52 protein-coding genes (2 of these 52 running past the window's edge) are annotated in these 56,752 nt (G+C 72.0%); 21 read left to right on the top strand and 31 right to left on the bottom strand.

Annotation, left to right across the window (positions count from 1 at the left end; genetic code table 11):
• On the top strand, positions 1–490 hold the 3' portion of the coding sequence (locus tag ACGFI8_RS04795; protein WP_392800055.1) for a hypothetical protein. It extends 32 nt beyond the left edge of the window; only the last 490 of its 522 coding nucleotides appear in the window; its start codon lies off the left edge, out of view; it ends in the stop codon at positions 488–490.
• On the opposite strand, the gene ACGFI8_RS04790 is transcribed toward ACGFI8_RS04795, so the two are convergent.
• Entirely contained in the window at positions 429–956 is a 528-nt protein-coding gene (locus tag ACGFI8_RS04790) for a DUF4245 domain-containing protein (RefSeq protein ID WP_392800052.1), read from the bottom strand. The genes ACGFI8_RS04795 and ACGFI8_RS04790 overlap by 62 nt on opposite strands.
• Positions 957–1,061: 105 nt before the next feature.
• Here ACGFI8_RS04790 and glpX point away from each other — a divergent pair, with 105 nt between their 5' ends.
• Complete coding sequence (gene glpX / locus ACGFI8_RS04785) at positions 1,062–2,048, top strand: class II fructose-bisphosphatase (protein ID WP_392800050.1); 987 nt, start codon at positions 1,062–1,064, stop codon at positions 2,046–2,048.
• A 202-nt stretch (positions 2,049–2,250) separates the two neighbouring features.
• On the opposite strand, the gene ACGFI8_RS04780 is transcribed toward glpX, so the two are convergent.
• A complete protein-coding gene (locus ACGFI8_RS04780) occupies positions 2,251–3,093 on the bottom strand; it encodes an NAD-dependent epimerase (RefSeq protein WP_392800047.1) in 843 nt (280 codons plus the stop codon).
• A gap of 116 nt (positions 3,094–3,209) precedes the next feature.
• Here ACGFI8_RS04780 and ACGFI8_RS04775 point away from each other — a divergent pair, with 116 nt between their 5' ends.
• Positions 3,210–3,902, top strand: a complete 693-nt coding sequence (locus ACGFI8_RS04775; RefSeq protein ID WP_392800044.1) for a TetR/AcrR family transcriptional regulator — start codon at positions 3,210–3,212, stop codon at positions 3,900–3,902.
• On the opposite strand, the gene ACGFI8_RS04770 is transcribed toward ACGFI8_RS04775, so the two are convergent.
• The 8 genes from ACGFI8_RS04770 to ACGFI8_RS04735 all read right to left on the bottom strand — a co-directional run bounded on the left by ACGFI8_RS04770 (position 3,891) and on the right by ACGFI8_RS04735 (position 10,453).
• Positions 3,891–5,045, bottom strand: a complete 1,155-nt coding sequence (locus ACGFI8_RS04770; RefSeq protein WP_392800041.1) for an RNA polymerase sigma factor — start codon at positions 5,043–5,045, stop codon at positions 3,891–3,893. The two genes, ACGFI8_RS04775 and ACGFI8_RS04770, sit on opposite strands and share 12 nt — an antisense overlap.
• Entirely contained in the window at positions 5,042–5,452 is a 411-nt protein-coding gene (locus ACGFI8_RS04765; RefSeq protein ID WP_392800039.1) for a YciI family protein, read from the bottom strand. Before ACGFI8_RS04765 ends, ACGFI8_RS04770 begins: the two co-directional genes overlap by 4 nt.
• A gap of 121 nt (positions 5,453–5,573) precedes the next feature.
• Positions 5,574–6,086: a pyridoxamine 5'-phosphate oxidase family protein gene (locus ACGFI8_RS04760; RefSeq protein ID WP_392800037.1), complete on the bottom strand. Its 513-nt coding sequence runs from the start codon at positions 6,084–6,086 to the stop codon at positions 5,574–5,576.
• A 200-nt stretch (positions 6,087–6,286) separates the two neighbouring features.
• Entirely contained in the window at positions 6,287–6,496 is a 210-nt protein-coding gene (locus tag ACGFI8_RS04755) for an exodeoxyribonuclease VII small subunit (RefSeq protein ID WP_392800034.1), read from the bottom strand.
• A 73-nt stretch (positions 6,497–6,569) separates the two neighbouring features.
• Entirely contained in the window at positions 6,570–7,331 is a 762-nt protein-coding gene (locus ACGFI8_RS04750) for a GNAT family N-acetyltransferase (protein ID WP_392800032.1), read from the bottom strand.
• Positions 7,328–8,542 (bottom strand): exodeoxyribonuclease VII large subunit, encoded by a 1,215-nt coding sequence (xseA, locus tag ACGFI8_RS04745; protein ID WP_392800029.1) that lies wholly within the window; start codon positions 8,540–8,542, stop codon positions 7,328–7,330. The genes ACGFI8_RS04750 and xseA overlap by 4 nt, the downstream gene beginning before the upstream one ends.
• A 34-nt stretch (positions 8,543–8,576) precedes the next feature.
• A complete protein-coding gene (locus ACGFI8_RS04740; RefSeq protein ID WP_392800027.1) occupies positions 8,577–9,218 on the bottom strand; it encodes a response regulator in 642 nt (213 codons plus the stop codon).
• Complete coding sequence (locus ACGFI8_RS04735; protein ID WP_392800024.1) at positions 9,206–10,453, bottom strand: sensor histidine kinase; 1,248 nt, start codon at positions 10,451–10,453, stop codon at positions 9,206–9,208. Before ACGFI8_RS04735 ends, ACGFI8_RS04740 begins: the two co-directional genes overlap by 13 nt.
• 80 nt (positions 10,454–10,533) lie before the next feature.
• On the opposite strand from ACGFI8_RS04735, the gene ACGFI8_RS04730 reads away from it, so the two are divergent.
• Positions 10,534–11,547, top strand: coding sequence for a 4-hydroxy-3-methylbut-2-enyl diphosphate reductase (locus tag ACGFI8_RS04730; RefSeq protein WP_392800021.1), 1,014 nt, complete (start codon positions 10,534–10,536; stop codon positions 11,545–11,547).
• Between the two features lie 87 nt (positions 11,548–11,634).
• On the opposite strand, the gene ACGFI8_RS04725 is transcribed toward ACGFI8_RS04730, so the two are convergent.
• Both ACGFI8_RS04725 and ACGFI8_RS04720 read right to left on the bottom strand, forming a co-directional pair.
• Positions 11,635–11,967 (bottom strand): hypothetical protein, encoded by a 333-nt coding sequence (locus ACGFI8_RS04725; RefSeq protein WP_392800018.1) that lies wholly within the window; start codon positions 11,965–11,967, stop codon positions 11,635–11,637.
• Between the two features lie 630 nt (positions 11,968–12,597).
• Positions 12,598–13,785 (bottom strand): DNA recombination protein RmuC, encoded by a 1,188-nt coding sequence (locus ACGFI8_RS04720; RefSeq protein ID WP_392800016.1) that lies wholly within the window; start codon positions 13,783–13,785, stop codon positions 12,598–12,600.
• A gap of 64 nt (positions 13,786–13,849) precedes the next feature.
• On the opposite strand from ACGFI8_RS04720, the gene ACGFI8_RS04715 reads away from it, so the two are divergent.
• Positions 13,850–14,578 carry a hypothetical protein gene (locus ACGFI8_RS04715; protein ID WP_392800014.1) on the top strand — a complete coding sequence of 243 codons (729 nt, stop codon included), beginning with the start codon at positions 13,850–13,852 and terminating at the stop codon, positions 14,576–14,578.
• A 223-nt stretch (positions 14,579–14,801) separates the two neighbouring features.
• Here the strand turns inward: ACGFI8_RS04715 and ACGFI8_RS04710 are convergent, their stop codons facing one another.
• From ACGFI8_RS04710 to ACGFI8_RS04695, 4 genes are all read right to left on the bottom strand, one after another.
• On the bottom strand, positions 14,802–16,610 hold the full coding sequence (locus tag ACGFI8_RS04710; RefSeq protein ID WP_392800011.1) for a tetratricopeptide repeat protein: 1,809 nt from the start codon (positions 16,608–16,610) through the stop codon (positions 14,802–14,804).
• A gap of 215 nt (positions 16,611–16,825) precedes the next feature.
• Positions 16,826–18,610 (bottom strand): ABC transporter ATP-binding protein, encoded by a 1,785-nt coding sequence (locus tag ACGFI8_RS04705; RefSeq protein ID WP_392800009.1) that lies wholly within the window; start codon positions 18,608–18,610, stop codon positions 16,826–16,828.
• The gene (locus tag ACGFI8_RS04700) at positions 18,600–20,291 is read right to left on the bottom strand and encodes an ABC transporter ATP-binding protein (RefSeq protein ID WP_392801178.1); all 1,692 of its coding nucleotides are present in this window, start codon (positions 20,289–20,291) and stop codon (positions 18,600–18,602) included. The genes ACGFI8_RS04705 and ACGFI8_RS04700 overlap by 11 nt, the downstream gene beginning before the upstream one ends.
• Positions 20,292–20,463: 172 nt before the next feature.
• Positions 20,464–21,918 (bottom strand): AlkA N-terminal domain-containing protein, encoded by a 1,455-nt coding sequence (locus ACGFI8_RS04695; RefSeq protein ID WP_392800006.1) that lies wholly within the window; start codon positions 21,916–21,918, stop codon positions 20,464–20,466.
• A gap of 119 nt (positions 21,919–22,037) precedes the next feature.
• Here ACGFI8_RS04695 and ACGFI8_RS04690 point away from each other — a divergent pair, with 119 nt between their 5' ends.
• Positions 22,038–22,565, top strand: coding sequence for a hypothetical protein (locus ACGFI8_RS04690; protein ID WP_392800004.1), 528 nt, complete (start codon positions 22,038–22,040; stop codon positions 22,563–22,565).
• A 177-nt stretch (positions 22,566–22,742) separates the two neighbouring features.
• Here the strand turns inward: ACGFI8_RS04690 and ACGFI8_RS04685 are convergent, their stop codons facing one another.
• Positions 22,743–23,555 carry an aminoglycoside N(3)-acetyltransferase gene (locus ACGFI8_RS04685; RefSeq protein ID WP_392800001.1) on the bottom strand — a complete coding sequence of 271 codons (813 nt, stop codon included), beginning with the start codon at positions 23,553–23,555 and terminating at the stop codon, positions 22,743–22,745.
• 19 nt (positions 23,556–23,574) lie between these two features.
• Between ACGFI8_RS04685 and ACGFI8_RS04680 the strand changes: the two genes are divergently transcribed.
• Both ACGFI8_RS04680 and ychF read left to right on the top strand, forming a co-directional pair.
• Positions 23,575–24,408: a sugar phosphate isomerase/epimerase family protein gene (locus tag ACGFI8_RS04680; RefSeq protein WP_392799998.1), complete on the top strand. Its 834-nt coding sequence runs from the start codon at positions 23,575–23,577 to the stop codon at positions 24,406–24,408.
• A gap of 585 nt (positions 24,409–24,993) precedes the next feature.
• Complete coding sequence (gene ychF, locus ACGFI8_RS04675) at positions 24,994–26,067, top strand: redox-regulated ATPase YchF (protein ID WP_392799996.1); 1,074 nt, start codon at positions 24,994–24,996, stop codon at positions 26,065–26,067.
• A 122-nt stretch (positions 26,068–26,189) separates the two neighbouring features.
• On the opposite strand, the gene ACGFI8_RS04670 is transcribed toward ychF, so the two are convergent.
• Entirely contained in the window at positions 26,190–26,507 is a 318-nt protein-coding gene (locus ACGFI8_RS04670; RefSeq protein WP_392799993.1) for a pterin dehydratase, read from the bottom strand.
• Positions 26,508–26,713: 206 nt separating this feature from the next.
• Between ACGFI8_RS04670 and ACGFI8_RS04665 the strand changes: the two genes are divergently transcribed.
• Both ACGFI8_RS04665 and ACGFI8_RS04660 read left to right on the top strand, forming a co-directional pair.
• A complete protein-coding gene (locus ACGFI8_RS04665; protein ID WP_392801176.1) occupies positions 26,714–27,112 on the top strand; it encodes a (deoxy)nucleoside triphosphate pyrophosphohydrolase in 399 nt (132 codons plus the stop codon).
• On the top strand, positions 27,109–27,603 hold the full coding sequence (locus ACGFI8_RS04660; RefSeq protein WP_392799991.1) for a DUF1990 family protein: 495 nt from the start codon (positions 27,109–27,111) through the stop codon (positions 27,601–27,603). Before ACGFI8_RS04665 ends, ACGFI8_RS04660 begins: the two co-directional genes overlap by 4 nt.
• A gap of 64 nt (positions 27,604–27,667) precedes the next feature.
• Here ACGFI8_RS04660 and ACGFI8_RS04655 read toward each other — a convergent pair whose 3' ends face one another.
• From ACGFI8_RS04655 to ACGFI8_RS04615, 9 genes are all read right to left on the bottom strand, one after another.
• Positions 27,668–28,627 (bottom strand): succinate dehydrogenase/fumarate reductase iron-sulfur subunit, encoded by a 960-nt coding sequence (locus ACGFI8_RS04655; RefSeq protein WP_392799989.1) that lies wholly within the window; start codon positions 28,625–28,627, stop codon positions 27,668–27,670.
• Positions 28,627–30,492, bottom strand: a complete 1,866-nt coding sequence (locus ACGFI8_RS04650) for a fumarate reductase/succinate dehydrogenase flavoprotein subunit (protein WP_392799986.1) — start codon at positions 30,490–30,492, stop codon at positions 28,627–28,629. Before ACGFI8_RS04650 ends, ACGFI8_RS04655 begins: the two co-directional genes overlap by 1 nt.
• Before the next feature lie 9 nt (positions 30,493–30,501).
• Positions 30,502–31,323, bottom strand: a complete 822-nt coding sequence (locus tag ACGFI8_RS04645; RefSeq protein ID WP_392799984.1) for a hypothetical protein — start codon at positions 31,321–31,323, stop codon at positions 30,502–30,504.
• A 523-nt stretch (positions 31,324–31,846) separates the two neighbouring features.
• Positions 31,847–33,226: a TldD/PmbA family protein gene (locus ACGFI8_RS04640; RefSeq protein ID WP_392799981.1), complete on the bottom strand. Its 1,380-nt coding sequence runs from the start codon at positions 33,224–33,226 to the stop codon at positions 31,847–31,849.
• Positions 33,223–34,659 carry a TldD/PmbA family protein gene (locus ACGFI8_RS04635; protein ID WP_392799979.1) on the bottom strand — a complete coding sequence of 479 codons (1,437 nt, stop codon included), beginning with the start codon at positions 34,657–34,659 and terminating at the stop codon, positions 33,223–33,225. Before ACGFI8_RS04635 ends, ACGFI8_RS04640 begins: the two co-directional genes overlap by 4 nt.
• 63 nt (positions 34,660–34,722) lie before the next feature.
• Complete coding sequence (locus ACGFI8_RS04630; RefSeq protein WP_366227218.1) at positions 34,723–35,007, bottom strand: 4a-hydroxytetrahydrobiopterin dehydratase; 285 nt, start codon at positions 35,005–35,007, stop codon at positions 34,723–34,725.
• A gap of 76 nt (positions 35,008–35,083) precedes the next feature.
• Positions 35,084–36,190, bottom strand: a complete 1,107-nt coding sequence (gene mycP, locus ACGFI8_RS04625) for a type VII secretion-associated serine protease mycosin (RefSeq protein ID WP_392799976.1) — start codon at positions 36,188–36,190, stop codon at positions 35,084–35,086.
• Entirely contained in the window at positions 36,190–37,434 is a 1,245-nt protein-coding gene (locus tag ACGFI8_RS04620; RefSeq protein WP_392799974.1) for a hypothetical protein, read from the bottom strand. Before ACGFI8_RS04620 ends, mycP begins: the two co-directional genes overlap by 1 nt.
• On the bottom strand, positions 37,431–37,868 hold the full coding sequence (locus tag ACGFI8_RS04615) for a hypothetical protein (RefSeq protein ID WP_392799972.1): 438 nt from the start codon (positions 37,866–37,868) through the stop codon (positions 37,431–37,433). Before ACGFI8_RS04615 ends, ACGFI8_RS04620 begins: the two co-directional genes overlap by 4 nt.
• Positions 37,869–37,969: 101 nt before the next feature.
• On the opposite strand from ACGFI8_RS04615, the gene ACGFI8_RS04610 reads away from it, so the two are divergent.
• Entirely contained in the window at positions 37,970–38,800 is an 831-nt protein-coding gene (locus ACGFI8_RS04610; protein ID WP_392799970.1) for a hypothetical protein, read from the top strand.
• On the opposite strand, the gene ACGFI8_RS04605 is transcribed toward ACGFI8_RS04610, so the two are convergent.
• Entirely contained in the window at positions 38,778–40,874 is a 2,097-nt protein-coding gene (locus ACGFI8_RS04605) for a prolyl oligopeptidase family serine peptidase (RefSeq protein WP_392799968.1), read from the bottom strand. The two genes, ACGFI8_RS04610 and ACGFI8_RS04605, sit on opposite strands and share 23 nt — an antisense overlap.
• Before the next feature lie 130 nt (positions 40,875–41,004).
• Between ACGFI8_RS04605 and mshB the strand changes: the two genes are divergently transcribed.
• The 3 genes from mshB (at position 41,005) to ACGFI8_RS04590 (ending at position 43,911) form a co-directional block, all read left to right on the top strand.
• A complete protein-coding gene (mshB, locus tag ACGFI8_RS04600; RefSeq protein ID WP_392799965.1) occupies positions 41,005–41,961 on the top strand; it encodes an N-acetyl-1-D-myo-inositol-2-amino-2-deoxy-alpha-D-glucopyranoside deacetylase in 957 nt (318 codons plus the stop codon).
• 353 nt (positions 41,962–42,314) lie between these two features.
• The gene (locus ACGFI8_RS04595) at positions 42,315–42,911 is read left to right on the top strand and encodes a hypothetical protein (protein WP_392799963.1); all 597 of its coding nucleotides are present in this window, start codon (positions 42,315–42,317) and stop codon (positions 42,909–42,911) included.
• Positions 42,912–43,446: 535 nt separating this feature from the next.
• The gene (locus ACGFI8_RS04590) at positions 43,447–43,911 is read left to right on the top strand and encodes a hypothetical protein (protein WP_392799961.1); all 465 of its coding nucleotides are present in this window, start codon (positions 43,447–43,449) and stop codon (positions 43,909–43,911) included.
• Between the two features lie 13 nt (positions 43,912–43,924).
• On the opposite strand, the gene ACGFI8_RS04585 is transcribed toward ACGFI8_RS04590, so the two are convergent.
• The gene (locus ACGFI8_RS04585; RefSeq protein ID WP_392799958.1) at positions 43,925–44,941 is read right to left on the bottom strand and encodes a GNAT family N-acetyltransferase; all 1,017 of its coding nucleotides are present in this window, start codon (positions 44,939–44,941) and stop codon (positions 43,925–43,927) included.
• A gap of 108 nt (positions 44,942–45,049) precedes the next feature.
• On the opposite strand from ACGFI8_RS04585, the gene fdxA reads away from it, so the two are divergent.
• Together fdxA and dapC are read left to right on the top strand one after the other, a co-directional pair.
• The gene (gene fdxA, locus ACGFI8_RS04580; protein WP_259861542.1) at positions 45,050–45,376 is read left to right on the top strand and encodes a ferredoxin; all 327 of its coding nucleotides are present in this window, start codon (positions 45,050–45,052) and stop codon (positions 45,374–45,376) included.
• A complete protein-coding gene (gene dapC / locus ACGFI8_RS04575) occupies positions 45,373–46,485 on the top strand; it encodes a succinyldiaminopimelate transaminase (RefSeq protein ID WP_392801173.1) in 1,113 nt (370 codons plus the stop codon). The genes fdxA and dapC overlap by 4 nt, the downstream gene beginning before the upstream one ends.
• A 63-nt stretch (positions 46,486–46,548) precedes the next feature.
• Here dapC and dapD read toward each other — a convergent pair whose 3' ends face one another.
• Positions 46,549–47,559 carry a 2,3,4,5-tetrahydropyridine-2,6-dicarboxylate N-succinyltransferase gene (dapD, locus tag ACGFI8_RS04570; RefSeq protein ID WP_392799955.1) on the bottom strand — a complete coding sequence of 337 codons (1,011 nt, stop codon included), beginning with the start codon at positions 47,557–47,559 and terminating at the stop codon, positions 46,549–46,551.
• 34 nt (positions 47,560–47,593) lie between these two features.
• On the opposite strand from dapD, the gene dapE reads away from it, so the two are divergent.
• Positions 47,594–48,661 (top strand): succinyl-diaminopimelate desuccinylase, encoded by a 1,068-nt coding sequence (dapE, locus tag ACGFI8_RS04565; protein WP_392799952.1) that lies wholly within the window; start codon positions 47,594–47,596, stop codon positions 48,659–48,661.
• A 321-nt stretch (positions 48,662–48,982) separates the two neighbouring features.
• Here dapE and ACGFI8_RS04560 read toward each other — a convergent pair whose 3' ends face one another.
• On the bottom strand, positions 48,983–49,726 hold the full coding sequence (locus tag ACGFI8_RS04560; RefSeq protein ID WP_392799949.1) for a DUF3152 domain-containing protein: 744 nt from the start codon (positions 49,724–49,726) through the stop codon (positions 48,983–48,985).
• Between the two features lie 119 nt (positions 49,727–49,845).
• On the opposite strand from ACGFI8_RS04560, the gene ACGFI8_RS04555 reads away from it, so the two are divergent.
• From ACGFI8_RS04555 to ACGFI8_RS04540, 4 genes are all read left to right on the top strand, one after another.
• Complete coding sequence (locus ACGFI8_RS04555; RefSeq protein WP_392799946.1) at positions 49,846–50,625, top strand: TIGR00730 family Rossman fold protein; 780 nt, start codon at positions 49,846–49,848, stop codon at positions 50,623–50,625.
• 1 nt (position 50,626) lies between these two features.
• A complete protein-coding gene (locus ACGFI8_RS04550) occupies positions 50,627–51,187 on the top strand; it encodes a TIGR00730 family Rossman fold protein (RefSeq protein ID WP_392799943.1) in 561 nt (186 codons plus the stop codon).
• Between the two features lie 111 nt (positions 51,188–51,298).
• Complete coding sequence (locus ACGFI8_RS04545; RefSeq protein WP_392801170.1) at positions 51,299–54,409, top strand: ATP-dependent helicase; 3,111 nt, start codon at positions 51,299–51,301, stop codon at positions 54,407–54,409.
• Positions 54,410–54,488: 79 nt separating this feature from the next.
• Positions 54,489–56,752: the 5' portion of a UvrD-helicase domain-containing protein gene (locus ACGFI8_RS04540; protein ID WP_392799940.1), read on the top strand. It continues 1,057 nt past the right edge of the window; the window shows 2,264 of its 3,321 coding nt (coding positions 1–2,264); the start codon lies at positions 54,489–54,491; its stop codon lies beyond the right edge, outside the window.

The following is a 56,752-nucleotide window of genomic DNA, read 5'->3' as shown; positions in this document are numbered from 1 at the left end:
GCTCCTGGGCATGCTGGTGTCCGGCGGCGCCGGCCTGCTCATGCACCGCGTGGAGCGCGACGGCGCGGCCCAGGCCCTGGACCGGCGCACCGCCGCCGCGCAGGACGCGGTCGCCTCAGCCGCGCAGCGGTACGTCGACGCCCTGCAGCTCGTCGCGGGCGCCCTGGAGGCCCTCCCGGCGCTGGAGGCCACCTCCTTCGCCACGGTGACCCAGCCGCTGGGGCAGCTGTGGCTGCCTGGCGCCGTGTCCGTCGACTACGTCGTGGCGGTGCCCGACTCCGGCGTCGCCGACGCCCAGGCCGCCTGGCGGGGCCGCGGACTGCTGGGCCTGATCCTGACCGCCGCGCCCGGGGGCCGGCGAGCACTACTTCGCCGTGCTCGCGCGCGGCCTGGCCACCGGGGCCACCGGGCCGCCGTGAGGGCTCGGCCTACGCTCGCAGGCTCCCCGCCAGCTGCTCCAGCTGGCTCTCCTTCGCCTGGCCCACGATGATCACCGTGCGGCTGCCGCCGGTCTGCATGATCGCGCGCTCGCCCGGACGCCCCTGCGACAGGCGCTGCCACTGCTGGCCGGCGATGGTGACCGCGCCGTCGTCGCGGGCGTCCTTGCCGATGATCGCCGGCACGAGCTCCGCCGTGGGCTTGGCGCTTTCCACCAGCTGCAGGGCGCCGTCATCCGGTGCGGTCACCCCGAGGCGGAGGATGCCGTCGGTGTATGTCGCTGAGGAGATCCGCCAGCCGCTCGGCAGCCCTTCCGGCTTGAGCAGCTCGAACTGCCCCGCGCGCTGGACCGAGCCGTAGACCTCGGTCGTGTCGACCATGGGTGGCGCGTCGTGCCCGAGGAAGCGGTAGAAGCCGACGATGAGGAATACCGGCACGATCAGGACCAGCATGGACAGCGCCATGTCCCGCGGCCGGCGGGTCTTGGTCTCGCGGGTCTGCTGTGTCGGAGTCGCCACGCATCCATCTTGACAGGCGATGCGGACCGGGCGCCTGTCAGGATTGCTTGACGGAGTTTTGTGTTACCGAACACACCCACGCAACGACGCGCGAGGAGTGCACGAATGAATCGTGAGATGGACCGGAACCTGGCCCTCGACCTCGTACGGGTCACCGAGGCGGCCGCGATGGCCGCCGGCCGCTGGGTCGGCCGGGGTGACAAGAACGGCGGCGACGGCGCGGCCGTCGACGCCATGCGCCTGCTGATCAACTCGCTGCCCATGCGCGGCACGGTGGTGATCGGCGAAGGCGAGAAGGACAACGCGCCGATGCTCTACAACGGCGAGAGCGTCGGCGACGGCACCGGCCCCGAGGTCGACGTGGCGGTCGACCCGATCGACGGCACCACCCTCATGAGCAAGGGCATGCCCAACGCCCTGGCCGTGCTCGCGGTGGCCGAGCGGGGCGCGATGTTCGACCCCTCCGCGGTGTTCTACATGGAGAAGCTCGCCGTCGGCCCGGACTGCGCCGACGTGGTAGACATCGACGCGGGGGTCGAGGAGAACCTGCGCCGGATCGCCAAGGTGAAGCGCTCCAGCGTCTCCGAGCTCACCGTCTGCATTCTGGACCGGCCGCGCCACCAGGAGCTCGTCCAGCAGGTCCGGCACACCGGGGCCCGGATCCGCTTCATTTCCGACGGCGACATCGCGGGGGCGATCAGCGCGGCCCGGGAGGTCAGCGAGACCGACGTGCTCATGGGCATCGGCGGCACCCCGGAGGGCATCGTCGCCGCCGTGGCGCTCAAGTGCATGGGCGGGGCGATCCAGGCGAAGCTGTGGCCGCGCGACGACGCCGAGCGGGAGAAGGCGATCGCCGCGGGCCACGACCTCTCGCGCGTGCTGCACACCGACGACCTGGTCAGCGGCGACAACATGTTCTTCTGCGCGACGGGCGTGACCAGCGGCGACCTGCTCAAGGGCGTGCGGTACCGCTCGGGCGGCGCCTACACCCAGTCGATCGTGATGCGGTCGCGCTCGGGAACGATCCGCTGGATCGACTCGTTCCACCGCCTAGAGAAGCTGCGCGCGTACTCGCTCGTCGACTTTTCCTGACCGCGCACGCACGGGACGGGCGCGTCTGCGATTGGTGGACCGGACGGGTCGGCGTGGCGCTTCCAGCGTGGCGCACCCCGGCCGGTCGCCCGCGCTTTGTGTCCCGGCCGTCCGCCGACACCGACCCGTCCGTGCAGGCGTTACATTTCCGGAAATGTCGGGCCTCCGGCCGACATTTCCGACTTTTCGCCCGCCGGGGTATTCAGGCGCTTCGCAGCGTCTCGCGGATGGCCTCGTCCAGCGGCGTCGCGGTCAGGCCGAACTCCCCGGTCACCCGCGAGGAGTCCATGACGAACGGCCGCGCGTGCTGGTACCGGATCTCCAGGAACTCCTTGGCCATCTTGTCGAACAGCGCCGCCCCCTGCACCGCCACCAGCGGATAGGCGCGCAGCCGCGGCGCGGCCAGCCCGGCGAGCTCGGCCACCCGGGTGAGCAGCCGCCGTGCGGTCGTCGGCGCCGGCGACGGCGTGTGCCAGGCCCGGCCCCAGGCCCGCTCGTCCTTCGCCAGCTCGACGAGCGTGCGGGCCGCGTCGGCCGTGTACGTGTAGGTGTGCGGCACGTCCAGCGGCGCCGGCAGCCAGGCGGTCCTGCCCTGGCGCATGGCCGGCAGGGCCTGCTCGATCAGGGAGTACCGCGGCCCGATCCAGTCCGAGGAGCGCACCTCGAACGCGCGGACGCCCGAGGCCAGCGCGTCCTGCCACATCTTCGCCCGGACCCGCCCCTTGACGGTGGTGGCGGCCAGCGGCATGTCCTCGGTCATCGGCCGGTCGACCGGCCCGTACCCGTACAGGTTCCCGGTGAGCGCCAGTACCGCGTCGTTGGCCTCGGCGGCCCGCAGCAGTGCGTCGGCGATGGGCGGCCAGGCGGTCGGCCAGGCGTAGTACGCCGGGTTGGCGCAGTTGTAGATCACGCTCGCGCCCTTCGCGACCCGCAGCAGCGCGGCCCCGTCGCCGCCGCGCGTGACGACGCGCACCTCCTCGCCGGTCTCCGCGACGCGCAGCGCGATGGCGGTACCGACCGACCCGGCCCCGACGACGACCTGCATGGCAGCCTCCTCATGCTCTAATTGGAGAGCATTGCTCTCGATACAGAGCATAGGGCGACGCCACGTCGCCGACAAGAGCAGTGCTCTCGAATCGGAGCGTGTGTAATGATGGCCACATGAAGGCGAACTCGATCAGGGCCCGCGTCCGGGCGGAGATGACCGACGAGATCAAGGAGATCGCCCGCCGCCACCTGGCCACCGACGGCGCGAACCTCTCGCTGCGCGCCGTGGCCCGGGACCTGGGCGTGGTGAGCTCGGCGATCTACCGGTACTTCGCCAGCCGCGACGAACTGCTCACCGCCCTGATCCTGGACGCATACAACGCGCTGGGCGGCTTCGCCGAAGAGGCCGAGGCAGCGGTACCACGGGACGCGTACACCGACCGCTGGCTCGCGGTAGCCGGCGCGGTACGCGACTGGGCTCTGGCGCGGCCGCACGAGTACGCGCTCATCTACGGCAGCCCGGTCCCCGGCTATCGGGCCCCGGAGGACACGGTCGCCCCGGCCACCCGCGGGGTCCGCGTGCTCGGCGGCATCCTGCAGGACGCGGCCGTCGCCGGCGCGCTGGCCCCGAACGACGATCCGCCGCTACCGCCGGCCTCGGCCGAGGACGTGGCCCGGATCAGCGAGGCGATCGCCCCGGACGTGCCACCCACCACGATGGTGCGCGGCCTGTCCGCCTGGGTGGCCCTGTTCGGCCAGGTGAGCTTCGAGCTCTTCGGCCAGCTGCGCAACACGATCAACCACCGCGACGAGTTCTTCGCCCACCAGATGCGAGCCCACGCCCGCTACATAGGCCTACCCACCTGAGGATCGCAACACGTCGTTCAGGCGCGCCGCCTGTCGGGTGAGGTGGTCGCGCTCGGCGAGGTTGGTGGCGACGCGGGCCGCGTCCCTGTACAGCCGAGCCGCGAGCGGGAGGTCGCCGGCCCGCTCCCGAAGGTACGCCTCCACCGCCGTGTATCTGGGAACCGTCGGATCCACGTGTGCCAGGGCGGCCAGACCGGCCTGTACCCCGTCCGCCTCACCCACCGCGACGGCACGGTTCAGACGTACGACGGAGTTGTCGGTGAGACGGTCGAGTTCGTCGTACCACTCCACGATCTGCACCCAGTCGGTCTCATCCGCCGTCCGTGCGTCGGCGTGCAGGGCTGCGATCGCGGCCTGCGCCTGGTATTCGCCGAGCCGGTCGCGCGCCAGCGCCTGCTGCAGGATCGCAACTCCCTCGGCGATCAGCAGCGTGTCCCACCGGGACCGGTCCTGCTTCGCCAGTGGGACGAGCGCGCCGTCGGGTGTCGTACGCGCGGCGCGGCGCGCATGGTGCAGCAGCATCAGCGCGAGCAGGCCGGACGCCTCCTCGTCGTCGGTCATCGAGGTCACCTGCCGGGTCAGCCGGATCGCCTCGTCGGCGAGGTCGACCTCGCCGCTGTAGCCCTCGTTGAAGACCAGATAGAGCACCCGCAGGACGGTGGCCAGGTCACCGGGCTCGTCGAAGCGCACATCCGAGACGGTGCGCTTGGCCCGGCTGATGCGCTGGGCCATGGTTGCCTCGGGCACCAGGTACGCCTGCGCGATCTGCCGCGTCGTCAGGCCGCCCACCGCCCGCAGCGTGAGCGCCACAGCGGATGCCGGGGTGAGCGACGGGTGAGCGCACAGGAAGTAGAGCCGCAGGGTGTCGTCCCTGTCCTCGGTCGGGCCCGGCGGCGGCTCGGCCTCGACCCGGGCCTCGCGGGCGTGCCGGGCGCTCTCCGCCCTGGTCGCGTCCAAGAACTTCCGCCAGGCGACCGTGATCAGCCAACCCGTCGGATCCGCCGGCGGGTCCGTCGGCCACGTCGCCAGCGCCCGGATCAACGCCTCCTGCACGGCGTCCTCGGCCGTCGCGAAGTCGCCTCCACGACGGACGAGGACACCGGTGACCGCGGGAATCAGATCCCGCAGCAGGGTTTCGTTCACTCCGCGACAGTAGGCGCGGCGGTCAGGAACGGACGCACCTCGAGCCATTCGTAGATCGGCTTGCCGTCCGGGCCAGGCGCGGCCGAGAGTTCGCCCGCCAGCTCGACGGCTCGCTCGTACGTCTCCACGTCGATCACCATCCACCCGGCGATCAGGTCCTTGGTCTCCGCGAACGGGCCGTCGGTGACCGGCGGCCGACCCTTGCCGCCGTAACGGACGAACGTCCCCTCCGGGGACAACGCCTGTTCGTCCACGTATTCGCCCGTGCCCTCCAACCTGGCCGCGAAGTCGCGCATGTACTGCACGTGCGCGTCGATGTCCGTCGGCGTCCACCGGTCCATCGGGTCGAAGTCGACGACGGGAGCCGGTCCGCCGCGGTAGTGCTTGAGCAGCAGGTACTTGGCCATGAGTGTCCTCCTTCGGCGCGACGCGACCATTGTGGCCGCGTTCGCACCGGGGACGACGCCGATCACCGATTCTCGACATCGGCCCGGCGGGCGCTGGTGCCGCGGTCCACCGGCCCGACCCTCACGACCGGTTCCGCTCGGCCAGGTCCTGCAGGAATCGCGGTAGCCGACCGGCGCCGAAGTCGTAGTAGCGCACCCAGTGCGGCGTGATCGCGATTCGCGCCATCTGGTCGTACATCATGCGGCAGTTCCGCTCGAACTCGGCCGCCGCTTCGGCGTCGAGGAACCTCCGGGCGCCGGCGAGATATTCGTCGGGCACGCCGTCGACGATCTCGACGCTCGCCCGCCCGCGTATCGAAAGCGCTCGCGCCTGGTCGGGCGTTTCGCCCGCATCGATGGTCAGTGCGACATCCGGGCGGGCCGACAACGCCGCAACCTTCGGCGAGGTCGTGGCCGTGGAGATCACGACCTGGTCGCCGGTCCAGAAGAAGGCGACCGGGATCACCCGCGGTGTTCCGTCCTTCCCGATGTACGCCAGACGGGCCAGGTGGGGGGACGTGAGCAGCTCTTGCGCGCCGGACCTGGAGAGTTCGTCGTCGATGTTCTGCCGGTCCATGGTGTTTCCTTCCGTCACGGCGCGACCGTTGTGGCCGCGGTCGAACCGGGGACGGCGCCGGTCGCGGATTCTCGACATCGGCGAGGAAAACCAGGGGGAGTGCACCGGGCTGCCTGCTGGCGCCGGCCGTTGGCGAGGCGGCCGCGTGCGGCGGGCCCTGCCTGGCCGGGCCGGTATGGCCGGATTGTTCGGTCTTGTCCGAGTTGGCTGGGCGGCGGTCAGGAGTCGGACGGTGTGAGCCGGGCCCGCGCCGCGTCGAGCCAGCGTTGGCAGATCGTGGCCAGCTCCTCGCCGCGCTCCCACAGCGCCAGCGACTCCTCCAATGTCGAGCCGCCCGACTCCAGGCGCTCGACGACCGTGGCGAGCTCGGCGCGGGCCTGCTCGTACGTCAACGACGGCGCCGGCTCGGCCGTCTTCGGCTCGCTCACGCGGTTGACCCCTCTCCCGAAGAAGCTCTCATAACACCGAACCACACTCCGGCGCCGAAACCCAGCAGGGCGCTCATGTGGCCGTGTGCGACAGGAACAGGACCGAGTCGGCGCGTCGGTAGCCGACGCGGGAGTAGACGCGCTCCTGGGCGTCGCCGGCGGGGGTGAGGAACGCCAGGGTCGCGCCGGCGGCGAACGCGGCGCGGGTCAGCTGGAGGGTCAGGGCGCCGCCGAGGCCGAGGCGCTCGTAACTCGGGCGCACCGCGATGCCCGCCACCTCGCTGATGCCGTCGCGCACGGCGACCGCCACACCGCCGCCGGCCGGGTCGCCCGACGCGGCATCGCGGGCCAGGAGCTGGAGCTGGCCCCCGGCGGCCTTGGCGCGGGTCGCGACCACGTGCTCCGGCGTCGGGGGCGGCTCCCCGAACGCCTCGTGCTGCGCGGCCAGCATCGCAGCCGTCTCGGCGTCGGTGCCGGGAGCGACCAGCTCGAAGCCGGCCGGCACCGGCTGGTCGACGTCGGCGCCGGGCGTGCACACCATGAGCGGCAGCCGGTCGGCGACGGTGAACCCGGCCGCGAGCAGGGCCGGCTCGACGGCGGGGGCGAGGCCCGGCAGATATTCCAGCCGCGGCGCCCGGCCCCGGCTGGTGAACGCCGCCACGAGCGCCTCGACGTCGGCCGGGGTCGGCACGGCGTCCGGGTCGGGGATCGCGTAGTTCAGGTAGACGTTCGGGTCGTGCGCGGTGATCGTCACCGTGAACGGCCCGGCGCGCACCACCTCGCGGCCGCTGCTCGCGCTGGCCAGCATGTACTCCTGCAGGCGCCGGGACATCATCGTCCTTCCACGATCGCGGCCAGCGATCCCTCGGCCAGCCTGATGCGCAACCGCTCCTTGGCGGACACCTCGCCCGGCGAGCGCACCACGGCCCCGTCCTCGCGCTGGACGATCGCGTAGCCCCGCTGCAGGGTGGCCGACGGCGAGAGCGTGCGCAGCCGGGCGAGCGTGTGCTCGATCTCGGTGCCGGCCCGGTCGAGGCGGTGCACGAGATTGCGGGTGGCCCGGTCGCGCAGCGCGGCGACGTCGGCGGCGCGCACGTCGACCATGGTCAGCGGCCGGGCGATCGACGGGCGGGAGCGCAGCGCGTCGAGCCGGTGCTGCTCGCGGTCGAGCAGGCCGCGCAGCGACCGGTCGAGCCGCTGCTTGGCCTGGCCGATCAGGCGCAGCTCCTCGCCGAGGTCGGGCACGATGCGCTTGGCGGCGTCGGTCGGGGTGGAGGCGCGCACGTCGGCGACGTAGTCCACGAGCGGCACGTCGGTCTCGTGCCCGACCGCGGAGACGATCGGCGTGCGGCAGGCGAACACCGCCCGGCACAGGGCCTCGTCGGAGAAGGGCAGCAGGTCCTCGGTCGAGCCGCCGCCGCGCGCGAGCACGATGACGTCGACCGTCTCGTCGCGGTCGAGCACGGCGAGCGCGTCGATGATCTGCGGTACGGCGGAAGGCCCTTGCACCGCCACGTTGATCACCCGGAAGTCGACCGTCGGCCAGCGCCGCCGCGCGTTGGTGAGCACGTCGCGCTCGGCGGCGCTGGCCCGGCCCGTGACGAGCCCGATGCGCCGCGGCAGGAACGGCAGGCGCCGCTTGCGCTCCCGGGCGAAGAGCCCCTCGGCGGCCAGCAGCTTCTTGAGCTGCTCCAGCCGCGCCAGCAGCTCGCCGAGGCCGACCTGGCGGATCTCGTCGGCGCGCAGGCTCAGGGTGCCGCGCGCGGCGTAGAACTCAGGCCGTGCGTGCACGACGATCCGCGCCCCGTCGTTGAGGCCGGGCGCGCCGAGGTCGACCACGTCGCGGTTGGTGGTCACGGTCAGGCTCAGGTCGGCCGACGGGTCGCGCAGGGTGAGGAATACGGTGTTGGTGCCGGGCCGCCGGGTGATCTGCGCGACCTGCCCGTCCACCCAGATCCAGCCGAGCCGGCCGATCCAATGGCTGATCTTCTGGCTGACGACCCGAACCGGCCACGGCTGCTCACTCGTCGACGCGGTTTCAGTCATGCGAACACCCTAAACACCGGGTACGACAGAAAAGTCAGCCACGCAGGTACGCCAGCACAGCGCGTACCCGCCGGTGCACATCGTCGTCGGGCGGCAGGTCGAGCTTGGCGAGCAGGCCGTTGATGTGCTTGGCCACCGCGGCCTCGCTCACCACCAGCGCGCGGGCGATCGCCGCGTTGGAGTGCCCCTCGGCCATGAGTGCCAGCACCTCGCGCTCCCGCGGCGTGAGCCGGGTCAGCGGGTCGCGCCGCCGGCCGAGCAGCTGCGCCACCACGTCGGGGTCGACGACCGTGTGCCCGGCCGCGACCCGCGCGACCGCGTCGGCGAACTCGGCCACGTCGCCGATGCGGTCCTTGAGCAGGTACCCGACCCCGGCGCGCCGCCCCGACTCGAGCAGCTCGGCGGCGTACGTCTGCTCGATGTACTGGCTGAGCACCAGCACCGGCAGCGCCGGGTCCTCGGCCCGCAGCGCGATCGCGGCCTGCAGGCCCTCGTCGCTGAACCCCGGCGGCATCCGCACGTCGGTCACCACCAGGCCGGGGCGGTGCTCCCGCACGGCGGCGACCAGCTCCGGCGCGCTGCCGACGGCCGCGACGACCTCGTGCCCGAAGCGCCGCAGCAGCCCGGCGATGCCCTCGCGGATGAGCACGCCGTCCTCGGCGATCACGACGCGCAAACAAGCTCCAACGGCAGCTCCACGTGTACCACCGTAGGCCCTCCGACCGGGCTGGCCAGCGACACCGTCCCGCCCGCCGCCGCCACCCGGTCGGCCAGCCCCGACAGGCCGCTGCCGCGCGCCGGGTCGGCCCCGCCCCGCCCGTCGTCGCGCACCTGCACGGTGAGCCGCCCGCCGGCCGCCGACGCCACCACCCGCGCCCGGGTCGCGCCGCTGTGCTTGGCCACGTTCGCCAGCGCCTCGACGACCACGAAGTACGCGCACGCCTCGACCGCGCCGGGCAGCCGCCGCGGCAGCGCCGCGTCGACGTCCACCGCCAGCGGGGCCCGGTCGGCCACCTCGCGCAGGGCCGCGTGGAGCCCGCGGTCGGCCAGGATCTTCGGGTGTACCCCGCGAATGAGCTCCCGCAGCTCCGCGAGCGCCTCCTTGGCCAGCTCGTGCGCCCGCGACACCGGCTTGGCCGCCGGCGACGACTCGGGCAGCTCGAGGCGGGCCAGGCCGAGCTGCATGCTGAGCGCCAGGAGCCGCTGCTGCGCCCCGTCGTGCAGGTCGCGCTCGATGCGCCGGCGCTCCACCTCGAACGCGTCGACCAGCCGCGCCCGCGACCGCGCGACCTCGGTCAGCCGCGCGTCGGTCTCCATCCGCGGCCCGAGCACGGCCTGCGTGATCGCCGCGCGGGCGGCCGCCCAGGCGCTCATCGGGTAGAGCAGCACGACGCCGAGGGCGGCGCCGAACACCGATCCCGCCAGTGTCAGCGACAGCGGGGCGTCGTGGATGTACAGCGGGCCGCACAGCAGCACCGACACGCCCCCCGTCCACATGGCCACGACCAGGCCGTCGAGCCAGCACAGCGCGGTGGTCATCAGCATCGTGTACCCCAGCTCGCGCCACGTCGCCGGCTCCCACAGCCGGGCCATGACCCAGCCGCGCAGCCCCGGCCGCTCGGGCGCCCGATGCGGGTCGCTGAGCCGGACGTCGTCGACGATGCGCAGCCGGCGCCGCTCGATGCGGGCCACCACGATGCCGGACAGGGCCGCGGCCAGGAACCCGGCCAGCCCGACCACCACGAGGCTCAGCACCGCGCCCGCCAGCAGCAGCCCGAGCAGCACCGTGCCGGTGGCGATGCCGAGCAGGCCGCCCGTGGCCAGGTACGCCAGCGAGCGCCACGGCCACCACGAGGTCAGGAACCGCATCGGCGGCAGCCGCAGCGCGTCCATGACAGATCGGGGGCGCATGCAGCCGACCGTACCGGCGCCGCCCGCCCCCGCGCGGTAGTGCTGGCGTTACCGCGGTCTCGCCCGGAGGCGGTGGCGACGTGAGCACGTACGATGGCAGGGTGACTGCTTCGAAGCGCGTCCTGCTCGCCAAGCCCCGCGGCTACTGCGCCGGTGTGGACCGTGCGGTCCAGACCGTGGAGGAGGCGCTGAAGCTGTACGGCGCGCCGATCTACGTGCGCAAGGAGATTGTCCACAACAAGCACGTGGTCAGCACCCTGCAGGCCAAGGGCGCGATCTTCGTCGAGGAGAACGACGACGTCCCCGAGGGCGCGATCGTGGTCTTCTCGGCCCACGGCGTGGCGCCCGAGGTCCACGAGCAGGCCAAGGCCCGCTCCCTGCGCGCCATCGACGCCACGTGCCCGCTGGTCACCAAGGTCCACCAGGAGGCCCGCCGCTTCGCCGCCGACGACTACGACATCCTGCTGATCGGCCACGAGGGCCACGAGGAGGTCATCGGCACCACGGGCGAGGCGCCCGCGCACATCCAGCTGGTCGACGGCCCGGACGGCGCCGAGAAGGTCACGGTCCGCGACCCGTCGAAGGTAGTCTGGCTGTCGCAGACCACGCTCTCGGTCGACGAGACCCTGGAGACGGTGGCCCGCCTCAAGAAGCGCCTGCCCCTGCTCATGTCCCCGCCGAGCGACGACATCTGCTACGCCACGTCCAACCGCCAGGACGCCGTCAAGGCGATGGCCCCCAACTGCGACCTCGTCCTGGTCGTAGGCTCGCAGAACTCGTCGAACTCGCAGCGCCTGCGCGAGGTGGCGGTCGACGCCGGCGCGCGGGCCGGCTACCTGATCGACTACGCGAGCGAGATCCAGGACGAGTGGCTGACCGGCGCCACGACGGTCGGCGTGACCTCCGGCGCCTCCGTGCCCGAGGAGCTCGTCATGGAGGTCCTGGACTTCCTGGCCGCCCGCGACTTCACCGACGTGGCCGAGATCACGACGGCGCAGGAGAAGCTGGTCTTCTCGCTGCCCCAGGAGCTCAAGCGCGACATGAAGGCCAGCGCCGCCGCCCGCGCCGCCGAGGTCGCGAAGACCCTCAGCTGACCAGCCGCTGGCCGGGGTCCGCGCCTCACCGCCCTTTTCGCGCCCGCGGTGGCCCGGACCCCTTTCGCGCCGCGCTCTTCCCGCGGATCAGCGCGCGGTGGCGATCACGCTGACCGGCGGGTCACCATGCCGGTACAGCGTGTCGACCACGACCCGAAGCCCCGGATTGGCCCGTACCCGGTCGTAGCTACGATCCTTGATACGGTCCCGATCGAAGTCGATGCGCCCCGGGCTGCCCGGCTCGTACCGCACCCAGGTCTCCTCCCCGATCATCGGCCCCGCGGTACCCCGCAGCTTGACCTTGATCGAGGCCTCGAACGACGCCGCGCCGTCGGGATAAACGCGGACGCGCACGGCGTAGCGTGCGGCGCGCGTGTTGCCGTGGGCATCGACGTTCTGCAGGCCGAAATCGACGTGCACGATCTCCCCGCGAGCGGTGACCGCATTGGCGCCGGGTTTCCGGCCAAGTCCGAACATGCGCGCGACGCTAGATCCCGCACTGCCCGCATTCGATCACGTCCCCGACACACCCGAGTACGCCGGCCGACACAACCACCGCCTTGCCCCCTTTGCTCCGACATTTCCCCGCGCCGCTCGCTGTCCAAGCCTCGACGTCCGGCCGAGTTTCGCGCACCTGCGTAAGAGCGACCGTCAGATGGCTCATGCCACGCGTGCGAGACCGTTCGGTCGGTGATCGCGGCGGGACCGACCGTCACGATCGCTCGGAGCGGTGGTCACGGCCGGGCTGAGATCGCCGGCCGGATGCACGGTTCGCCATCATCACGGAGTGAGCGTGTACAAGGAGCAGCGCGTTCACTCCGCGATCATGAAAACCCAGCCCGTCGCGGCCGCTATGCGCATGATCACGGAGAGTTATGGGCGCGGCCCGGTTTGCCCAGCCCGGCCCCGTCGGCTTCGCCGCGCCGACTCCGGGCCAGACGCTCGCGGCAGGAGCGGTCTGCAAGCGACGCGACCCGAGTCATTAGCGGCGTGGGCGGGAGCGGCCGTGGGCGGGAGCGGCCGTGGTTGGGACGGCCGGCGGGGCGGTCGTTATTGCGGTGGGTCCTCGCGGAGGGCGGCGAGCAGGGCCTCGTACTCGCTGTCGACCAGTTCCGGGGCCTGGAGCTGGCGCGGGGTCGTCTCGACCTGCGGGGGCGGGGGCAGGTCGTCGGCGCTCAGGCCGAGGTCGGCCAGTTTGCGGGCGCTGACCAGGACCCTGGCTTCCAGGGAGCCCACGGCTCGGTTGTACGACGACACGGCCGTCGACAGTGACGTGCCGACCTTCGACAGGTGTTCGCCCATGGTGCTCAGTCGGGCGTACAGCTCGCGGCCCGTCTGGTGGACGGCCAGGGCGTTGGACGTCAGGGAGTCCTGGCGCCACGCGTAGGCGATGGTGCGCAGCAAGGCGACCAGCGTGGCGGGTGTGGCGAGGACCACGTTGCGGGCGAAGGCGTGCTCGAGCAGGGCCGGGTCGTGCTGGAGGGCCGCGTCCAGGAACGTGTCGGCGGGGACGAACAGGACGACGAACTCGGGGGCCGGCTCGAAGGCAGACCAGTACGACTTCGCGGACAGCGCGTCGACGTGGGCGCGCAGGTGGCGGGCGTGCTGGGTCAGGCGGGCCGTGCGGGTCTGCTCGTCGGGGGCCTCCAGCGCCGACAGGTATCCCTCCAGGGGCGCCTTCGCGTCCACCACCACCTGGCGGCCCCCGTGCAGGCGCACGATCAGGTCGGGGCGCACCACGCCGGCGTCGGTGGCGGCGGTCACCTGCTCCTCGAAATCGCAGTGCTCGAGCATCCCGGCGGCCTCGACGACGCGGCGCAGCTGGTGCTCGCCCCAGCGGCCGCGGACCGTGGGGGCGCGCAGGGCGGAGACCAGGCGGCGCGTCTCGGTGCGCAGCTCGCCGGAGACCTCGTGCATGGTGCGGACCTGCTCGCGCAGCGACTCGTACGCGCCCACGCGGTCGCGCTCCAGCTCCACCACTCGACGCTCGTATCGCAGCAGCGCCTCGTGCAGCGGCGTCACCGCGTCGGCCACGGCGTCCTGGGTCTGGCCGCGGGCCTCGAGGGTCAGGCCGCGTAGCGACGCCTCCAGGCGCGCCTCGCCGTCGCGGGTCGCCTGCAGCGTGGCCTCCAGTTTTGCCAGGTCGACGGCGGAGCGTGACCGAGCGACATACCAACCGAGGGCGGCGCCGGTGATGAGGCCGATGAGCAGGAGGAGGAGATCCACGGTATTCAGCATGCCGTAGGGGTATGACAGAAAACGGTACCGTCGAGGGCATGGGTTACTCGTCCTGGTTGGAGTGGTGACGGTGTTCGGCTTCGGGCGCAGGAAGCGCGAGGCGCAGCAGCTGGCCGATGCGCGGGAGGAGGCCCTTCGGTGGTATGAGCGCCTCGGCGGGCAGCTGATGAACCTCTCCGGCGACGAGCCGGCGGTCAAACAGGCGCTGGTGGACGCGAGCGAGCGGTACAACGCCGCGGGTGGGCAGCTGGAGCGGGCGACGAGCCTGAAGCAGTACGACCTCGCTCGCGAGACCGCGCTGGAGGGGCTCGCCTACATCCGGGCGGCCCGCGCCGCGATGGGCCTCGACCCCGGGCCCGACCTTCCGCCGCTGGCCGGCGCGCGAGCGGGGCAGATCACCAAAGAGCGCGAGGTCGCGGTCCAGGGGCACACGTACCGCGCCAGCCCCCAGCCCGGCAACGCGACCCCCTACTACTACCCGGGCGGCGCGGTCGCGGGCCGCGGCGTCCCGGCCGGTTGGTACTCCGAGCCCTGGTGGAAGACGGCCCTCGTCGCCGGCGCGTGGGGCATCGGCTCGGTGCTGGTCTTCGACGCGCTGTTCAGCCCGGGCTGGGGCGACCACGGCTACGACGCCGCGTACAACGCCGGCTTCGACCAGGGCCTGGACCAGGGCTACGACCAGGGCTTCGATCAAGGCTTCGACCAGGGCGACGGCGACTTCGACGGCGGCGACGGCGGCGACTGGGGCGACGCGGGCTTCGGCGACGCGGGCGACTTCGGCGGCGACTTCTAACCGTCCGAGCCGTTCGAGCCGTTCCAGCAACGTTCGACGCGAAAGCGACATACCCGAGATTTCCGATAAATCCGGGCACCGAAGGTGCCCGGATTTATCGGCGCACAAGACCAAAAAGACAACACAAGCAGAGCTCGGGTCCGTGCAACTTGCGACCGTTCTTCCCACGAGACACCGGTCGGGCCTGGCGGCCCTCCCTGCCGGGTCCGCGGTGGCAAGAGCCTCAGTAGCGGTGGGAGCCCTGCGCCCCGCGGAGTGCGCGCTCGGCCAGGGCCAGGTCCGATGCCGCGGCGCGGGCGAACGGGCTCGTCGCGCCGAGGAGCTCGGCGTAGACGGTCTGGGCCGCGCGGTACTCGGTGATGGCCTCGTCCAGCCGGCCCAGGTCGTGCAGCACGCTCGCGAGGCGGTGGCGGGAGACGGCCGTGTCGAGGTGGACCGGGCCCAGGAGGTGCAGCCGGCTGCCGAGGACCGCCCGGTGCTCGGCCTCGGCGTCGAGAAGCCGGCCCGCGTGGTGCAGCGCCGACGCGAGCAGGCTGCGGCTCATGAGCGTGTCGCGGTGCTCCGGGCCGAGCAGTTGGGCCCGGGCGCGCATGACCGTGCGGTGCTCCTCGATCGCCCGGTCGAGCTCGCCCATGTCCTGGTAGACCTTGGCGAGATTGCTGCGCGAGATCAGCGTCTCCTGGTGGTTGGTGCCCAGGACGTGCGTGCGCGACTCCAGGACCCGCTGGTGCTCGGCCTCGGCCCGGTTCAGGTCGCCCAGCTGGTGGTAGATCGTGGCCAGGTGGCTGCGGCTGGTCAGCGTGTCCGGGTGGTCCTCGCCGAGGATGTGGACTCGGGCGGTGAGCGCCTCGTCACACTCGACCAGCGCCTCGGCCAGCCGGTCGAGGTCGCGCAGGACCGTCGCGTGCTGGTCGCGGGCGGTGAGCGTGTCCGGGTGGTCCCAGCCGAGGGCGTGGGCGCGGGCGTCGACGATCTCGCGGTACGCCTCCTCGGCCTCCTGCAGCTGCCCGCGCCAGTGCAGGTCGGTCGCGCGCTGCCAGGTCGCGGAGTCGTCGTAGAGGCGGGGCGCCGGGGAGGGGCGGCGCCGCGGCTCCGGGGCCGGCCACTCGACCGGGTCGGGCTCGTCGTCGAAATCGTCCGCCATGGAGGAGCCGTAGACCGTGGAGGACGTCATGTGCGGATACACGTCTTCGTCCATGCGAGCCGGCTGCTGGACGGGGATCGAGATCGGCGGCGGTGGGGGAGGCGCCGGCTGCGGCGGGGCGGCCGGGCGGCTCGGGATCCGCACGGGCTCGAACACGTCCGGCTCGTCGAGGACCTCGGCCGGCACCTCGATCGGGGACTCGTGGTCGCGCCGGCGCAGCTCGCGGCGCAGCGAGACGATCGCGTCGGAGATGGCGTCGGAGTGGTCGCCGATCCGCCACGCGACCGCGGTCACGGGCCGGTCCAGCGCGGTGCTCAGCTGCCGCACGGAGCTCAGGATCGAGTCGTCCGGGGAGGCGTTGACGATGACCAGTGCCGCCTGGAACGCCGCGGTCGGGCCGACCAGCAGCGCCTGCAGGGTCGCCTGCATGCGCGCGATGGAGAAGCCGGTGCCGGCCCGGATGTCCACGATGATGTGCGCCTCGGACATGGCGATGGGGCCGAGAAAGTATCCGAAGACGGGCTGCAGCTTCTGCCCCTCGCGCCCGGCGGCCTCGTAGAGCGCGGCGTTGGCGCCCTCGTGATAGGCGATGGCCTGCGGGGCTTGGCCGCGGATCAGCTGCACGAACCGGTCATAGGCGCCCTCGGCGTCGCCGTCCTGCTGGGCCCGGCCGGCGGAGGCGAGCCGCTCCTCGCGGTCACCCGAGCGAAGCACGATCGCGCCGCCGGACAGCCCCGCCAGCCCGACCAGCACGCCCGCCCCCACGAGGGCCGCGGCGCCGGCGGTGCTGCGGAACTGCACCGTCGTCAGCACGCCCAGGGCGACCAGGGCGAGCCCGACGAACACGACGAGAAATCGGGTCTGGCCACTCCATCGTCCGCCAGTCATCGGTCCTCTTCACTCGCATTCACTCGCGACGTTCAACCCCGAGAAACCCCCTGACGTTCAGACCCGAGAACCTCCCGAAGATCACTGCGGGCGACAAGCCGAGATCCGTAGCGTGACGAGAATCCTCCCACGAACCGATGTGTCCACGGTAGATCGACGCCAGGAACCCCGCCATCCACGACGGCCTTCCGAGAAGACTGTCAATTACCCGACACTCACAGCAGGGAGTCGCGCCACTGCGCGTGCAGCTCCGCGTAGTGCCCTCCGCCGCCGATCAGGGCGGACGGCGGCCCGTCCTCGACGATCCGCCCGCCGGACATGACCAGCACCCGATCGGCGATCTCCACTGTGGACAGCCGATGCGCGATCACCAGCGCCGTCCGGGATGCCAGGATCGTCCGCAGCGCCTGCTGGACCAGCCGCTCGCTCGGGATGTCCAGCGACGACGTCGCCTCGTCGAGAATCAGCACCGCGGGGTCGGCCAGGAAGGCCCGCGCGAACGCCACGAGCTGGCGCTGCCCGGCCGAGAGCCGGCCGCCGCGCTTGCGCACGTCGGTGTCGTACCCGTCGGGCAGGGCGCGGATGAACGCGTCCGCACCGATCGCATCCGCGGCCGCCTCGACCTCGGCGCGCGAGGCGCCCGGCCGGCCGAAGGCGATGTTGGCGGCGACGGTGCCCGAGAACAGGTAGTTCTCCTGGGTCACCATCACGATCGCGCGGCGCAGGTCGTCCTCGGCGAGCGAGCGCAGGTCGACGCCGTCGAGCGCGACGCTGCCCCCGGTCGGGTCGTAGAACCGGGCCACGAGCTTGGCCAGCGTGGACTTCCCCGCGCCGGTCGCGCCGACCAGCGCGATCGTCTGCCCGGCCGGCACGAACAGGTCGAGCGCCGGCAGCACGGGCCGCCCCGAGTCGTAGGCGAACGAGACGCCGTCGAAGGTCAGCTCGCCGCGCGGGTCGGCCAGGCGCACCGGCGAGCGCGGCTCGGCCACGGCCGGCTGCTCGTCGAGCACCGCCGCCAGCTTCTCCAGCGCGGCGGTGGCCGACTGCAGCGTGTTGTAGAACTGCGACAGCTCCTGCATCGGCTCGTAGAAGCGGCGCAGGTACAGCAGGAACGCCGCCAGCACGCCCACCTCGGTGCGCCCGTGCAGCACCCGCCAGCCGCCGTAGGTCAGCACCACCGCGAGCGACACGTTTCCGATCACCTTGATGGCCGGCGAGTATGTCGCGACGAGCCGCTGCGCGTGCAGGCTCGCCCGCCGGTAGTCGTCGTTCACCGCGGCGAAGATCTCGTCGTTGCGCCGCTCGCGGCGGAAGGCCTGCACCGCGCGGATGCCGCCGAGCGACTCCACGAAGTGGATGATGACCAGCGCGATCGTCTCCCGCGTCCGGCGGTAGGCCCGCGCGCTGGCCCGCTGGAACCAGCGCGACAGCCACAGCAGGAACGGGAACGACGCCAGCGTGACCAGCGCCAGCGGCGGGTCGAGCCAGAGCAGGATCCCGGCCACGGACAGCACCGACAGCGCGGCGAGCACCAGGTCGTCGAGCGCGCCGTCGACGAGCTCGGCGATGTTGTCCACGTCGCTGGTGAGCCGCGCGATGACCCGGCCCGAGGTGAACCGCTCGTGGAAGCCGATGGACAGCCGCTGCAGGTGGTCGTAGACGCGGGTGCGCAGGTCGAGCAGCACCGCGTTGCCGACCCGGCCGGACATCGCCAGGAACGCCCGCCGGGTGCCGAACTCCAGCACGGTGGCCAGCCCGAACAGCGCGGTCACGAGCACGAGCGTCGGCGGGTGGCCGATGCCGCGGTCGATGCCCAGCTTCACCAGGTACGGCCCGGCCATCCCGGCGAGGTTCTGGGCCAGCAGCAGCGCGACGAGCGCGGCGATCGCCAGGCGGTGCGGGCGCAGCAGCGAGCCCAGCAGCCGCCGGCTCGCGACGCGCTGCGTCGGGTCGGGCTCCTCCGTCGCGGTGCCCCGCCACCGCTGGACATCAAGCGCCACGTAGCACGTCCCGGTATCCGGGGCACGAGGCGAGCAACTGCGAATGGGTCCCGATCGCGGCGAGCCGGCCGCCGTCGAGGAACGCGACGCGGTCGGCCAGCGCGATGGTCGAGGGCCGGTGCACCACGAGCAGCGCGGTGGTCCCGGCGAGCACCGTGGACAGCGCGGACTCGACCAGCGCCTCGGTGTGCACGTCGAGCGCGGACAGCGGGTCGTCCAGCACCAGCACCCGCGGGCGGCCGAGTACCGCCCGGGCCAGGGCGAGGCGCTGCCGCTGCCCGCCGGACAGCGACAGGCCCTGCTCGCCGATGCGGGTGTCCAGGCCCCACGGCAGGTCGTAGGCGAAGCGCGCCTGCGCGATGTCCAGCGCCTCGGCGATGTCCGCCTCGCTGGCGTCGGTGCGGCCCAGGGTGAGGTTCTCCCGCACGCTCATCGAGAACAGCGTCGGGTCCTCGAACGCGGTGCCGACGATGCGCCGCAGCGAGTCGAGGCCGATGTCGCGCACGTCGTGCCCGTCGATGGTGATGCTCCCGGCGTCCACGTCGTACAGCCGCGGCACCAGCGACACCAGCGTCGTCTTGCCGCTGCCGGTCACCCCGACGATCGCCACCGTCTCGCCCGGCTCGATCTCCAGGTCGATGCCGCGCAGCACCGGCCGGCCCGGCTCGTAGCCGAACTCGACGCCCGTGAAGCGCAGCCGTCCCTCCACCGTGGACAGCGAGATCGCGCCGGGGCGGTCCACGATGGACGGCAGGGTGTCCATGACCTCGTAGATGCGCACGGACGCGCTCATCGCCTCCTGCGCGTTGGCGATGATCCAGCCCAGGAGGTCGATCGGCCAGACCAGCATCACCTGCAGCGCGACGAACGCGACCAGCGTGCCGACCGTCAGCCGCCCTTCGGAGACCGCGACCGCTCCGGCGACGAGCACCACCGCGAGCGTGGCGTTGGGCACCAGGTCGAACTGCGACAGCGTGCGCGCCACCATCCGGCTCTTGCCGACGCCGAGGTCGTGCACGTGCCGCGCGCCGCCGGCGAACTGCACGCTCATGTGGTCGCGCCGGCCGAACGCGCGGATCACCCGGATGCCCTGCGCCGACTCCTCGATGCGCGTGGTCAGGTCGCCGAGGGAGTCCTGCAGCTCGCGGGAGGCGGCGAAGTACCGCCCGGTGAACCGGCGCACGATCAGGAACAGCGGGATCGCGCTGAGCGCCACGAACACCCCCAGCGGCCAGTACAGGTGGATCAGCAGCACGGACACGGCGATGTACGTGGCGAGGTTGAGCACGAAGAAGAACAGCCCGAACGACAGGAACCGCCGGATCGAGGACAGGTCGGCGGTGGCCCGCGACAGCAGCTGCCCGGACTGCCAGCGGTCGTGGAACTCGATCGGCAGCCGCTGCAGGTGCGCGTAGAGGTCCTCGCGTAGCCGGGCCTCCATGCCGACCGAGGACGCGGACTGCGCCCAGCGGCGGATGAAGCTCAGCGCGCCCTCGCAGACGCCGAGCGCGACCGCGAGCGCGCCGAGCAGGAACAGCCCGCGGGTGTCGCCGCGGCGCACCGGCCCGTCGACCACGCGCTGGATGAGCAGCGGGATGGCCAGGCTCGCGGCGGTGGACAGCACGGCGGCGACCATCGACCAGGCGGTGAGCGCGTAATACGGCTGCAGGTAGACCCGCATGCGCCAGAGGGCTTGGGCTCTATTGGCCCGGCCCCGGATGCGGCTGGACCGCCGCGCCTCGGCGGGCGCGGCGGTCGTTGACATACGTCAAACGTACGTGCGAATTACATTGGCGCCAACCGATATTCAGATGGCTTCATGATCGAGCAGTCGGTCGTCGTGGAGTACGTGTTCACTGCAGCCTCCAGAGCCGGATCGCGGCGTAGGAGCGCCAGGGCCGCCAGCGCTCGGCGTGCGCGGCCAGGGTCTTCGGCGTGTCGGGCAGCCCGGCGGCCCGCGCCCCGCGCAGCACCCCCAGGTCGGTCGGCAGGAACGCGTCCGGGTCGCCGAGGGCGCGCATCGCGGTGTATTGCGCGGTCCAGTCCCCGATCCCGGGCAGCGCCCGGAGCCGCTCGACGGTCTCCGCGCGGTCCCCGCCGCCGTCGAGGTCGAGCTCGCCCGTGGCCACCGCGGCGGCCAGCCCGCGCAGCGTGCGCCGGCGCGACTCGGGCATCGAGAACGCCTCGTCCGGCAGGGCCAGCAGCTCCTCCGCGGTCGGAAACAGCCCGGCGTCGGCGGCGATCAGCCTGCGCAGCACCGTGCGCGCGGAGGCGACCGAGATCTGCTGCCCGACGACGGCGCGCACCGCGATCTCGAAGCCGTCGCTCGCGCGGGGCACGCGCACCCCCTCCTCCTTGAGCACCACGGGCGCGAGGGCGGGATCGGCGCCGAGCACCGTGTCCACGGCGACCGGGTCGGCGTCGAGGTCGAACAGCCGCCGGCAGCGCGCCACCGCGGGCGCCAGGTCGCGCACGTCGGCCAGGTGCAGGGTGGCCGCGACATGGCCGGCCCGCGGCGCGAGGGTCGCGCGCCCGGCGCCGTGCGGCAGGCGGAGATTGCGGTGGTACCCCTCGTCGTCGACCGCGTCGATCCCGTCGACCGCCCGCTGGCGCAGGAACGACAGCAGCGACTCGGCGTGCAGCGGCGCCCGGAACGGCAGCCGCACCGAGATCACGCCCTCGTCCTGCAACGCCCGGTCCGGCTCGATGAGGCTTCGCGCGGACCGCCCCGGACCGGGCGCCGGCGGGCTGCGCCGGGCGCGCAGCTGCGACGGCGTGCGCCCGTAGATCTCGCGGACCGTGTCGTTGAACTGCCGCACGCTGCCGAACCCGGCCGCGAAGGCGATCTCGGCCAGCCCGAGCCCGGTGGTCTCGATGAGCACCCGCGCGGTCTGCGCGCGCTGCGCCCGGGCCAGGGCCAGCGGGCCGGCGCCCACCTCCGCGGCCAGCATCCGGTGCAGGTGCCGCTCGGTGTAGCCGAGCCGGTCGGCGAGCCCGGGCACGCCGTCGCGGTCGACCACGCCGTCGGCGATGAGCCGCATGGCGCGCCCGACCACGTCGCCGCGCACGTCCCAGTCGGGCGAGCCCGGCGCGGCGTCGGGCCGGCAGCGCAGGCAGGCCCGGTAGCCCTCGCGCTGCGCGGCCGCGGCGGTCGGCAGGAAGCGCACGTTCTCCGGCTTCGGCGTGATCGCCGGACAGGACGGCCGGCAATAGATCCTGGTCGACTTTACCGCGGTGACAAACACGCCGTCGAAGCGCGAGTCACGGCTGGTCGCCGCCTTGCGGCAGGTTTCGAAGTCGAGGTCCACGACTCCATCCTGCCCCGTCCGCGGGGCGGCGACTGGCGGTTTTCGGACGCGTATGTTCCGTCGCGCCGACCGCCTACTGTGGTGGCCACCGAACACGCGAACACGAGACGGAGACGCCGATGAGCGAGTACGAGTCCGGGACCGGCGAGGCCGGCCTCGCGGACGCCGAGCCCAACGTCGTCACGATGCACGGCGAGCACGGCGAGACGATCTACGCGATCGACACCGACGGCGACGGCACCGCCGACGTCGTCGCGTACGACGACGACAGCGACGGCCGCGTCGACCGCTACGCGATCGACACCGACGGGGACGGCACGCTCGAGACCGAGCTACGCGACCTCGACGGCGACGGCCGGATCGACGCCGTGTTCATCGACACCGACAACGACGGCGACAAGGACCTGGCGGCGCTGGACACCAACGGCGACGGCCGGTTCGACCGGGTCGTGGCCGACCTCGACAACGACGGCAACATCGACACCGACGTGCGCGACACCGACCACGACGGCGTCGCCGACTACGTCGCCCGCGACGTCGACGGGGACGGGCGCCGCGACTACGTCGTCACCGACAGCGACCACGACGGGCGGTTCGAGACGGTCCGGTACGACGACCCGAAGAACGACCCGCTCGCGCAGCCATAGTTTCACGTAGAACAGGAAGATCGACTCACAATCGAGGTGGGCCGCGTGACGCCGTGCAGGTGGAGGACTGACGACGCACGCGGCCCGGGGGTGGGCGGAACCGGGTAAGGGGGGTACCCGGACCATCCGACCGAAAAGTGCGAATCCCAGGGGTTTTCCGTTACACGTACACGCCCGTCATCGCGCACCGCGCTGGGTCAGCCACCGCGCGCCGAAGTCGACGAGCTCGCGCTGGCGCATCAGCCGGGCGGTCCCGGCGCCGACCGGGCCGGTCCGCTCCCCGCCGGTGATCTCCGCGAAGTCCTTGCCGAGCGGCTCGAACAGCGACGTGTCGTCGGCGAGCTCGCGATACGCCACCCAGCGCCGCTCCCCGTCGACCAGCATGGGCGATCCCTGCCGCAGGTATCGCTTGGGCACGTCGGCCCGGTACTCGGCCAGGTGCAGCGACGTGTTGTTGTCGTGCCCGACGCCGAGCAGCAGCACCCAGGCGTCCGCCTCGTAGAGCCGGGCGAGCGGCGAGCCCTCGCCGAGCCCGTCGTCGAGCTCGTGCCCGTCCGTGATGCGCGCCGCGAGCGGCCCGAGCGCGGCGAAGGAGACCGTCGGGTGCGCACTGCGCAGCACGCCGGGGAAGGAGCGGAGGCAGTCGACGATCGCCCCCATGTACCCGGTCGGCGTGGTGCGCGGGTCGTAGGCCGGCGTCTCGGCGCGGATGATCTCCCACCAGTCCGGCGGCACGGGCGGGTTGCCCCAGTCCGCGGGCTCGGTCAGATGCCGCGAGTGGGTCGGCATGACGAGCGTGCCGTCCGCCCCGACCGACCGGAGCAGCGCGAGCACCACGGCCTGCGCGCCGCCGGCCACCCAGCCGAGCCGTGACAGCGACGAGTGGGTGATGACCGTCGCGCCCTGCGGCAGCCCGAGCTCGCGCAGCTGCCGCGCGATCCCGTCGACGGTGCCCGGGCGAGTGGTGCGGGCCACCGCATCGGCTTCCATGCCCTCATAATGTTCGGTCATGACGCAGTGGACGCTGTCGGGGTTCGGTGACGAGATCGACGCGGATCCCGCGGTACAGCTGCAGGTGCTTTCGGCTCTTGGCGCGGCGCACGTCGAGCTGCGCAGCGGCTGGGGCGTCAACGTGGCCGACATGTCCGACGAGGACCTCGCGCGGCTGGCGGACCTGCTGGCGCGGCACCGGATGGCCGTCTCGGCGATCGCGTCGCCGATCGGCAAGACCGGGGTCTACGACGACCCGGACACCGAGCTGCGCCGCCTGGAGCGCGTGGTGGCGGCCGCGCGGCGGCTCGACGCGCCGTACGTGCGGCTGTTCTCCTTCTACCGCCCCGACGGCGTCGACGTCGCCGCGACCCGCGACACGGTGCTGCGCCGGATGCGCGGCTTCGCCGACGTCGCCGAGCGCGAGTCGGTGGTGCTGGTCCACGAGAACGAGAAGGCCATCTACGGCGACGTGCCCGAGCGGGTGCTCGACCTCGTCGAGTCCGTCGGCTCGCCGGCCCTGCGCGTGGCCTGGGACAACGCCAACTTCGTGCAGGTCGGCGTGCGCCCGTTCACCGACGGCTACGCGATGCTGCGCCCGTACGTGGAGTATCTGCAGGTCAAGGACGCCCGCGCGGCCGACGGCACGGAGGTGCCGGCCGGGCACGGCGACGGCGAGCTGCGCGAGACCCTGACCGCCCTGCGCGACGACGGCTGGACCGGCTTCGCCTCGCTGGAGCCGCACCTGGCCGATCCGGCCCGCCCGGACGTGCTTTCTGGCCCGCGCCGCTTCGGCGAGGCGGCCCGGGCGTTCGCCGCCCTCACCGCGGAGCTGGGCATCCACCTGCGCTGACCGCCGCGGTCCATCGCGCGCCGACGCTTGTCGCGAGGGCGATCCGCCCGCTCTTTCCCGCAGCGCAGGCAGAAGCGCCCGCGCAGATGTGTAAAAAAGGGCTGCGATAGCAGCCGTTTTTTACACACCTGCTCGCCTCGGCCCTGGCCGACGTCAGTTGCGGTGCGGCTCGGGCCTGGCGTGCCCCTGCGCAGGCGCCCCAGCAGACGCCGGGTGGACGCAGGGGCGCGTAGCGCGGGCGGGGAGTGCCCGCGGAGCGGGCATGGGGGGTGTGGGGTGGGAACCCCCCACGCGCGCCCGCGCCGGAGGCGCGCGCCAGGCTAGTTTCCGGACGTGGCGTGCCGTGCGCCGCAGGCGCCTACAGGAGACGCCGAGTGGACGCAGGGGCGCGCAGCGCGGGCGGGGAGTGCCCGCGGGGCGGGCATGGGGGGTGTGGGGTGGGAACCCCCCACGCGCGCCCGCGCCGGAGGCGCGCGCCAGGCTAGATTTCGGACCTGGCCTGCCCCGCGCCGCAGGCGCCCACAGGAGACAGCGAGTGGCCCGCGCGGAGTGGGTGCCGGTCAGCACTGCGTAAGCTGACGTGTCGTGGCACTCAGCATCGGCATCGTCGGCCTGCCCAACGTGGGCAAGAGCACCCTGTTCAACGCCCTGACCAAGGGGGACGCGCTCGCCGCGAACTATCCGTTCGCGACCATCGAGCCCAACGTCGGCGTCGTCGGGCTGCCCGACGGGCGGCTCGGGCGGCTGGCGGAGCTGTACGACTCGCAGAAGATCATTCCGGCGCCGGTGTCGTTCGTCGACATCGCCGGGCTGGTGCGTGGGGCTTCGAAGGGGCAGGGGCGTGGCAACGCGTTCCTCGCGAACATCCGTGACGCGTCGGCGATCTGCCAGGTGGTGCGTGCCTTCTCCGACCCTAACGTCGTGCACGTGGACGGCAAGATCTCGCCGCGCGACGACATCGAGACGATCAACACCGAGCTGATCCTGGCCGACCTGCAGACGATCGAGAAGGCGCTGCCGCGGCTGGAGAAGGAGGCGAAGGTCCGCAAGGAGCGGGCCGGCGTCGCCGCCGCCGCGAAGGCCGCGGGCGAGCTGCTCAACGAGGGCAACACGCTGTACGCGGCCGGGTTTGACGTCTCCGAGCTCGGCGAGCTGCACCTGCTGACCGCGAAGCCGTTCCTGTACGTGTTCAACGTGGACGAGGCCGGACTGAGCGACCCCGCGTTCCTGGACGAGCTGCGCGCGCTCGTCGCACCGGCCGAGGCCATCTTCCTCGACGCGAAGATCGAGTCGGAGCTCACCGACCTCGACGAGGAGGAGGCCCTCGAGCTGCTGGCCTCCATCGGCCAGCCGGAGCCCGGCCTGCACCAGCTGATCCGGGTGGGCTTCCGCACGCTGGGGCTGCAGACGTACCTCACGGCCGGCCCGAAGGAGGCCCGGGCCTGGACGGTCCCGATCGGCGCCACGGCCCCGGAGGCCGCGGGCGTCATCCACTCGGACTTCCAGCGCGGGTTCATCAAGGCCGAGGTGGTCTCGTTCGAGGACCTGATGACGGCCGGCTCGATGAACGCCGCGAAGGCCGCCGGCCGGGTCCGCATCGAGGGCAAGGACTACGTCATGCAGGACGGCGACGTCGTGGAGTTCCGCTTCAACGTCTGACCGGCTCTTTTGTCCTTGGCACCGCGGACCTGGCAGGGTCGGGGCCGCCCTTCAGGCAGGCTCCGGCCCGGTGTCTCGCGGGAGGAACGGTCCGCAGGTGACACGGGCCCGAGTCAAAAATCTCAGGCGGCGCCGGCGATGATGTTCTTGTACAGGTCCTCGATGCGGGCGGCCAGCGTGACCTCGCCCGGGGAGAGGTCCGAGTCGGCGGTGCCGGGGACGCGGAGGCGGATCTGCGTGCGGCCGTCCAGGCGGCGGACGTCCGGGCGGACACCGACCGCGTCGGCGACCACTTTCATTCGCTCGGTGAGTGCCGCATGCTGGGAATCGTCGAGGTGCAGCGTCCGGCGGATCTCGCCGCCGTCATGAGTCCAGCCCTGCAGTAAGGCCAGCGCATCGCTGAGATAGTCACGGTGATCGTCGCTCCACCGGGCCCGCATTTCGACCTACCCTCCCACGGCATCGTTGCCGGCTTGTGGCCGTTTCGAAGCCTGCCCGTCATCAACGGTGTCTGCAAGTCTGACTAGCAACCGGTGGATCTGTCCACGGCCACATTTCCCTCGTCTGGTGAACAACAGGGCAGAGCCAGCCACCGGAACTTCATTTCGATCTGGCACCCTGGTTGCCTGTGCAGACCGAACGGGTGATGCCAAGGATCATCGTCGGAGCAGCGATCATCTCCGAGGGTCGCGTTTTGGCGTGTGAGCGTGCCCAGCCGCCCGAAATGGCCGGTAAATGGGAGTTTCCCGGGGGCAAGGTCGATCCCGGGGAGACCGAGGAGCAGGCCCTGGTGCGGGAGTGCCAGGAAGAGCTCGGGGTCGACGTCGAGGTGGGGCCGCGGGTCGGCGACGACATCGCGATGCTCGGCGGCACGGCGATTCTCCGGGTGTACGTCGCGACCCTGGTCAACGGCGCGCAACCCGTTCCGCTGGAGCACAGCGACCTGCGCTGGCTGGCCGTCGGCGAGCTGGACAGCGTGCCCTGGCTCCCGGCCGACGCGCCGATCGTCCAGGCGCTGGAGCCGTTGTTACCTTCGACCCCGTGAACGTCACGTATCCCGAGGTCGGCGCGACCCGCGAGGGACCACTGCCGGACGGTTATCAACACATCACCCGGCGTGTCCGGCTCGGCTCCGGGGCCGAGCTCTTCCGCGCGGCGGCCGACGCTTTGGCGCGCTGGCAGCCGGAGCGCGGCGCGGGGCTGCGGGTGCGCAGCTCGGCGGAGCGCGCGGCGCTCGGGGTGGAGTTCTCCGCCGGGATCGGGGCCGGCCCGCTGCGGCTGTGGGTGCCGTGCCGGATCGTGTGGGTGGTGGACGAGCCGGACCGCTACGGGTTCGGGTTCGGCACGCTGCCCGGGCACATCGCCACCGGTGAGGAGTCGTTCCTGCTCTGCACGGACGAGGCGGGCGACGTGTGGTTCGAGGTGCGGGCGTTCAGCCGGCCGGCGAAGTGGTGGGTGCGGCTCGGCTCCCCGATGGCGCGGCTGGTGCAGCACAGGGTGACCGACCGGTACGTCGACGCGATGCGGCACCTGTGACAGACGAAGGAGCCGCGGATCCGGGCGGATCCGCGGCTCCTCGCGTGACGACGTGACTGCCTGACTAGTGGCCGTCGGTCGGGTGCTGGTAGCGCAGCTTCTCCGGCGGCAGCGGGAACTCCTGGTCGTCGCCGAACGGGGAGGCCGCCGCGGCGCGGTCCAGGTAGAGCTCCGCGACCGTGAGCTTGCCGTCGGCGCCCAGCGCGGGGTCCTGCGGCAGGGGGCCCGTGTTCCTCGAGCTCGAGGAGTGCGCCAGGGCCGGCTCGTCCAGCTGGTCACGGCGGAAGATCTTGCGCCCAAGCCAGGTCACCGGGTCGTACCTCCGATCAACAACACGTTCCTTCATCGGAATAATCGCATTATCCGTGATCTTGATGTGCTCGGGGCACACCTCGGTGCAGCACTTGGTGATGTTGCAGTAGCCGATGCCCTGCTCCGCCTGGGCCATCTCCTTGCGGTCGTTGCGCGCGTCGAGCGGGTGCATGTCGAGCTCGGCGGCCCGGATGAAGAACCGGGGGCCGGAGAAGGCCCGCTTGTTCTCCTCGTGGTCGCGGATCACGTGGCACACGTTCTGGCACAGGTAGCACTCGATGCACTTGCGGAACTCCTGCGAGCGCTCGACGTCGACCTGCTGCATCCGGTACTCGCCCGGCGCCAGGTTCTTCGGCGGCGCGAACGCGGGCATCTCGCGGGCCTTCTGGTAGTTGAAGTTCACGTTCGTGACCAGGTCGCGGATCACCGGGAACGTGCGCAGCGGCGTGACCGTCACGGTCTCGTCGTCCTCGAACGTCGACATGCGGGTCATGCAGCCCAGCCGCGGCTTGCCGTTGATCTCCATCGAGCAGGAGCCGCACTTGCCGGCCTTGCAGTTCCAGCGCACCGCGAGATCGGGGGTCTGCGTGGCCTGCAGCCGGTGGATGACGTCGAGCACGACCTCGCCCTCGTTGACCTCCACCTGGAAGTCCTGCAGCGAGCCGCCGGTGTCGTCGCCGCGCCAGACGCGGAAGTGGCGCTTGGTACCCATCACAGCTCCTCGTCGGTCATGTACTTGGCCAGCTCACTGCGCTCGAACAGGCCCTGGAGCTCGGGGCGCATGACCGGCAGCGGCTTGCGCTCCAGCCGGACGTCCTCGCCGTCGAACGAGCAGACCAGGTTGATCCGCCGCCAGTCCGGGTCCATCTTCGGGAAGTCCTCGCGGGTGTGCCCGCCGCGCGACTCGTTGCGCTCCAGCGCCGCCTTCGCGGTGCACTCGGAGACGATCAGCATGTTGCGCAGGTCCAGCGCCAGGTGCCAGCCGGGGTTGTACCGCCGGCCGCCGCCGACGCCGACCTTCTTGACCCGCTCCTTGAGCTCGGCCAGCCGCACGATCGAGTCGCGCAGCTCGCCCTCGCGGCGGATGATGCCCACCAGCGTGCCCATGATCTCCTGCAGGTCGTGGTGCAGGGTGTACGGGTTTTCGCCGCCGTCGCCGCGCTGCAGCGGGGCCAGCGCCGCGTCCACGGCTGCGTCGACCGAGGCCGCCGACGGCTTGCGCCGCTTGGTCTGCTCGGCGTGCGCGGCCGCGTGTTCGCCGGCCCGCTTGCCGAACACCAGCAGGTCGGACAGCGAGTTGCCGCCGAGCCGGTTGGAGCCGTGCATGCCGCCGGACACCTCGCCGGCCGCGAACAGGCCCGGCACGGCCGCCGCCGCGGTGTCGGCGTCGACCTCGATGCCGCCCATCACGTAGTGGCAGGTCGGCCCGACCTCCATCGGCTGCTTGGTGATGTCGACGTCGGCCAGCTCCTTGAACTGGTGGTACATCGAGGGCAGCCGCTTGCGCACCTGCTCGGCCGGCAGCCGGCTGGCGATGTCGAGCAGCACACCGCCGGCCGGCGTCCCGCGGCCCGCCTTGACCTCGGCGTTGATCGCGCGGGCGACCTCGTCGCGGGGCAGCAGCTCGGGCGGGCGCCGGTTGTTGTCCGGGTCGGAGTACCAGCGGTCGGCCTCCTCCTCGGTCTCCGCGTACTGCTTGCGGAAGACGTCGGGGACGTAGTCGAACATGAACCGCTTGCCGTCGGTGTTACGCAGCACCCCGCCGTCGCCACGGACCGACTCGGTCACGAGGATGCCCTTGACCGAGGGCGGCCAGACCATGCCGGTCGGGTGGAACTGCAGGAACTCCATGTTGATCAGCGTCGCGCCGCTGCGCAGCGCCAGCGCGTGCCCGTCGCCCGTGTACTCCCACGAGTTCGAGGTCACCTTGTAGGACTTGCCCACGCCGCCGGTGGCCAGCACGATCGCGGCCGTTTCGAACAGCACGAACTCGCCCGACTCGCGGTAGTAGCCGAACGCGCCGGCCACCGCGCCGTCCTCGATGAACAGGTCGGTGATCGTGCACTCCTGGAACACCCGGATCCGCGCCTCGTAGTCGCCGTGCGCGGCGTAGTCCTCCTGCTGCAGGGAGACGATCTTCTGCTGCAGCGTGCGGATCAGCTCCAGGCCGGTCCGGTCGCCGACGTGCGCCAGTCGCGGGTACTCGTGGCCGCCGAAGTTGCGCTGGCTGATCTTGCCGTCCTTCGTACGGTCGAACAGCGCGCCGTACGTCTCCAGCTCCCAGATGCGGTCCGGGGCCTCCTTGGCGTGCAGCTCGGCCATCCTGAAGTTGTTCAGGAACTTGCCGCCGCGCATCGTGTCGCGGAAGTGCACCTGCCAGTTGTCGTTCGCATTGACGTTGCCCATGGCCGCCGCGGCGCCGCCCTCGGCCATGACCGTGTGCGCCTTGCCGAACAGCGACTTGGAGATGATGGCGGTCTTCTTGCCAGCGAGCCGGGCCTCGATGGCGGCCCGCAGCCCGGCGCCGCCCGCGCCGATCACCACGACGTCGTAGGTGTGTCGCTCGATGTTCGTCATCGGGGGGTCCTAATTCCAGATTCGGAGGTCGTTGATCCAATGTGCGGACACGGCCATGATGTAAGCGTCCGTCAGGATGACGGTGAACAGCGACGTCATGGCGAACGTGCCGTGGCGGGTGTTGAGCTTGGAGATCAGCGTCCACATCCGGTACCGCAGCGGGTGCTTCGAGAAGTGCTTCAGCCGCCCGCCCATGACGTGCCGGCACGCGTGGCAGCTGGCCGTGTACCCGGCCAGGGCGATCACGTTGACCACGATGATCAGCGACCCGAGCCCGATCCCGAACCCGCCGTCATCCCCCTTGAACGCGTGGAACGCGTCCCAGATGTTGATCAACAGGATGAGCGACGCCACGTAGAAGAAGTACCGGTGCGAGTTCATGAAGACCAGCGGGAACCGGGTCTCGCCGCTGTACTTCTTGTGGGGCTCCTGCACCGCGCACGCCTGCGGCGACAGCCACAGCGATCGGTATCCGCTCTTGCGGTAGTAGTAGCACGTCACCCGGAAGCCGGCCACGAACGGGAACGCCGCCAGCCCGAGCGGAAGCCACCGCGGAAACTCCCCGAACGGCGTGCCGAAGTGCGATGATCCGGGCACGCAGGAGTCACTCAGACACGGCGAGTACAGCGGCGTAAGGTATCCGTGCTCCGGGACGAAGTACCACTTCGCCATGAAAATCCGGATCGTCGAATAGACGATGAAGAAGAGCAGAATCGCCGCGATGGACAACGGGGAAGTCCGCCACCCGTCCGTCCGCAATGTCTTGGCGCTGATCGCAGCGCGGGGCCCCGCGCCCGAAACTGACCGAGGCCTGGTCGGCGTGGTCGTCATGGTGAGTACTCCCTGGACGGGCTGGTGAAGAGTTCTCCGATGTACTGATCTTTGGTCGGTGCACACGTTACGCCCGATCCCCGCAGCGACGTGCGTTGGGAGTCTGGCGTGTGTCGGCGCGACGCCGAAAGACCTTCCTGCAAATCCCAGGCCCGCTGTGGAGAACTTCACTCCCAGCCCACGAGACACGGCAATCCCACAGTCCCCACCGTTGGGACAACCGTTTGGGTCCCCTGGCCCGCGGTTGCTTCCTTGCATCGCCACTCAGGAACAGCACCCCGCGCAGGCCCGGATGCGCTGTGTACGAACGCCGTGACCGCGCTCCGCCCGGGTCCGTGAGCATGTGTAGATACGCCAGCCAGCGCCCCGCACCGGTCCGAATGCTGTGTGTACGGACGCCCGTCGCCCAGCCACCCACGGCCCCTGATGGCGTGCGGGGTGCGCGGCCCCCGCCCGCGGGCCGGCCCCTGCCCCCGCCCGGCCTCGCGGTCTCCTCAGCGCCGGCCCCGAGACCGGGACCGCCTCACCCCGACGCGCCCCCGGTGTAGTTCCATGACGCCAACCGCAACGCCGGCGCCACGAACCCCGCCTCAGCCCAGGGCCCCGGCTGCTCCACCGCCCGCGTCCCCACCCCGAGCACCGCCCCCGGCCCGAGCGCCTGCGCGTACGACTGCGTGAACCGGAAGTTGCGCACCGGCGTGGTGATCACCCCGTCCTCGATCAGCCACACTCCGTTGCGGGTCAGGCCGGTCACCACCAGCGTTCGCGGGTCGAGCACCCGCGTGTAGTGGTTGTCCGTCACGAGCAGCCCGCGCTCGACCCCCGCGACGAGCGCCAAGACCGACGAGTCCGCCGCCGGACCGTCCACCTCCACCGGCGCCGGCCCCTCCGCCGGCATCAGCCGCAGGCTGGAGGCGATCGCCCCGAAGCTGGCGCCGCCCGGGATGGCATGCCCGGTCGACTCGGCGCCGCCGCCGGCCCGGGCCGCCGTGCGCCGGTCGTGCACTACCGCCGCCGAGAGGCCGCCGTCGACCAGCACCACCCGCTTGCGCGGCGTGCCCTCGACGTCGAACGGGATCGCCGTCGCGTCCGGCTGGGAGGCGTCCTCCACCAGCGTCACCGCCGGGTCGAACTGCGCCTCGCCCACCTGCAGGAACGACTGGCGGTCGAGCACCATTTTGGCGTTGAACCCGTACATCGCCAGGAACTGCAGCACGTCGGCCACCGCCGCCGGCTCGAGCACCACCTCGTAGCGCCCCGGCGGCAACTCCACCGGGTCGGCCCCGGCCCGCGCCTTCGCGGCGGCCCGCGCACCGAGCACCGCGCCGTCGATGTCGGCCAGCCGCACCGCCGCCAGCCGGGCCAGTCCGTCCGACGTCGAGGTGCGGACGATGCCGTCCATCGCCGCGCTGGTCTTCGCCGCGCTCAGGTGCTGCCCGGCCGAGTTGGCGTAGACCACCCGGGCCATGGACGTGCGGCAGTACCCCGCCGTGTCGAGCCCCTCGGCCTGGTCGACGAACGCCCGCACCCGCGCGGCCCGCTCGTCCGGCGAGGCCGCCGCGGTCTTCTCGTCGAGGTTGCCGGTGGACGCCAGCGGTGCCGGCGGTGCCAGCCCGGGCCACGTCGGGTCGGCCGGCGCCAGCCGCATCGCGTCGACCGTGCGCCGGACCAGGTCGTCGAGCCCGTCGAGCACCGTCGTGGACGTGGTCGCCGTGCGTCCCTCGGCGTGCAGCCGCAGCCGCACCGAGGTCGTCTCGTCGGCCACGTTCTGGTGGATGTACGAGTTGGCGAACCGGGTCAGCGACAGCGCGTGCCGCTCCACCGTCACCTCGGCCTCGATGCCGGCCCCGACCAGCTCGAGCACCCGCTGCGCCAGATCGGTCTCCGTCGCCGCCACGCTCATCCCCGAACCCCCACGCGTACGTTCTGGAACCGGGCCGCCGCGGCCGGGTGCCCGGTGTGGCCGATCTGGCCGGGCTGGCCCTTGCCGCAGTTGGGCGTGCCCCACGACACGATCTCCGAGCTGAGCATGTCCATCGACCCCCAGAACCGTGGGCCGATGCCCGTATACGTCGGGTTGCGCAGCATCCGGCCGAGCTTGCCGTCCTTGATCTCCCAGCCGATCTCACAGCCGAACTGGAAGTTGAGCCGCTTGTCGTCGATGGACCAGGACCGGTTGAGGTCCATCAGCACGCCGTCGTCGGTCGCCGCGATCATTTCCTCCAGCGTGTGTGGCCCCGGCAGCAGCCCGACGTTGGTCATCCGCACCATCGGCAGCCGCGCCCACCCATCGGCCCGCACGCTGCCCGCGTAGTCGAGCCCGGCGACGGCGGCGGAGTCCCGCCCGGCGAGCGTGCCGACCCAGATCCCGTCCCGCACCGCGAACCGCTGACTCGCCGGGGTGCCCTCGTCGTCGTATCCGAACGACCCCAGCGCCCCCGGGATCGTCGGGTCGATCGTGATGTTCATCAGCTCCGACCCGTAGCGGAGCTGGTTGAGCTTGGCGAGGTCGAGCCACGACGTGCCCGCGAAGGCCGCCTCCCAGCCGAGGATCCGGTCCAGCTCGATCGCGTGCCCCACCGACTCGTGGATCTGCAGCGCCATCTGCTCGCTGCCCAGGATCAGCGTCGTCTCGCCCGCCGGGCACTGCGGCGCCGACAGCAGCGCCCGCGCCTCCTCGGCGATCCGCGCCGCGTGCGCGCTCAGGTCGAGCTCGTCGACGAGCTCCCAGCCGCGCGTGCCGTATTGCCCGCGGTAGGACGGATAGGACCGCCGCTGTGTCTCCCCGTCGCCGATCACCGTCGCCGAGATGCCCGCCCCCGCCTCGCGGATGTGCTGGTCGATCCGGTGCCCCTGCGACGACACGAACCATTTCCGCGTGTCCCAGACCTGATAGAGCCCCTCCGCGATGTCGGCGCCCGCCTTGTGCGCCTCCGCGGTCGCCCCCGTCAGCAGGTCGCCCTTCACCGACAGCGCCGCCCCGAGCGGGTCCACCTCGCACGCGCTCGCCCACGAGTCCACCCGCGCCTCGACGTCGACCAGGTCGAGCGCCGGCCCGGGCACCGTCGCCGACGCCCGCGCGATCGAAGTGGCCCGCTCGCCCGCCCGCCGCGCAGCATCGCGGCCCAGGTCCGGTACAGCAAAGAATCCCCAGCTGGACCCGACCAGCGCCCGCACCCCGACGCCCGCGTCCTCGTCCTGGCTGAGCTCCTCGATCTCACCGTTGCGCGCCGTCATCGACTCGGACCGCCGGTGCATCACGCGGGCATCGGCATACCGAGCCCCGGCCGCGAGGGCCGCCTCGACCGCCGCGGTCGCCACGTCGAATTGGGTCATGGTTGGACAGTACCCAGGGGGTACGACAGTTTTGGGCGACACGACCCTACGTTGATGCCCCGGCTACCCGATCAGCTCGTTGATCTGCCCCGCGAGCGCGATGTCCTTCTCCGTCACCCCGCCCGCCGAGTGCGTCGACAACCTGAAGGTCACCGTCCGCCACCGGATGTCGATGTCAGGGTGGTGGTCGGCCTGCTCGGCGACGTGCGCGACCTCCGCCACCAGCCGTATCCCGTCCAGGAACGAGGGCGCGGTCACCGACCGCTCGATGCCGTCCGCGTCGCCGGACCACCCCGCGAGCTTCGCCAGCGCGGCGGTCACCTCTTCGTTGCCGAGCACATCAGCCATGGCTTTGAACGTACCCCCGGGCCCGCCGCCTTCGAGCCACGATTCGCCGTACCGGCTGCCTTCTGGACTCCGCCGCTCACCCGCGCCGCCGGCGGCCGCGGATGATGCTTTGCAGTACCGAGATGAAAACGACGACGACCACCGCGGCCCCGATGGCGGCGATCACGGCGACCGAGCGACCACCTCCGGCGTCCTTGCCCGCCCCGGCCGAGGCCGAGACCTGGGGCGCCGCGCCGGGCGAGGCGGGCGGGACCTCGGCGGTGAGGGCCTTGACGAGGTCGAGGATGCCGTAGCCGTACTCGGGGTCACGACCCGGCGCACCGGCATCCTGCGCGGTGTAGGTGAGCCGACGGATGACGTCCTGCGCGCTCAACTGCGGATACTTGGCCCGAACTAGCGCAGCGGCCCCCGCGACGATCGCGGCAGCGTCGCTTGTTCCGCTGGTCTGGCGGTGATTGCCCTCGATGTCGGTAGACATTATGTCCACGCCGGGTGCGCTCAGGAGTACCTCGGGCCCGGTCACAGAGGCCGAGGACACCCGTCCCTGCTGGTCGACGGCGCCGACGGCCACGACGCCGGGTAGCTTCGCCGGGAAGGCCACGACCCTGGTGCCGGGTCGGTTGCCGACGGCGGCGACCACCACGATGTCGGCGGCCATGGCCTTTTCAATCGCGGCCTTGACCCTCGAGTCCTCGTCTGTGCCGAGCGAGATACAGATAATCTTGGCGTGCTGGCCGACCGCCCATTCGATGCCGGCGGCCAACTCCTTGCCGGATCCCCCGAAGCCTGGCGACGGTGAGACCCGGATGGGCAAGATGTTCGCCTTCGGAGCGATGCCGAGCACTCCGTTGTTTCCGCTGTTTCCGCCGGTGCCACGCCCGGCGATGATGCCGGCCATCGCCGTGCCGTGGCCGTCGGTGTCGGCACGACCGTCGCCGGATCGGCCGAAGAACTCATTGCCCGGCACGACCGCGGCGCCGAGTTCCTTCGCGGAGGGATCGACGCCCGAGTCAGCCACCGCGACGAGCACGCCGTCGCCCTGACTGATTTCGTGCGCCTCGGATACGTGCAGGTATCCGAGGTGCCACTGTTGATCGCGCACCTGGTCGGCGTACGCGCCGATGGGCAACGTGACGGCCGCAAGCACAGCGGCGATGGCTGGAAACGCGAGACGGCGCAGCATCAACGGTCGATCCCGATCACGCCGGGGGTTGCATCGTTCGGCGGCGGTGGGTCGGGAGATTCGAGAATCGGTGTCACACCCTCTTTGACTTGCCATTGATCGTCCGCGTTCCGCTTCCGATCGGCGTTCCTCCGCGCGTACGCCTCGTAGCTGCGATCCCGCCAGCCACCCGCGGGTGTGCGTTCGTCCGTCCGGGTCACATTGTCCGCGGCACCGGTGCCCGGTTTGCTGACCTTGCCACCCCGCTGTCCTGAGGCGCGACTCGCCGGCCCGCCGATTGCGCCCGGCCGTTCGATAGGGCCGGGTCGCTCGATGAGGCCCCCGGATCGCATCACGCGCTGGCCGGAGGGAGCGCGGGTGGTCCAGCCGACCTCCGAAGGAAGGCTCGGGATGGGATCGTTCGAAGGCGATGTGACGGGCGGGGTGATCGGTGGGGCAGGGGGTGCCGTCAGTACCGGAGGGCTGACATGGGCCGGCGCGCCGGTCAGAAACGGACCCGGGTCGACGGCACCGGGCAGCGGTCCGATGCCGGGGGCGGAAGCGACCGGACGGCTGCTCGGCGGAGGTGGATCGAACACAGGCCGCGGCAGATAGCGCCCGTCGCCGCCGTTTCCGCCGCGTCCACCCTTCTGTTCCGGGACCGGTGGTGCCGTGCCGTTGTTGTAGACCGCCATGGTCGGGAAGGTGGCTGGCTCGGTTGTCGCCGCCGCAATCCTCTGATCGGCCGCTTGCATGATCGAGCGCGCCCTGGCGTCGAGTTCGTCCTGGTGCGACTTCAGCACCGCGTCGCTCAGTACCGGGGGGAGACCCATGCCGGGGTTCCAGCCGTCCGGCATGAGGTTCACGAGACTGCTCGCGGGCGTGTTCTTCAGGTAGCTCTTCCAGGCCGCCTTCGGGTCGCCGTACGACGCCTGGAGTGGTTCGAGTTGGTGTCTCGCCTCCATCACAGCGCTGGCAACCGCCTCGTAGGTGCTTTTCACCCGTGCCGCCGCATCCCGAGCGTCGGTCATGGCCGTGATAGCCGCGTCGATCTGGTCTACGAACGCCTGGGCTGCTGCACTGGCCGCTGGATTCCAGTAGGTCACCAGGTCTCTACGCAACTCTCCGAGCTTCTTGATCTGGTCGTCCAGCAGCGAGTGCTTGTGCGACCATGCATGCTCGTGAGTGGTGTTGTTGGCCGTATTCTCGTCGGCCACACTCAGCCACAGCTCAGGAACGGCATATCGCTCGTAGGCCTCGCTCACTTGCCGCCCCTGGCCTGGTGCAGTTCGTGAAGCTCGTTGCGCTTGGCCCGCTGATCCGCGTCCTGCGCGGCGCGTTCGGCCTGGGACACCTCGGTGGACGCGCCGCTGACGACCCCTCGCAGAAACGTCGCGGAATGGTCGTCAACGTCGCGATAGGTCGTGACGATCTCCTGCGCCGTCCTGGCCAATACGGCGGCGTTGTGCGTCAGGGCGTCGAGGAAGGCCATGGCCGCCTCCATCTGCTCCCAGTACTGCACCGCGGCCTGGTGAACCACCGGGCTGGCGGTGTGGACGCCGAACGTCGGGTACATCGCAAGCTGGTTCTTGATGCGCTCGCCTCCGGGCGCGAGGTCCTTGTCGACGTAGCTTTGGAGCTTCGCACTGAAGTCCTTCATGCCGGTGGCGTTGATCTCGATCTTGTGTTGGTCCGCCACGGTGCCTCCCCCGTCCGTGCGTTGACACGCTCAAGGTAGTCGAGCTGTGCAGGAGTAGAAAGGACGATATGGCGATAGGTGGGGTCACGCGGGAGCTGTTGGTGCGCACTGTGGACACCTGGGCGCCCGGGAATCTGCACGCTGCGCACGGAGCGACATTTCTCCATGCCTCGGGCAAGGGGATCGATCACGCGGCGGCCGAAGGGGCGGTGCGGGCGTTCGCCGAGTTCGGGGATCGGCTTCGGGGGCGGCTGACGTTGTTGTTCGTGGCGCCCGGGGTTCAGGCGCTGCAAGCGCGTGTTCAGGAAATTCAGCGGGAATTGCGTACGCCGCCGGAAATGGTCGTTCACGTCGTGCCCGGCGGGAATGTCGCGGCCGTGCTGAAGGCGGCCGGGGCGAAAGGCGGGCCGCTGCTCGCGGTCATTGACGAAACCGTCGAGAAAAGCCTTTCCGCGGCGGTTGTACTCCTCACGGCCCCGGCGGGCACGTGGGGTGCCCAGCGCGCGGAGTTGCAGCGGGCGGGGCTGGAGCTGACGGCCGGCGTGGAGCTGGTGGACGGCGTGGACGAGCTGCTCGTCGGGTTCGGCACGCGGTCGGCGAAGAGTCTGGAGGCGTTCAAGAGCGAGCTCTGGGCCCTCGACGAGTACGCCGGCGTGCGCTACCGCGACCCGCAGGACCCCGAGGGCCACCTCATGGACATCTCGCTCGAGCCGAACCCGGGCGCGTTGCGGCGCGAGATCCTGCAGGCGCTGCGCGGCGGCGGCATGACGGTGACGGAGCTGAAGCGGTTCGCGCTCACCGACACCGTGTACCGCGCCGCCGACGCGCAGAAGGTCGTCACGGCGCTGCTGCACGCGGGCGCCGTGACGCGCTCGCCCGAGGGCGGACGGCTGGGCGGCGACGTGGTGATCAGCCTAACGACCGGCGGATGAAGTCCAGCTCGATGCGCAGCAGCTTCTCGGCCAGGCCGCCCGCGGCCATGTGCGTGGCGCCCGTCAGCGGGATCATCGAGTGCGGCCGGCCCGCGGCGAGCAGCGCGGCCGACAGGCGCAGCGTGTGCGCGGCGACCACATTGTCGTCGACCAGGCCGTGGACCAGCAGCATCGGGCGGGCGTCCTCGGGGCGCACCGGCGGCTCGGCGGCCAGCTCGACGAGGGAGTTGTGCGCGTATACGTCGGGCGCATCGGCGGGCAGCCCCAGGTATCGCTCGGTGTACGCGGTGTCGTAGAGGCTCCAGTCGGTCACGGGCGCGCCGACGACCGCGCAGTGGTAGACGTCCGGGCGCCGCAGCACGCCCAGCCCCGACAGCCAGCCGCCGAACGACCACCCGCGGATCGCGACCCGGCCGAGGTCGAGGTCGGGGTGCTTGCCGGCGAGGGCCTCGAGCGCGTCGACCTGGTCGGACAGGATGACGTCGGAGAAGCGGCGGTGGATGGCCTTGTCGAAGCTCGGCGCGACGCCTGGAGTTCCGCGGTTGTCGATGGAGACGACGGCGAAGCCCTGGTCGGCCCACCATTGTTTCTCCTGCCAGCGGGCCCGTGCGGCGACGACCTCCTGGTGGCCGGGGCCGCCGTAGATCGCCACGAGCACGGGCAGCTTGCGGCCGGCCACGTGGCTGCGCGGATAGAGCACGCCAGCCGGTACGCGCCGGTCCGTCACCCGTTCGAGCGCCGGCCTCGGCGCATAGGGAGGCGCCGCGGCGAGCGACGGGATCTCGCCGATCGATTCGCCATTATGGATGACTTGGTACTGCCATCCGTTGCCCTCCAGCGTCTGGGACCCGATCACGACGGTACGGCCGGCCGCCTGCGCCTGGTGCCACCCCGGCTCGGTCGTCAGCCGCGTCGCCCGGGGGCTGGACTGGGTGACCGGAATGTGGAAGATGTGCTGCTCACTGGGCTCGCCGTCGCTGGCCTCCACCACCAGATCGCCGTCGAGGCGGCCGGCCACCCTCCTGACGTACAAATTGGGGGGTGTGACGAGGCTGCCGTCGGCGAACAGGCAGCGCGCGTCGTAGCCGTCATGGGCGAGTTCGCCGCCGACCAGCACTCTCCCGTCGGGGAGATGGATCGGCGTGCCCGGGACCGGCTCGACCCAGCGCGGATCGGCGAGCTCGGCGTGGACCTGCGTCTCGCCCGTGCGCGGGTCGACGGCGATCACGAGGCCGTGCTGCTGCAGGCGGCGCAGGACCGTCAGCAGCGGACCGCCCTGCTCGGACCAGGACGCGGCCACGAGATACGGGTAAGTCTCGCGGTCCCAGTGCACGTCGACCCAGCCGCCGTCGAGGTCGAGCACGTGCAGCGTGACCTTGGCGTTGGTCGAGCCGGCGTGCGGATAGGCGACCGTGGTCGGCGGCTGCTCCGGCAGCGAGGGGTCGTGCAGGTGCCAGCGGGGCACGCGCGACTCGTCGACTCGGGCCGTGAGGATGTTGCGGCCGTCGGGCGACCACCAGTATCCCCGGAAGCGGTGGAACTCCTCGGCCCCGACGAACTCGGCCAGGCCCCAGGTCACGCCCTCCTCGCCGGCCAGCACGTTGTCGGTGCCGTCGGCCTCGATGACGCGCAGGGCGCCGCCGGTGACATACGCGATCCGGCGTCCCGTCGGGTCGAGCCGCGGGTCGACGACCGGGCCGGCCGTGTCGAGCTCGGCCACGTCGCCGGTGAGCAGGTCGACGCGGAACAGCCGACCGCCCAGCGGGAAGACGGCGAGCACGCCGGCCCCGTCGAGCGCGAACGAGCCGATGCCGCCGGCGGACAGTCGCAGCCGCTCGCGCAGCGCCCGCTCGGCCGGCGGCAGGTCCGGCTGGTCGCGCAGCAGGGTCGCCGGGTCGGCCAGGCAGCGCTCGGTGCGCGCGGCGACGTCGAAGACCCACAGCGCGTCACTCGGGTCCTCGGGGCCCGACGAGCGTAGGAAGATCACCCGCGCGCCGTCCGGGCTCACCGTGACTGCGCGGGGCGCGCCGTAGGAGAAGCGACGGGTTCGTGCGGCCAACTCCGGATAGTCCACCCCGGAATGTTGACTCGTGCCCGCCGGATTGTCATGTGATTGGGCGGGAACGTCACTCGGGGTGCACGCCTGGCTACACAGACCGTGGTGGTTGGAAGAACTGTCGGTGGCACGCCGTAGAGTTGCCCACGTGAGCGCTCGGAGCATTCTGTTCGTCCATGCACACCCCGATGACGAGTCGATGGGGACCGGTGCCACGATGGCCCGCTACGCGGCCGATGGCGCCCATGTCACCCTGGTCACCTGCACGCTCGGTGAGGAGGGCGAGATCCATGTGCCCGCGCTGGCCGGGATCGCCGCCGCCGAGGGCGACCAGCTCGGTGGGTATCGCATCGCCGAGCTCGCCGAGGCCTGCCGCTGCCTCGGCGTCACGGACCACCGCTTTCTCGGCGGCGCCGGGCGGTATCGGGACTCCGGCATGATGGACACCCCGGCCAACAGGCATCCACGCGCGTTCTGGGGCGCCGACCTGGACGTCGCCGCGGGGGAACTGCTCGAGGTGATCCGCGAGACGCGCCCGCAGGTCGCCGTCACCTACGACTCCAACGGCTTCTACGGCCATCCGGACCACATCCAGGCACACCGGGTGCTGACCCGGGCCGTCGAGCTGGCCGAGGCCGAGGGGATCGCACCCCAGAAGGTGTACTGGACGGCGGTGCCGCGCAGCGTGCTGGAGGCTGGCATGCGTGAGTTCCGCGACTCGTCCGACAACCCGTTCGCGGAGATCGAACGGCCGGAGGACCTGCCGTTCGGCACCGCCGACGACGACATCGCGGCCCGGGTGGACGCCCACGAATACGCGGAGGAGAAGACCGCCGCGCTTAAGGCCCACGCCACGCAGATCCCGCCGTCGTCCTGGCTGTTCTCGATCGCGGGCAACTTCGGCGCCGAGTTCATGGGCGTGGAGTATTACCAGCTCGCGCGCGGCGCGAAGGGCCCCGGCGTGGGGCCGTACGGCTGGGAGGAGGACCTGTTCGCGGGTCTGGAGGTCGACGCGCCGAGGCCGCCGGAGCCGCGGAAGGTGCCGGTCGGGGTGCTGGAGGCCACGGCGCTGGGCGGTTCGTCGCTGGAGGCGGGGTCGTCGTGAGCACCAAGCGCAAGGGTCCGCCGCGGCCGGGGGGACGATCTTCCACGAAGCTCGCCCCGGAGCCACCGGTGTCGCCGGACTCGGCCATCTCGCCCGATTTGAGCGAATCGCCCGCAACCGGCGGCCTGTCGGGTTCCGGCGCATCGTCCGAGCGGGGCGCGGCCGGTGCATCGGCCGAGAGCGGCGCTGGTGGTGGATGGACCGAGCCAGGCGCAGGCGGCGGGCCGGCCGCGTGGGGCGCAGGTGGTGGATCGGCCCAGCGAGGCGCACCAGGCGCGCCAGGCGCGGCGGACGGCGGGGCCGGTGGGTGGGTCGCGCCCGGACTTGCGGACGACGGATTGGTTGGGCGAGGCGTGGGCGGCGGATCGGCCGAGTGGATCGCACCCGACGTCGCGACCGGTAAGTCGGATAAGTTCGATATTTCGGATGTGTCGCCAACGGCGGGGTTTGTCTGGCCCGAAGGGGCAGGGCCGAGTGGCGGGCGGCGGAAGTTGTCCCCGCAATGGGCTCGGGGGCTCGATGTCCTCATCACGGTCGCCGGGCTGATCGTCGCCACGCTGCTGGCGGCCGCGCTGGCGATCATCGAGGCGCTGTATTCGCCGCTGCGCATCGGGGGCGTCCGCGCGCCCGTCTCGCTCCTGATGGCGCTGGTGACCAACCCGTTGCTGGGGTGGTTCGCCTTCACTACCACCAGGCAGCGCTTCGCGGGGCTCCTGCCCGCCGCGGCGTGGTGCGTGATCTGGATCCTCGCCGCGGGCCGCACCTCCGAGGGTGACATGATCATCACCAACAACAACTGGGTGGGGCTGCTGACCCTGCTCGTGGGGGCGCCGGTGTTCGCGGTCGGCATCTACGTCTCGTCGATGCGGGAGCGCATCGCCCCGCGCTGGCCGAGTGGTCCCGCTTCGGGCTCCTCTTCGTCGAGTTCATCGAGACCCGCCGGCGGCTAGCGAATCGAGGCCGCCGCTCAGGCACCTGGAGCGACCGTCAACTGGGCCGTCAGCATCCCGGGAGGCCGCGCACCGCGGCTGCCCGAGCGCATGATCGCGGAGACGTGCCCGCGGACTGCCGCTGCCAGCCAATTGGCGGTCGCTCGTAGGTCAGCAAGCGCGTCGCCGACCAGGCCGTCCAGCGGCTAGCAAGACGCGGCCAGCGCGAAGGCGATGAGGTGGGCCGACAGATGGCGAAAACGAGCCGGCTGGCGCGTGGCGGGCGCTCGCCTGGGCCGCTCGTTGCTGGAGGGGCGAGTGGTGGACCGGTTCGGGAATGGCCGCGTGCTTTGCGCCGTGCGCAGGAATGCTTCTCGGAGCCGGCATCCGACCGTGCGGGCGGTGCCATTGCGGCGGTCGAGTAAGGTCGCGCTGTGTTTCGAGGAAACTCCGAGGCGGCGGGTCTTGCGCCACGCAGTGTAGACGAGTAAACACGTTCCCGCGCCGCGCTTTCAGGGTGTCGGCCGAGTCGGTACTAGCTTGACGGAGGCTGGCGATGAAGGAGCGATTGCTGCCGATCGGGCTCGTCGCGGGGGGCCTCTTTCTGGTCAATGTCGTCGCGCGGCTCGTGGTGCGGTTCGGGGCCGGGAGCGACGACGCCAAGCAGATCACCATCGGGCTCTGGGCGCTGTGCGCGGTCGGGGCGGTGATGATTCCCGTCGCGTTCTGGTACGGGCGGAAGTACCAGATGATTCTCGTGATCGGGGAGCTCGGGCTCGCCGTTGTGGTCGCCTGCCTGCTGGCCGTGCTCGTCGGGCCGTTCGTGTCGGGGGTCGGGCCGTTCAGCAACGGGGTCGGGCTGGTTTTCCGGCAGTTCTTCTACTTCGTGGGGCTGTCCGCGATCGGGGCCGTGGTCGGGCTGCTGCTATTGATGACCACCGGGCTCGATTACCGCTCGCAGTCGTGGAAGCGATACATCGAGCGGTCCGGCACGAAGCCGCGCAAGATCGTGCGCCGATAGTTTCGAAATACGGCTAGAGCAGGCGCCGCGACGAATAGACGTGGTGCGCGGTGAAGCCCAGCCGGTCGTACAGCGCCACCGCCGGCGTGTTTCGCTGCTCGACCTGCAGATAGACGTCGCGGGCGCCCAGCGTCGACGCCCACTCGGCCAGGGCGGCGATGAGGAGCCGGGCCAGGCCGCGACGGCGAACGCGTTCGTCCACGCCGATCACCGACAGGCCCAGCCAGCGCGACTCCGGGTCGGCCACGCAGCCGCGGGCGGTGGCCAGCAGGGTGCCGCTCTCGTCGTACCACCCGGCGAACCGCACGTGCGGCACGGACGTCAGCACGTGGCGGGCCGACTCCGGCAGCGAGCCCTTCTGGCCGCCCACGGCGGCCAGCCACCCGGCGGACGGCGAGGTCGCCAGCTCGATCCGGCCGCCCATCGCCGGCCCGGCGGGCACCATGGGTGAGGAGCCGGGCGAAATGCCGGATGAAAGGCTGCCCGGCTCAAATTCTGGCGTAGCGACAAGCGTGACGAGCGGCGCCGTCATCACCTGGGTCGCCGGCATCGCCATCCAGCCGCGACGCTCGAGTTCGTCGTCGATGCGCTGGAACAACGGTACCGGGACGCTCATGGCGGGGACCAGGGCTCGTTCGCGGTACCACCGCTGAACGAACTCGATCGCGTCGGATAATGGGAGATCGGGGTCGCCGATCGTGAGGGCCGAGTTGGCACGCTGGGTCCACCCGTCGGTGGCGCGCAGCAGCCAGTCGCCGAGGTTGGCCTGCTCGCGGGCCGGCCAGCCCAGCGCGGCGGCGGCCTCGAGGGACTCGGTGGGGGTGAAACGGCGGCGCGGAGGCACCGGCTTGGCCCTGGCGATCTCATTGATTGGAACGCGTATCGCGCCCGAGCGGGCACGGATTGTGAGATGCGTCTCGGTCGCTTCGAGCAGGTGGCCCAAGATGTCCGAAAACACGGGTCGTTCGTCGCGCATCCCGACGAATCGGCGCACGACGACGCGCTGTCCCACGTGTTGTGGCCCGAGCACGATCGACCTCCCGTGAACCTGGATACTAGGCTCGTACCGCCGCGGTAGGGATGCGGCGGGGTCTGCCAGCCCCAGGCTGGCAGCCTCAGGCGCGAAAGAGGGCGACCCGTGACATACATCATCGCCGAACCTTGCGTAGACCTGCTCGACAAGGCCTGCATCGAGGAGTGCCCTGTCGACTGCATCTACGAGGGCAACCGCATGCTCTACATCCACCCCGACGAATGCGTGGACTGCGGCGCCTGCGAGCCGGTCTGCCCGGTCGAGGCGATCTTCTACGAGGACGACGTCCCGGAGAAGTGGAAGGACTTCGTCGGCGCCAACTACACGTTCTTCGACGAGCTGGGCTCGCCCGGCGGCGCGTCGAAGGTCGGCAAGATCGAGAAGGACGCGCCGTTCGTCGCCGCCCTGCCGCCGCAGGAGCACGACCACTGACCGGCACCGTTTCCGCAGCAGGAGCCCGGCGCGCGCTCGCGGCCGGGCTGCCGGATTTTCCGTGGGACCGACTCGAGCCGGCGAAGGCCGCGGCCGCCCGCCACCCGGACGGCCTGGTCGACCTGTCGATCGGCACGCCGGTCGACCCGGTGCCCGCGATCATCCGCGCGGCGCTGGCCGAGGCGTCCGACGCGCCCGGGTATCCGCTGACCGCCGGCACCCCGCGCCTGCGCGAGGCGATCCGCGACTGGGTGAGCCGCTGGTGCGGCACCGGGTCCGGGTCGTTCGGCGTGCTGCCCACGATCGGCTCGAAGGAGCTGGTGGCCTGGCTGCCCACGCTGCTGGGCCTCGGGCCGGGCGACACCGTGGTGATCCCGCAGGTGTGCTACCCGACGTATGAGGTCGGCGTCCAGCTGGCCGGCGCCACGGTCGTGCGTGCCGACTCGCTGACCTCGCTCGGGCCGGCGCGCGTCGGCATGGTCTGGGTCAACTCGCCGTCCAACCCGACGGGCCGGGTGCTGCCCGAGGCGCACCTGCGCAAGGTCGTCGAGTGGGCCCGCGAGCGCGGCGCGATCGTGGTCAGCGACGAGTGCTACCTCCCGCTGCCCTGGGAGGCGTCCCCGGTGTCGATCCTGTCCGTCTGTGACGGCGTGTTCGACAACGTGCTCGCCGTGCACTCGCTCTCCAAGCGTTCGAATCTCGCCGGGTATCGCGCGGGCTTCCTCGCCGGTGACCCCGCCCTGGTGGACGAGATCCTCGCGGTGCGCAAGCACGCCGGCATGATCGTGCCCGCCCCGGTCCAGGCCGCCATGATCGCGGCGCTGGGCGACGAGGCCCATGTGGACGAGCAGCGCGAGCGCTACGCCCGGCGACGCGCGATCCTGCGCGAGACCTTCGAGCGCGCGGGGTTCTCGGTCGAACATTCGGAGGCCGGCCTGTACCTCTGGCTGACCCGCGACGAGGACTGCTGGTCCACGGTCGGCTGGCTGGCCGAGCGCGGCATCCTGGCCGCGCCGGGCGCCTTCTACGGCCCGGCGGGGGAGCGGCACGTCCGGGTGGCGCTGACCGCCACGGACGAGCGGGTCGCCGCGGCGGCGTCGCGCCTCTGAACGACCGCCGCCGACCCCAACGGCCGCCGCGGCGTGCGAGTGCGACGCCGCGGCGGGTGGGGCTCAGTTCGCGTGCAGGTCGGCGTTGAGCTCGATGCCGCGGCCCTGGCGCTCGCGAACCTCCAGGCGGCCGCTCACCGAGTTGCGGATGAAGAGCAGGTTGCTCAGGCCGGACAGCTCGCGTGCCTTGACCACGCGGCCGTCGGGGAGAGTGAGCTTCGAGCCGGCGGTGATGTAGCAGCCCGCCTCGACCACGCAGTCGTCGCCGAGGGAGATGCCGATGCCCGCGTTCGCGCCGAGCAGGCAGCGCCCGCCCAGGCGGATGGTCTCCTTGCCGCCGCCCGAGAGGGTGCCCATGATCGAGGCGCCGCCGCCCACGTCGGTGCCGTCGCCGACCACCACGCCGGCCGAGATGCGGCCCTCCACCATCGAGGTGCCCAGCGTGCCGGCGTTGAAGTTGACGAAGCCCTCGTGCATCACCGTGGTGCCGGGGGCCAGGTGAGCGCCCAGGCGCACCCGGTCGGCGTCGGCGATGCGCACGCCCGACGGCGTCACGTAGTCGACCATCCGCGGGAACTTGTCGACGCCGAACACGTTCAGCCGGCGCCCGGCGCGGCGCTCAAGGGCGCGCAACTCGTCGACCTGGTCGGGCAGGCACGGGCCGGCCGAGGTCCAGGCGACGTTGGCCAGCAGGCCGAACTGCCCGTCGAGGTTGGCCTGGTGCGGCTGGACCAGGCGGTGCGAGAGCAGGTGCAGGCGGAGGTATACGTCGGCCGTGCTCACCGGCGCGTCGCCGAGCGACTGGACCTCGACGCGGACCACCTCGGTGCGCAGTCCCAGCCGGGCGCCCGAAGAATCCGGCAAATCGGAAATATCCGAAAAATCGGTAAGCGGGGCGGTGCGGGCGCTGGAGGAGGCCGGGCCCGCGGCGGTCACGGCGTCGGAATCGGCGGCCGTGGCGGTGCCGAGGCCCAGGTTGCCGGCCGGGAACCAGGCGTCCAACACCTGGCCCGAGGAGGTCACGGTGGCCAGGCCCAGCCCCCACGCGGGGGAGTCGATGTAGGCGGTCGTCACGTGACCGAACGCTACCCCATCTAGTGTCAGAGCCATGCTCACCCGTGATGTCCTCGCCGATCCCGTCGCACTGACCCGTGCCCTCGTCGACATCGAGTCGGTCTCCGGCAACGAGGCCGAGATCGCCGACCGCGTCGAGGAGGCGCTCGCCGCCACCGACCTGAAGGTCGAGCGGTTCGGGCACACCATCGTGGCGCGGACCGAGCTCGACCGGCCGCAGCGTGTGGTGCTCGCCGGGCACCTCGACACGGTCCCGCTGCACGACAACTTTCCGTCGCGGACCGAGGACGGCCTGCTGTGGGGCTGCGGCGCCGCCGACATGAAGGCCGGCACGGCGATCGCGCTGCACCTGGCGGTCACCGAGGCGGCGCCGCGCCACGACGTGACGTACGTGTTCTACGAGTGCGAGGAGGTCGAGTCGGCTCGCAACGGGCTGAAGATCCTCGCCGATCGCCAACCGCACCTGCTGACCGACGCCTCGTTCGCGGTGCTGCTCGAGCCCACCCACGGCCTGATCGAGGGCGGATGCCAGGGCACGCAGCGTGTGCTGGTGCGCACCACCGGCAAGCGCGCGCATTCGGCCCGGTCGTGGCTCGGCGAGAACGCCATCCACAAGGCCGCGCCGATTCTCGAGCGCCTGCAACGGTACCGCGAACGCATCGTCACCATCGACGGCTGCGAGTTCCACGAGGGGCTGAACGCGGTGCGGATCGCCGGGGGCGTGGCCGGCAACGTGATCCCGGACGAGTGCGTGGTGGAGGTCAACTTCCGCTTCGCGCCCGACCGGGACGAGGCGGCGGCCGCCGATCACGTGCGCGAAGTGTTCGACGGCTTCGAGGTCGAGTTCGTCGACTCGGCGCCCGGCGCGCCGCCGGGGCTCGACGCGCCCGCCGCCCGCGAGTTACTCGCCGCGACCGGCCGCCCCCCGCGCGCGAAGCTGGGCTGGACCGACGTGGCGCGCTTCGCGGTGCTGGGCATCCCCGGCCTGAACTACGGCCCCGGCGACCCGAACCTCGCGCACAAGCAGGACGAACACGTCGAGATCGACAAGATCGTCGAGGGTGCCGAGGTCATGCGCCGCTGGCTGCGCGGCGACACCTGACCGAGCGCCAGCGACGCACAACGACACGGAGCGCCGCGACAGAAGCCAGGACTGCCGAGGACTACGCGGCCTCAGTCGACGACTCCCTGACTGCCGGATCCATGAGTACCGGATCCAATTGACGCATCATCCGGCGGACCGCGACCACCTCGCGGATCCGCCGGTTCATCTGCCGCTTCTGGCGGTCCTGCTTCGTTCGTGTCATGCCGGTCACACCCCCACGCCCTGCCAACCGGTATATCGGGTAGGACGCCGCGGCGGGGCGGAACGTTGCTCCCCGCACCCGTTTTCCTACCGAGTTTTCCTGCCGAGACCGGTCGGTCATCGAGGCGCGGGTGGCCCCGTGGCGAAGGTCTTGCCGTCCGGATAGGGCCACGCATTGGCGACGCAGCCCTCCAGCCCGAAGGTCTGGCGCGCCATCACCGGGGCGGGGGCGCCCTTGCGCGGGCAGACCGCGTGCCCGTGGCCGAGGAAGTGCCCGACCTCGTGGTTGACGACCATGTTGCGGTACTCCGCCACGCTCGGGTACCAAGCGACCGCGAGCAGCCAGCGCTTCAGGTTGACGATGACGTCCCGGCCGCCGCGGCAGGAGACCTCGCCCTTCGTCCGCACGCCGCGCTTGGCGCACATGGTGTCGGTGGTCGACGGCGTGGCCAGGTGCACGGTCAACTCGCTCGCGCTGCCGGCCGGGACGCGCTGGAACGAGAACCGGCCACCGGCGATCCAGCTGCGCGAATCGCCGAGGGTGCGCTGCACGGCGTCGGCGAACACCTCCGGGTCCACGTTCGAGCCCTGCTCGGTCGCGACGACGTAGTGCACCAGGTGCCCCGCGGTGCCGACCCGCTCGCCGCCGCTCGCCGCGTAGTCGAACTTCCCGTTGCCCTTGGCGGGCACGCTCGGCACGGTCGACCGTGCCGGCGAGGGGGCAAGCGAGGAGGCCGGCTCGACCACGGACGATGAGGGCCCGGGCACGTCCGAGGACAGGGCGGCGGAGGGCGGCGCCGCCACGAAGGATTCGGTGGGCGGGGACGGCCTCAGGCCGTACCAGATAAGGAGAGAACCCACCAGAAGCACGCATGACGGCGCGAACAACAGCCACCGTCGACGCGCCATGGCGGTATTGGACCATGCCGACGGCGGGTCTGGTGGGCCCCGTCGCGCGTGATCCACGTACCGTGACAGACATGAGCGAGCCCAAACGCAGCCGGCCGCGGGAGCGGCACCGCGGAATGGTGACGTTGCGACGCGACGCGATCCCGCCGAGCACCGCCGACCAGCGGCTGCTCGACTCGCACCTGCGGCACGAGTGGAAGACCAAGGACGCGTGGCGGGCGCTGCGCATCCTCAGCGAGTTCGTCGAGGGCTTCGACACGCTCGCCGACCTGCCGCCCGCGGTGAGCGTGTTCGGCTCGGCGCGCAGCAAGCCGGACAGCCCGGAGTGGCGCATGGGCGAGGATCTCGGCGGCGCGCTGGCGCGGGCCGGATACGCGGTCATCACCGGCGGCGGCCCGGGCGTGATGGAGGCCGCGAACAAGGGCGTGGCCGAGGCCGGTGGGCTCTCGATCGGGCTCGGCATCGAGCTGCCCTTCGAGCAGGGCCTCAACGAGTGGGTCGACATCGGCATCGACTTCCGGTACTTCTTCGCCCGCAAGACGATGTTCGTCAAGTACGCCCAGGCGTTCGTCGTGCTGCCCGGCGGCTTCGGCACGCTCGACGAGCTCTTCGAGGCCGTGACGCTGGTGCAGACGCGGAAGGTCACGAGGTTTCCGGTCGTGCTCATGGGCACGGAGTACTGGAGCGGCCTCATGGACTGGATCCGCGCCACCATGCTGCCCGACGGCAAGATCGGCCCGGAGGATCTGGAGCTGCTGTTCGTCACCGACGACGTCGACGCGGCCGTGCAGCACATCAAGGAGGCCGCCGAGCAGCTGGGAGAGGACAACAAGCTGGGCGGGGGGAGCTGAGGTGGCGGCGATCGGCGTCTTCTGCGCCTCCTCGCAGCGGCTCGAGCAGCGGTGGCTGGACCTCGCGTACGACCTCGGCGTGGAGATCGGCCGCCGGGGCCACGGCCTGGTCTCCGGCGGCGGCTGCGTCGGCATGATGGGCGCCGTGGCCGACGGCGCCCGGGCCGGCGGGGCGCGCACCTACGGCGTGATACCGCAGAACCTCGTGGATCGGGAGGTCGCGGACACCAAGTCGGACGAGCTGGTCGTGACCGACGGCATGGCCTCGCGCAAGACCCTGCTGATCGAGAAGTCCGACGCGTTCATCACGCTCCCCGGCGGCCTGGGCACGCTCGACGAGCTGTTCGAGGTGTGGACGACGGCCATGCTCGACCTGCACCGCAAGCCGATCGTGCTGCTCGACGCGGACGGCTTCTACGCCGGCCTGCTCGACTGGCTGGGCGGCCTGGCCCGGCACGAGTTCGTCCGCCCGTCGGCGATGTCGATGCTGATGGTGTCGCGCGACATCGACGAGTCGCTGGACCTGATCGAGGCGTCGCTGCTGGGCGCGGCCCAACGGTGACATTGCGTCACCGCCGGGAATGGCGATGCGATGAAACGCGGGGCAGCGTGATTGCATAACCGCGTGACCGCGACAGCTTCCCCCGCGGGGCAGCGCCGTGCCTACCGGCTCGTGCGCCGCCCCCCGGTCGCGGCCGTCCCGGTCTTCGCCGACCCCTGGCAGCGCCTCGTCGTCGAGCACACCGCCGGGCCCCTGCTCGTCATCGGCGGGCCCGGCACCGGCAAGACGAGCACCCTCGTCGAGGCGGTCGCGGCCCGGGTCGCCGAGGGGGGCGACCCCGAGGGGATCCTGGTCCTGACCTTCGGGCGGCGCGGGGCGGTACGGCTGCGCGACCGGATCGAGGCGCGGCTCGGGCGATCGAGCGGGCTGCGCACCACGGCGGAGCCGATGGTCCGGACCTTCCACGGATACGCGTTCGGGCTGCTCCGCCGCGCCGCTGTCGAGCGGGGCGAGGCCTCGCCGCGGCTGCTGACCGGGCCCGAGCAGGACCTGGTGATCCGCGAGCTGCTCGCCGGTTCTGCGGCGCCGTGGCCGGAGTCGCTGCGCGGGGCGCTCAACACCCGCGCGTTCGCCACCGAGCTGCGCGACCTGCTGCTGCGGGCGGTCGAGCGCGGGGTCGGGCCGGCGGGGCTGGCCGAGCTCGCCCGGGTCCACCGGCGCGCGGACTGGGCCGCCGCGGCGGCGTTCTTCGAGGAGTACCTCCAGGTCCTGGCGCTGCGCGACGCGACCGGGCGGGGATCGGTCGCCTACGACTACGCCGAGCTGGTGCGGGCGGCGAGCGCCATGCTCGCCGACGACGCCGACGTCCTGGAGCGGGAGCGGCGGCGGCTGTCATACGTCTACGTCGACGAGCTGCCCGACACCGACCCCGCCCAGGTCGAGCTGCTCGAGCTCATCGCCGGCAACGGCAAGCACCTGGTCGCGCTGGCCGACCCGGACTCCTCGACGTTCGCGTTCCGCGGCACGGACCCGGCGATCGTCGGGGACTTCGCCATGCGGTTCCCGGGCGCGGTACAGGTGACCCTGCCGCACTCCCGACGGCTCGGCGAGGGGCTGCTGGCGCCGGTCGGGCGGGTCGCCGCGCGGCTGCGCGGCCCGTCCCGGCACCGGGCGATGCTGCCGCAGCGAGGCGGCGGCACGGCGGAGACGCGCACGTTCGCTTCGGAGACGTCGGAGGCGGCGTTCATCGCGCACCGGTTGCGCGAGGCGCACCTGCTGCGGGGCGTGCCGTGGGCGCGGATGGCGGTCGTGGTGCGCTCCACCGCCCGGCAGCTGGCGCCGCTGCAGCGGGCGCTGCACGCGGCCGGGGTGCCGACGGTGACCGAGGCCGAGGACCTGCCGCTGCACCTGCAGCCCGCGATCGCCCCGCTGCTGCTGCTCCTGCGGTGCGCGCTCGACGACGCCCGGCTGGACGAGGACGCGGCGGTGGCGCTGCTGCACTCGTCGCTGGGCGGGGCCGACCCGCTGGCCGAACGGCGGCTAAGGCAGGGGCTGCGCGCGCTGGCGCTGGCTGCCGGCGACCGGCGCCCGTCCGGCGTGCTGCTGCTCGCCGCGCTGCGCGACCCGGCCGAGCTCGCCATGGTGGAGCGGCGGTGGGCCGAGCCCGCCCGGGCGGTGGCCGGCCTGCTGCAGCAGGCCCGCGACGCGGCGGTCCGGCCCGGCGCGACCGCCGAGGAGGTGCTGTGGGCGGTGTGGCACGCCAGCGGCCTGGCCGAGCGCTGGTCCGCGCTGAGCGCCCGCGGCGGGCACCGCGGCTCGGCCGCGGACCGGGATCTCGACGCGGTCGTGTCGCTGTTCGACGCGGCGGCCCGGTTCACCGACCGGCTGCCCGGCGCCGGCATCGACGTGTTTCTCGACCACGTCGAGGGCCAGGACCTGCCGGCCGACAACCTGGCGCCGTCGGCGGACCGGGGCGACGCGGTGCGCATCCTCACCGCGCACGCGGCGAAGGGCCTGGAGTGGGACGTCGTCGCCGTCGCCGGCGTGCAGGAGGGCGTCTGGCCCGACCTGCGGCTGCGCGGCAGCGTGCTCGGCTCGGAGCTGCTGGTCGAGGTGCTCGCCGGGCGAGCGATGGAGACGATCGGGCGGCTGTCGGCGCTGCTGGACGAGGAGCGCCGGCTCTTCTACGTCGCCGTGAGCCGGGCCCGCGAGCAGGTGCTCGTCACCGCGGTCGCCTCGGGCGACGGTGAGGAGCAGCCGAGCCGGTTCCTGGCCGAGCTGTCCTCCGATGCGGAGCTGGACGGGCAGCCGGCGTTCGAGCCGCCCCGGGCGTTGACGCTGCCGACGCTCGTGGCGGAGCTGCGGGTCGCGCTCGTCGACCCCGACGCGCCCGAGGACCGCCGCGCCGCGGCCGCCGGGCTGCTGGCCCGCCTGGCCGCCGAGGGGGTACCAGGTGCCGACCCGGACACCTGGTGGGGGCTGCCGGCGCTGTCCGACGACCGGCCGCTGGTCGACCCGGGCGAGCCGGTGCGGGTCACGCCGTCGACCGTGGAGAGCGTCGATCGGTGCAGCCTGCGCTGGCTGCTGGAGCGGCACGGCGGCGCGCTGACCCCGTCGCCGGAGCAGTCGATCGGCAATCTCGTGCACGCCGCGGCGATGCTGGCCGCGGACGCCAGCGCGGACCGGGCGCAGCTGGTGGCGTACGTCGCCGACCGCTTCGACGCGATCGAGCTCTCCGCGCGCTGGCTCGCCGGCCGCGAGCGGGACCGCGCCGAGACCATGCTCGACAAGCTCATCGGCTGGCTGGCCGGCAACCCCCGCCGGCTCGTCGCGATCGAGCAGGACTTCCTCGTCGAGCTCGCCGACCCGCAGGCGCCGGTCGAGATCAAGGGCCGGGTCGACCGGCTGGAGCTGGACGAGCAGGGCCGGCTCGTGGTCGTGGACCTCAAGACCGGCAAGTCCATCCCCGCCAACGCCAACCTGGCCGAGCACCCCCAGCTGGCCGCGTACCAGGCCGCGATCGAGCTCGGCGCCTTCGAGGAGTCTTCGGTACCGGGGGGTGCCTCCCTGGTGCAGCTCGGGGGAGAGACCAGCGCCGCGCGGGAGCAGGTGCAGCCGCCGCTCGGCGACGCCGACGACCCGAACTGGGCCCAGGCGCTGGTGCGGCGCACCGCGAGCACGATGGCGGCGTCGACCTTCAGCGCCGTGGTGAACAACAAGTGCCGCGTCTGCCCGGTGAAGACCTCATGCCCCGTCTCCGGCAAGGGCCGGCAGGTCACATGACCGGTCCGGAGCGAAGCGGAGGGGCCGGTCATCAGCCGGCTCGGCCTTCACGGCATGCCGACGAGCGAAGCGAGGAGGCATGACGGCGCCGTTGTTCACCCCGGTCGAACTGGCCCGGCTGCTCAAGCTCCCGGCGCCCACCCGGCAGCAGGCCGACGTCATCGCCGCGCCGGTCGGGCCGCTGCTCGTCGTCGCGGGCGCCGGCTCGGGCAAGACGGAGACGATGGCCGCGCGGGTCGTGTGGCTGGTCGCGAACGGGCACGTGCGCCCGGAGCAGGTGCTCGGCCTGACCTTCACCCGCAAGGCCGCCGGCGAGCTGTCGCACCGCATCCGGCAGCGCCTCGGCCAGTTGGTGCGCCGCCTGGGCCGCGACGACCTCATCGCCGGCGAGCCGACCGTCGCCACCTACCACTCCTACGCCGCCCGGGTGGTACGCGAGCACGGCGTGCGGGCCGGGTTCGAGCCGTCCACCCGGCTGCTCACCGAGGCCGCCTGCTGGCAACTCGCCGACGCGGTGGTGCGGGCGTACGACGGGGACATGACCGCGGTGTCGGCCGCGCCCTCGACCGTCGTCGACGCCGTGCTGCACCTGGCCGGCGACCTCGCCGAGCACCTGCGCGAGCCCGCGGACGTGGCCGCGTGGACCGGCCGGTTCTTCGCCGAGGTCGGCGCGAAGAGCGGCAAGATGGCCAAGCCGGTGCGCGACGTGCTCTCCCGGCAGCAGGCGCGCCTGCAGCTCCTTCCCCTCATCCGGCAGTACGCCGAGAAGAAGAGCCTGCTGGAGGCGATGGACTTCGGCGACCAGCTCTCCCGGGCGGCCACGGTCGCGGTCGCGCACCCCGAGGTCGGGCAGGTCGAACGGGACCGCTTCCGGGTGGTGCTGCTCGACGAATACCAGGACACCTCGCACGCACAGGTCGTGCTGCTGCGCGCGCTGTTCGGCGGCGGGCACCCGGTCACGGCGGTCGGCGACCCCTGCCAGTCGATCTACGGCTGGCGCGGCGCCTCGGCCGGCACGCTGGACCGGTTCCCGGCCGAGTTCCCGGTCGTGGCCGCGGCCGGGCCACAGGGCAGTGGCGCCGGACCGGCGCCGCTGCTGTCGCTGACCACCAGCTGGCGCAACCGGCCGGAGATCCTCGACGTGGCCAACGCGCTGTCGCTGCCGCTGCGCTCCTCCGGCGCCCGGGTCGAGGAGCTCGCACCCGCCGACGTACTGGCCGAGCCGGCGTCCACGGCGACCGTGCACTGCGCCCTGCTCGACACGTACACCGAGGAGGCCGCCTGGCTCGCCGACCGGGTCCTCGCCTCGTGGCGGCTGGCGGCGAAGGTCGACCCGGACACGTTCCCGTACGACATCCCGGTCGAGGACCGGCCGTCGACCGCGGTCCTCGTGCGCACGCGGGCCCAGATCCCGGCGTTGGAGAACGCGCTGCGCTCGCGGGGCCTGCCGGTCGAGGTCGTGGGCCTCGGCGGGCTGCTCGACACGCCCGAGGTGCGCGACGTCGTCAGCATCATGCGGGTGCTCGCCGACCCGGCCGAGGGCGCCGCCCTGCTGCGCATCCTGACCGGCCCGCGCTGGCGGATCGGCCCGCGTGACCTCGTCGCCCTGTATCGCCGGGCCCGCGCGCTGGCCGCCGCCCGCCGCCACGGCGACGCGAACGCCGAGCCCGAGCTCGCCGACCGCCTCGACGAGGCCGTCCTGGTCGAGGCCCTCGACGACCTGGGCGAGCCGGAGGCGTACTCCGCCGAGGGTCACCGCCGCTTCGCGCGCCTCGGCGCCGAGCTGCGCGCCCTGCGCCGCCGCCTCGACCAGCCGCTGCCCGACCTCGTCGCCGACCTGGAGCGGGTCACCGGCCTCGACGTGGAGGTCGCGGCCCGCCCCGGCGACGCCGGCCTGGCCCGCGGCCACCTCGACGCGTTCAGCAACATCGCGGCCCGCTTTGCCTCGGAGTCGGAGGGCGCCACGCTGAGCGCGTTCCTGGCGTTCCTGGCCGCGGCGGAGAACGAGGAGCGCGGCCTGGCCCCCGGCGAGGTCGAGGTCGTCGAGGGCGCGGTCCAGATCCTCACCGCGCACGCGGCCAAGGGCCTCGAGTGGGACGTCGTGGCCGTCGCCGGGCTCTGCGCCGACGTCTTCCCGGGCGCCAGCAACGCCGGCGACCACTGGCTGCGCGGCCTGGGCGTGCTGCCGTTCCCGCTGCGCGGCGACCACGCCGGCCTGCCGGCGCTGGACCTCTCCGGCGTCGCCGACGTCAAGGGCGTGGTGAGCGCGCTGGAGACGTTCAACCGGGACTGGCGCGAGCACGACGTGCGGGAGGAGCGGCGGCTGGCGTACGTCGCGGTCAC

The sequence above is a fragment of the Dactylosporangium sp. NPDC048998 genome (assembly GCF_043197855.1).
Taxonomy (GTDB): domain Bacteria; phylum Actinomycetota; class Actinomycetes; order Mycobacteriales; family Micromonosporaceae; genus Dactylosporangium.
Note: the sequence above shows the minus strand (reverse complement) of the source record. Positions and strands in the feature narration are given on the sequence as shown.

Excerpts from the sequence above, each read along its gene's own strand:
- ACGFI8_RS04775 (WP_392800044.1), top strand. The coding sequence starts at position 3,210 with ATGAAGGCGAACTCGATCAGGGCCCGCGTCCGGGCGGAGATGACCGAC.
- ACGFI8_RS04690 (WP_392800004.1), top strand. The coding sequence starts at position 22,038 with ATGAGCGAGTACGAGTCCGGGACCGGCGAGGCCGGCCTCGCGGACGCC.
- ACGFI8_RS04645 (WP_392799984.1), bottom strand. The coding sequence starts at position 31,323 with ATGACGACCACGCCGACCAGGCCTCGGTCAGTTTCGGGCGCGGGGCCC.
- ACGFI8_RS04750 (WP_392800032.1), bottom strand. The coding sequence starts at position 7,331 with ATGATGTCCCGGCGCCTGCAGGAGTACATGCTGGCCAGCGCGAGCAGC.
- ACGFI8_RS04735 (WP_392800024.1), bottom strand. The coding sequence starts at position 10,453 with ATGCGCCCCCGATCTGTCATGGACGCGCTGCGGCTGCCGCCGATGCGG.
- ACGFI8_RS04650 (WP_392799986.1), bottom strand. The coding sequence starts at position 30,492 with ATGACGAACATCGAGCGACACACCTACGACGTCGTGGTGATCGGCGCG.
- dapE (WP_392799952.1), top strand. The coding sequence starts at position 47,594 with ATGCTCACCCGTGATGTCCTCGCCGATCCCGTCGCACTGACCCGTGCC.
- ACGFI8_RS04680 (WP_392799998.1), top strand. The coding sequence starts at position 23,575 with ATGACGCAGTGGACGCTGTCGGGGTTCGGTGACGAGATCGACGCGGAT.
- ACGFI8_RS04590 (WP_392799961.1), top strand. The coding sequence starts at position 43,447 with ATGAAGGAGCGATTGCTGCCGATCGGGCTCGTCGCGGGGGGCCTCTTT.
- ACGFI8_RS04670 (WP_392799993.1), bottom strand. The coding sequence starts at position 26,507 with ATGCGGGCCCGGTGGAGCGACGATCACCGTGACTATCTCAGCGATGCG.
- ACGFI8_RS04635 (WP_392799979.1), bottom strand. The coding sequence starts at position 34,659 with ATGACCCAATTCGACGTGGCGACCGCGGCGGTCGAGGCGGCCCTCGCG.
- ACGFI8_RS04640 (WP_392799981.1), bottom strand. The coding sequence starts at position 33,226 with ATGAGCGTGGCGGCGACGGAGACCGATCTGGCGCAGCGGGTGCTCGAG.
- ACGFI8_RS04700 (WP_392801178.1), bottom strand. The coding sequence starts at position 20,291 with ATGCGGGTCTACCTGCAGCCGTATTACGCGCTCACCGCCTGGTCGATG.
- ACGFI8_RS04765 (WP_392800039.1), bottom strand. The coding sequence starts at position 5,452 with ATGGCCAAGTACCTGCTGCTCAAGCACTACCGCGGCGGACCGGCTCCC.
- ACGFI8_RS04710 (WP_392800011.1), bottom strand. The coding sequence starts at position 16,610 with ATGACTGGCGGACGATGGAGTGGCCAGACCCGATTTCTCGTCGTGTTC.
- glpX (WP_392800050.1), top strand. The coding sequence starts at position 1,062 with ATGAATCGTGAGATGGACCGGAACCTGGCCCTCGACCTCGTACGGGTC.
- ACGFI8_RS04720 (WP_392800016.1), bottom strand. The coding sequence starts at position 13,785 with ATGCTGAATACCGTGGATCTCCTCCTCCTGCTCATCGGCCTCATCACC.
- xseA (WP_392800029.1), bottom strand. The coding sequence starts at position 8,542 with ATGACTGAAACCGCGTCGACGAGTGAGCAGCCGTGGCCGGTTCGGGTC.
- ACGFI8_RS04655 (WP_392799989.1), bottom strand. The coding sequence starts at position 28,627 with ATGGGTACCAAGCGCCACTTCCGCGTCTGGCGCGGCGACGACACCGGC.
- ACGFI8_RS04555 (WP_392799946.1), top strand. The coding sequence starts at position 49,846 with ATGAGCGAGCCCAAACGCAGCCGGCCGCGGGAGCGGCACCGCGGAATG.
- ACGFI8_RS04630 (WP_366227218.1), bottom strand. The coding sequence starts at position 35,007 with ATGGCTGATGTGCTCGGCAACGAAGAGGTGACCGCCGCGCTGGCGAAG.
- ACGFI8_RS04665 (WP_392801176.1), top strand. The coding sequence starts at position 26,714 with ATGCCAAGGATCATCGTCGGAGCAGCGATCATCTCCGAGGGTCGCGTT.
- mycP (WP_392799976.1), bottom strand. The coding sequence starts at position 36,190 with ATGCTGCGCCGTCTCGCGTTTCCAGCCATCGCCGCTGTGCTTGCGGCC.
- ACGFI8_RS04780 (WP_392800047.1), bottom strand. The coding sequence starts at position 3,093 with ATGCAGGTCGTCGTCGGGGCCGGGTCGGTCGGTACCGCCATCGCGCTG.
- ACGFI8_RS04685 (WP_392800001.1), bottom strand. The coding sequence starts at position 23,555 with ATGGAAGCCGATGCGGTGGCCCGCACCACTCGCCCGGGCACCGTCGAC.